General features: G+C 68.9%; 42 protein-coding genes and 4 tRNA genes (1 of these 46 running past the window's edge). 21 read left to right on the top strand and 25 right to left on the bottom strand.

What is annotated here, in order from left to right; all coding sequences use genetic code 11:
• From efeO to ACWEFJ_RS33785, 8 genes are all read left to right on the top strand, one after another.
• A protein-coding gene (efeO, locus tag ACWEFJ_RS33820; RefSeq protein ID WP_449716223.1) for an iron uptake system protein EfeO crosses the window boundary here: on the top strand, nucleotides 1-883 show its 3' portion. Its footprint begins 233 nt before the window's first position; only the last 883 of its 1116 coding nucleotides appear in the window; the start codon falls outside the window, past its left edge; the stop codon is at nucleotides 881-883.
• The gene (gene efeB, locus ACWEFJ_RS33815) at nucleotides 880-2130 is read left to right on the top strand and encodes an iron uptake transporter deferrochelatase/peroxidase subunit (RefSeq protein WP_449716222.1); all 1251 of its coding nucleotides are present in this window, start codon (nucleotides 880-882) and stop codon (nucleotides 2128-2130) included. Before efeO ends, efeB begins: the two co-directional genes overlap by 4 nt.
• A 253-nt stretch (nucleotides 2131-2383) precedes the next feature.
• Nucleotides 2384-2986, top strand: a complete 603-nt coding sequence (locus tag ACWEFJ_RS33810; protein WP_449716221.1) for a hypothetical protein — start codon at nucleotides 2384-2386, stop codon at nucleotides 2984-2986.
• 142 nt (nucleotides 2987-3128) lie between these two features.
• Complete coding sequence (locus ACWEFJ_RS33805; protein WP_378086065.1) at nucleotides 3129-3434, top strand: putative quinol monooxygenase; 306 nt, start codon at nucleotides 3129-3131, stop codon at nucleotides 3432-3434.
• Between the two features lie 17 nt (nucleotides 3435-3451).
• Nucleotides 3452-4453, top strand: a complete 1002-nt coding sequence (locus ACWEFJ_RS33800) for an alpha/beta hydrolase (RefSeq protein ID WP_449716220.1) — start codon at nucleotides 3452-3454, stop codon at nucleotides 4451-4453.
• Between the two features lie 97 nt (nucleotides 4454-4550).
• A complete protein-coding gene (locus tag ACWEFJ_RS33795) occupies nucleotides 4551-4955 on the top strand; it encodes an NUDIX hydrolase (protein ID WP_449716219.1) in 405 nt (134 codons plus the stop codon).
• A 343-nt stretch (nucleotides 4956-5298) separates the two neighbouring features.
• On the top strand, nucleotides 5299-5790 hold the full coding sequence (locus tag ACWEFJ_RS33790; protein ID WP_449716218.1) for a DUF5662 family protein: 492 nt from the start codon (nucleotides 5299-5301) through the stop codon (nucleotides 5788-5790).
• A gap of 198 nt (nucleotides 5791-5988) precedes the next feature.
• Nucleotides 5989-7821 carry a peptidoglycan DD-metalloendopeptidase family protein gene (locus tag ACWEFJ_RS33785; RefSeq protein WP_449716217.1) on the top strand — a complete coding sequence of 611 codons (1833 nt, stop codon included), beginning with the start codon at nucleotides 5989-5991 and terminating at the stop codon, nucleotides 7819-7821.
• A 57-nt stretch (nucleotides 7822-7878) separates the two neighbouring features.
• On the opposite strand, the gene ACWEFJ_RS33780 is transcribed toward ACWEFJ_RS33785, so the two are convergent.
• The 5 genes from ACWEFJ_RS33780 to ACWEFJ_RS33760 all read right to left on the bottom strand — a co-directional run bounded on the left by ACWEFJ_RS33780 (nucleotide 7879) and on the right by ACWEFJ_RS33760 (nucleotide 15129).
• A complete protein-coding gene (locus ACWEFJ_RS33780) occupies nucleotides 7879-8820 on the bottom strand; it encodes a helix-turn-helix domain-containing protein (RefSeq protein WP_449716229.1) in 942 nt (313 codons plus the stop codon).
• 403 nt (nucleotides 8821-9223) lie between these two features.
• A complete protein-coding gene (locus tag ACWEFJ_RS33775; protein ID WP_449716216.1) occupies nucleotides 9224-9913 on the bottom strand; it encodes a hypothetical protein in 690 nt (229 codons plus the stop codon).
• Nucleotides 9914-10241: 328 nt separating this feature from the next.
• Nucleotides 10242-12341, bottom strand: a complete 2100-nt coding sequence (locus ACWEFJ_RS33770; protein WP_449716215.1) for an ATP-binding protein — start codon at nucleotides 12339-12341, stop codon at nucleotides 10242-10244.
• A gap of 674 nt (nucleotides 12342-13015) precedes the next feature.
• Nucleotides 13016-14032, bottom strand: coding sequence for an endo-1,4-beta-xylanase (locus ACWEFJ_RS33765; protein WP_449716214.1), 1017 nt, complete (start codon nucleotides 14030-14032; stop codon nucleotides 13016-13018).
• A 344-nt stretch (nucleotides 14033-14376) separates the two neighbouring features.
• Nucleotides 14377-15129, bottom strand: coding sequence for a GAF and ANTAR domain-containing protein (locus ACWEFJ_RS33760; RefSeq protein ID WP_449716213.1), 753 nt, complete (start codon nucleotides 15127-15129; stop codon nucleotides 14377-14379).
• 159 nt (nucleotides 15130-15288) lie between these two features.
• Here ACWEFJ_RS33760 and ACWEFJ_RS33755 point away from each other — a divergent pair, with 159 nt between their 5' ends.
• A complete protein-coding gene (locus ACWEFJ_RS33755; RefSeq protein WP_449716212.1) occupies nucleotides 15289-15450 on the top strand; it encodes a hypothetical protein in 162 nt (53 codons plus the stop codon).
• Nucleotides 15451-15639: 189 nt separating this feature from the next.
• Here the strand turns inward: ACWEFJ_RS33755 and ACWEFJ_RS33750 are convergent, their stop codons facing one another.
• The 8 genes from ACWEFJ_RS33750 to ACWEFJ_RS33715 are packed head-to-tail and all read right to left on the bottom strand — an operon-like array spanning nucleotide 15640 to nucleotide 30863.
• On the bottom strand, nucleotides 15640-16485 hold the full coding sequence (locus ACWEFJ_RS33750) for a hypothetical protein (protein ID WP_449716211.1): 846 nt from the start codon (nucleotides 16483-16485) through the stop codon (nucleotides 15640-15642).
• A 31-nt stretch (nucleotides 16486-16516) separates the two neighbouring features.
• Nucleotides 16517-18394, bottom strand: a complete 1878-nt coding sequence (locus ACWEFJ_RS33745) for a hypothetical protein (RefSeq protein WP_449716210.1) — start codon at nucleotides 18392-18394, stop codon at nucleotides 16517-16519.
• Nucleotides 18395-18420: 26 nt separating this feature from the next.
• Nucleotides 18421-21816, bottom strand: a complete 3396-nt coding sequence (locus ACWEFJ_RS33740) for a hypothetical protein (protein ID WP_449716209.1) — start codon at nucleotides 21814-21816, stop codon at nucleotides 18421-18423.
• Nucleotides 21813-24221 (bottom strand): hypothetical protein, encoded by a 2409-nt coding sequence (locus ACWEFJ_RS33735; RefSeq protein WP_378086039.1) that lies wholly within the window; start codon nucleotides 24219-24221, stop codon nucleotides 21813-21815. The genes ACWEFJ_RS33740 and ACWEFJ_RS33735 overlap by 4 nt, the downstream gene beginning before the upstream one ends.
• On the bottom strand, nucleotides 24221-27256 hold the full coding sequence (locus ACWEFJ_RS33730) for a DUF6603 domain-containing protein (protein ID WP_449716208.1): 3036 nt from the start codon (nucleotides 27254-27256) through the stop codon (nucleotides 24221-24223). The genes ACWEFJ_RS33735 and ACWEFJ_RS33730 overlap by 1 nt, the downstream gene beginning before the upstream one ends.
• 6 nt (nucleotides 27257-27262) lie before the next feature.
• Nucleotides 27263-29104, bottom strand: a complete 1842-nt coding sequence (locus ACWEFJ_RS33725) for a hypothetical protein (RefSeq protein ID WP_449716207.1) — start codon at nucleotides 29102-29104, stop codon at nucleotides 27263-27265.
• Nucleotides 29105-29146: 42 nt separating this feature from the next.
• Nucleotides 29147-30289: a hypothetical protein gene (locus ACWEFJ_RS33720; protein WP_449716206.1), complete on the bottom strand. Its 1143-nt coding sequence runs from the start codon at nucleotides 30287-30289 to the stop codon at nucleotides 29147-29149.
• Between the two features lie 55 nt (nucleotides 30290-30344).
• Nucleotides 30345-30863 (bottom strand): hypothetical protein, encoded by a 519-nt coding sequence (locus ACWEFJ_RS33715; protein ID WP_378086029.1) that lies wholly within the window; start codon nucleotides 30861-30863, stop codon nucleotides 30345-30347.
• A 910-nt stretch (nucleotides 30864-31773) separates the two neighbouring features.
• Here ACWEFJ_RS33715 and ACWEFJ_RS33710 point away from each other — a divergent pair.
• Nucleotides 31774-32370, top strand: a complete 597-nt coding sequence (locus tag ACWEFJ_RS33710; RefSeq protein WP_449716205.1) for a tyrosine-type recombinase/integrase — start codon at nucleotides 31774-31776, stop codon at nucleotides 32368-32370.
• 501 nt (nucleotides 32371-32871) lie between these two features.
• Here ACWEFJ_RS33710 and ACWEFJ_RS33705 read toward each other — a convergent pair.
• The 3 genes from ACWEFJ_RS33705 to ACWEFJ_RS33695 all read right to left on the bottom strand — a co-directional run bounded on the left by ACWEFJ_RS33705 (nucleotide 32872) and on the right by ACWEFJ_RS33695 (nucleotide 38666).
• Nucleotides 32872-33501, bottom strand: coding sequence for a DUF6907 domain-containing protein (locus ACWEFJ_RS33705; protein WP_449716204.1), 630 nt, complete (start codon nucleotides 33499-33501; stop codon nucleotides 32872-32874).
• A 279-nt stretch (nucleotides 33502-33780) separates the two neighbouring features.
• Nucleotides 33781-37425 carry an AAA family ATPase gene (locus ACWEFJ_RS33700; RefSeq protein ID WP_449716203.1) on the bottom strand — a complete coding sequence of 1215 codons (3645 nt, stop codon included), beginning with the start codon at nucleotides 37423-37425 and terminating at the stop codon, nucleotides 33781-33783.
• On the bottom strand, nucleotides 37422-38666 hold the full coding sequence (locus tag ACWEFJ_RS33695; protein WP_449716202.1) for a metallophosphoesterase family protein: 1245 nt from the start codon (nucleotides 38664-38666) through the stop codon (nucleotides 37422-37424). Before ACWEFJ_RS33695 ends, ACWEFJ_RS33700 begins: the two co-directional genes overlap by 4 nt.
• Before the next feature lie 298 nt (nucleotides 38667-38964).
• On the opposite strand from ACWEFJ_RS33695, the gene ACWEFJ_RS33690 reads away from it, so the two are divergent.
• From ACWEFJ_RS33690 to ACWEFJ_RS33665, 6 genes are all read left to right on the top strand, one after another.
• Entirely contained in the window at nucleotides 38965-41223 is a 2259-nt protein-coding gene (locus tag ACWEFJ_RS33690) for a TerB N-terminal domain-containing protein (RefSeq protein ID WP_449716201.1), read from the top strand.
• Complete coding sequence (locus ACWEFJ_RS33685; protein WP_378086015.1) at nucleotides 41220-42542, top strand: ATP-binding protein; 1323 nt, start codon at nucleotides 41220-41222, stop codon at nucleotides 42540-42542. Before ACWEFJ_RS33690 ends, ACWEFJ_RS33685 begins: the two co-directional genes overlap by 4 nt.
• Entirely contained in the window at nucleotides 42517-45345 is a 2829-nt protein-coding gene (locus tag ACWEFJ_RS33680) for a DEAD/DEAH box helicase (RefSeq protein ID WP_449716200.1), read from the top strand. Before ACWEFJ_RS33685 ends, ACWEFJ_RS33680 begins: the two co-directional genes overlap by 26 nt.
• A gap of 149 nt (nucleotides 45346-45494) precedes the next feature.
• A complete protein-coding gene (locus ACWEFJ_RS33675; protein WP_449716199.1) occupies nucleotides 45495-45770 on the top strand; it encodes a hypothetical protein in 276 nt (91 codons plus the stop codon).
• Nucleotides 45725-46060 (top strand): hypothetical protein, encoded by a 336-nt coding sequence (locus ACWEFJ_RS33670; RefSeq protein WP_449716230.1) that lies wholly within the window; start codon nucleotides 45725-45727, stop codon nucleotides 46058-46060. The genes ACWEFJ_RS33675 and ACWEFJ_RS33670 overlap by 46 nt, the downstream gene beginning before the upstream one ends.
• Nucleotides 46002-46439 carry a tyrosine-type recombinase/integrase gene (locus ACWEFJ_RS33665; protein WP_449716228.1) on the top strand — a complete coding sequence of 146 codons (438 nt, stop codon included), beginning with the start codon at nucleotides 46002-46004 and terminating at the stop codon, nucleotides 46437-46439. The genes ACWEFJ_RS33670 and ACWEFJ_RS33665 overlap by 59 nt, the downstream gene beginning before the upstream one ends.
• A 186-nt stretch (nucleotides 46440-46625) precedes the next feature.
• Here ACWEFJ_RS33665 and ACWEFJ_RS33660 read toward each other — a convergent pair.
• The 4 genes from ACWEFJ_RS33660 to ACWEFJ_RS33645 all read right to left on the bottom strand — a co-directional run bounded on the left by ACWEFJ_RS33660 (nucleotide 46626) and on the right by ACWEFJ_RS33645 (nucleotide 47475).
• Nucleotides 46626-46700: transfer RNA gene (locus tag ACWEFJ_RS33660), tRNA-Val, on the bottom strand.
• A gap of 1 nt (nucleotide 46701) precedes the next feature.
• A tRNA-Cys gene (locus ACWEFJ_RS33655) sits at nucleotides 46702-46773 on the bottom strand.
• Nucleotides 46774-46831: 58 nt separating this feature from the next.
• Nucleotides 46832-46904: transfer RNA gene (locus tag ACWEFJ_RS33650), tRNA-Gly, on the bottom strand.
• A gap of 145 nt (nucleotides 46905-47049) precedes the next feature.
• Nucleotides 47050-47475: an SsgA family sporulation/cell division regulator gene (locus ACWEFJ_RS33645; protein ID WP_073893954.1), complete on the bottom strand. Its 426-nt coding sequence runs from the start codon at nucleotides 47473-47475 to the stop codon at nucleotides 47050-47052.
• Nucleotides 47476-47761: 286 nt separating this feature from the next.
• On the opposite strand from ACWEFJ_RS33645, the gene ACWEFJ_RS33640 reads away from it, so the two are divergent.
• The 3 genes from ACWEFJ_RS33640 to ACWEFJ_RS33630 all read left to right on the top strand — a co-directional run bounded on the left by ACWEFJ_RS33640 (nucleotide 47762) and on the right by ACWEFJ_RS33630 (nucleotide 48827).
• Nucleotides 47762-48262 (top strand): hypothetical protein, encoded by a 501-nt coding sequence (locus ACWEFJ_RS33640; protein ID WP_449716198.1) that lies wholly within the window; start codon nucleotides 47762-47764, stop codon nucleotides 48260-48262.
• Between the two features lie 14 nt (nucleotides 48263-48276).
• Nucleotides 48277-48705 carry a TIGR02611 family protein gene (locus ACWEFJ_RS33635; protein WP_449716197.1) on the top strand — a complete coding sequence of 143 codons (429 nt, stop codon included), beginning with the start codon at nucleotides 48277-48279 and terminating at the stop codon, nucleotides 48703-48705.
• Nucleotides 48706-48755: 50 nt separating this feature from the next.
• Nucleotides 48756-48827, top strand: a tRNA-Val gene (locus ACWEFJ_RS33630).
• A 117-nt stretch (nucleotides 48828-48944) separates the two neighbouring features.
• On the opposite strand, the gene ACWEFJ_RS33625 is transcribed toward ACWEFJ_RS33630, so the two are convergent.
• Together ACWEFJ_RS33625 and ACWEFJ_RS33620 are read right to left on the bottom strand one after the other, a co-directional pair.
• Nucleotides 48945-49334 carry a tyrosine-type recombinase/integrase gene (locus ACWEFJ_RS33625; protein WP_449716196.1) on the bottom strand — a complete coding sequence of 130 codons (390 nt, stop codon included), beginning with the start codon at nucleotides 49332-49334 and terminating at the stop codon, nucleotides 48945-48947.
• A 27-nt stretch (nucleotides 49335-49361) separates the two neighbouring features.
• Nucleotides 49362-50432, bottom strand: a complete 1071-nt coding sequence (locus ACWEFJ_RS33620) for an integrase core domain-containing protein (protein WP_449716195.1) — start codon at nucleotides 50430-50432, stop codon at nucleotides 49362-49364.
• Nucleotides 50433-50933: 501 nt separating this feature from the next.
• On the opposite strand from ACWEFJ_RS33620, the gene ACWEFJ_RS33615 reads away from it, so the two are divergent.
• On the top strand, nucleotides 50934-51128 hold the full coding sequence (locus ACWEFJ_RS33615; protein ID WP_449716194.1) for a hypothetical protein: 195 nt from the start codon (nucleotides 50934-50936) through the stop codon (nucleotides 51126-51128).
• A gap of 88 nt (nucleotides 51129-51216) precedes the next feature.
• Here ACWEFJ_RS33615 and ACWEFJ_RS33610 read toward each other — a convergent pair whose 3' ends face one another.
• The 3 genes from ACWEFJ_RS33610 to ACWEFJ_RS33600 form a co-directional block, all read right to left on the bottom strand.
• Complete coding sequence (locus ACWEFJ_RS33610; protein ID WP_449716193.1) at nucleotides 51217-53772, bottom strand: ATP-binding protein; 2556 nt, start codon at nucleotides 53770-53772, stop codon at nucleotides 51217-51219.
• Between the two features lie 161 nt (nucleotides 53773-53933).
• A complete protein-coding gene (locus ACWEFJ_RS33605) occupies nucleotides 53934-54287 on the bottom strand; it encodes a hypothetical protein (RefSeq protein WP_449716192.1) in 354 nt (117 codons plus the stop codon).
• Nucleotides 54288-54322: 35 nt separating this feature from the next.
• Nucleotides 54323-54628 carry a hypothetical protein gene (locus ACWEFJ_RS33600; protein WP_449716191.1) on the bottom strand — a complete coding sequence of 102 codons (306 nt, stop codon included), beginning with the start codon at nucleotides 54626-54628 and terminating at the stop codon, nucleotides 54323-54325.
• Between the two features lie 117 nt (nucleotides 54629-54745).
• Here ACWEFJ_RS33600 and ACWEFJ_RS33595 point away from each other — a divergent pair, with 117 nt between their 5' ends.
• Entirely contained in the window at nucleotides 54746-57538 is a 2793-nt protein-coding gene (locus tag ACWEFJ_RS33595) for an NACHT domain-containing protein (RefSeq protein ID WP_449716190.1), read from the top strand.
• The last annotated feature ends 133 nt before the right edge of the window (nucleotides 57539-57671 follow it).

The raw sequence follows: 57671 nt of genomic DNA, 5'->3' as shown, positions 1-57671 counted from the left end.
CGAGAACATCGGGCCCGGCCTCACCCGGCGGCTCATCGTGGAGGTCACCGAGCCCGGGGCGTTGCAGACCGCCTGCAAGCCGGGCATGAAGGGCGACGGCATCCGCGGCGCGTTCACCGTCACCGGCGACGGCCGCAAGTCCACCGACACCGACGCCGCGCTCGCCGAGGCCGCCCGGAGCTATCAGCGGTGGGTCAACTCGCAGGCCGACAGCCTGCTGGCGAAGACCGGCGAGTTCGTGACCGCGGTGAAGGCGGGCGAGGTGGAGCGGGCCAAGGCCCTGTACCCGGTCGCCCGGACCTACTGGGAGCGGATCGAACCCGTCGCGGAGAGCTTCGGCGACCTCGACCCGAAGATCGACGGCCGCGAGGACGTCATCGAGGAGGGCGTGGAGTTCACCGGCTTCCACCGGCTGGAGAAGGACCTGTGGGAGTCCGGCCCGCAAGCCGACTCGGCCGCCGTCGCCGACCGACTGCTGACCGACGTCGGCGAGGTCGTGCGGCGGGCCAAGGCCGTCGAGCTGACGCCCCTGCAACTGGCCAACGGCGCCAAGGAACTGCTGGACGAGGTCGCCACCGGCAAGATCACCGGCGAGGAGGACCGCTACTCGCACACCGACCTGTGGGACTTCCGGGCCAACGTCGACGGCTCCCAGGCCGCGATCGCCGCCCTGCGGCCGGTGATCGAGGAGAGGGACAAGGCGCTCGTCACGACCGTGGACGAGAAGTTCGCCGCCCTGGACGCCCTGCTGGAAGCGCACCGCGACGGCGACGGGTTCAAGCCCTACACGGCGCTGACCGAGCCGGAGGTCAAGGCGCTGGCCGCGGCCGTGGACGCGCTCGGCGAGCCGATCTCCCACGTCGCCGAGGTGGTGTCGCGGTGACCGGGCTGCCCCGGCGGCGGCTGCTCGGGCTCGCCGGAGCGGGCGTCGCCCTGGCGGGCGCGGGCGCGGCGGCGGGCGCGCTCGGCGCGGCCACGGACGAGGTGCGGTCCACCTCCGGCCTGGCCGACGCCGTGCCGTTCCATGGCGAGCACCAGGCCGGGATCACCACCCCGGCACAGGACCGGATGCACTTCGTGGCGCTGGACGTCACCACCACCGAGCGCGCGGACCTGGTGGCGCTGCTCAAGGACTGGACCGACGCGGCGCGCCGGATGACGTCGGGGCAGGAGGCCGTCGCCGGCGGGGCCGTCGGCGGACGCCCCGACGCGCCGCCGAAGGACACGGGCGAGGCGCTGGACCTGCCCGCGTCCGGCCTCACGCTGACGATCGGCTTCGGACCTTCGCTGTTCGACGAGCGGTTCGGCCTGGCCGGTCTGCGCCCGCCACGCCTGATCGACCTGCCCCGGTTCCCCCGCGACGACCTCGCCGAGAACCGCAGCGGCGGCGACCTGTGCATCCAGGCGTGCGCCAACGACCCGCAGGTCGCCGTCCACGCCATCCGCAACCTCGTGCGCATCGGGTTCGGGCGCGTGGCCGTGCGCTGGTCGCAGCTGGGCTTCGGGCGCACGTCGTCCACCTCCACCTCCCAGGCCACCCCGCGCAACCTGTTCGGCTTCAAGGACGGCACGAACAACCTGAAGGCCGAGGACCACGACCTGCTGCGGCAGCACGTCTGGGTGCAGCCCGGCGACGGCCCGGACTGGCTGACCGGCGGCACCTACCTGGTGGCGCGCCGCATCCGCATGCACGTCGAGATCTGGGACCGCACGTCCCTGGCCGAGCAGGAGGCCGTCGTGGGGCGGACCAAGGGCGTCGGCGCGCCGCTCGGCCAACTCGCCGAGTTCGACCCGGTCGACCTGCACGTCAAGGGCAAGGGCGGAAAACCCCTCATCGCGGAGGACGCCCACATCCGCCTGGCGTCCGCGGAAGCCCTGGGAGGAGTGAAGATCCTCCGCCGCGGCTACAACTTCACCGACGGCTCGGACGGCCTCGGCCACCTGGACGCGGGGCTGTTCTTCATCTGCTTCAACCGCGACACGGCGACCCAGTTCGTGCCGATGCAGCAGGCACTGTCCACCAAGGACAGGATGATGGAGTACCTGGAGCATACCGGCTCCGGCCACTTCGCCATCCCGCCGGGCGTCCGGGAGGGCGGCTTCTGGGGCGACACGCTGTTCACCGGGTAACCCCCGACCGCACGCTCCGCCGAGAACTGCGGCACCCGGACCCGTCGAAGCGCTTCAACCGCTCGCACTGCGCGCCTGAAACGCCGTCCGCTGCCGTCCGCTGCCGCGACGCACGTCGGCTCGTGCCGTTTTCCGGGTCTTCTTCCTCTACCTCGTACACCCTTTCGGGCTCAGCATGGTGGTCCGGTTGCTCGCCGGCCCGACCGCGGGAGTCGTCCCCACGCCCGGTCCGGCACGTCGAAACGAGGCCACCTTGTCCAGCAACGGAAAACCCAAACCGCCCACCGCGCCGACGCCGCAGTTGCCGATCACGGTGCCACGCCGCACCCGTCGGCGGTGGACCGCGCTCGCCGCCGGCGCCGTCCTGGCCGTGGCCGCCGTCCTGTCGGCCGCACCCACCGCCTCGGCCGCCTCCTCGACCACCTGCACGGGTGGCTCGACCATCACCTACCAGCCCGGCCTGACCTACACGCCGCGGACGGTCGCCTACACCGAGACCGACAGCCTCAACTCCTGCCTGTCCACCGATCCCGCCATCACCAGCGGCACGTCGGGCAGCAGCATCGTCCTGGACCAGGCGTCCTGCCTGGCGCCACCCAGCATCGTCCGCGATCCCGCCTTCACCATCACGTGGAACACCGGCGAGCAGTCCGTGGTCGACCTCACCTTCACCGACGTCGTCCTCGGCGGCACCGAACAGGTCACCGGAACCGGACCCGTCATCAGCGGCAAGTTCCTGGGCGGCAACGCCACCGTCGTCTGGCTCTACCCGGTTCTCAACCTCCTGCAATGCGCCACCGGCCAGGGCGTCACCACCCAGAACGGCACGCTCGTCGCGCAGATCACCAGCCCGTGACCCCGGAGGCGAACCCGCACTGAGAGGATCGTGCAAGGGAAAGAGAGCATTCATCTAGCAAAACCACTGGTCAGAACGGTTTCCTGGAGTCGTCGGAGTTCCGGAGCACATCACGCTCCAAGACCGAGGAGACAGTGATCGCATGACCGTCGGCCACGGCTTCGCCGCCACGATGACCGCTCAGCCGGGCAAGGGGGACGAGGTCCTCGAGCTGATGCTCGACGCGCCGTCCCTGCCCCACGACGACTGCGTCGTCTTCCTGGTCAGCCGCTCGGCGAGCAACCCGGACGTCCTCCACGTCATCGAGGGCTGGACCACCCCCGAAGCACACGCCGCGGTCTTCGCCTCCGAGCCCGCGCAGGTCTTCGTCGCGGCGCTCCGGCCGCTGCTCGTCGGCGAGTCCGAGTACACCGACCTGGTGCCGGTCGGCGGCAAGTCCGCCCTCTGACGGGAAGGGGAACCGGCATGACCGCACCACACCCCGCACACGACCCCGAGCTGGGCGCGCTGCTCGCCGAGGTGACACTCATGTCCACTTTGGACACGGACATCCTCGCCCGGTTGCGGCAGGTCCCGTCGCCGCCGGCCGAGACGTTCCTCGCCGGTCACCCGGTCGACCGTCGGGAGGTCACCGTTGCCGCGCAGGACGGCACGGAGATCCCGCTCTCGATCTTCAGCCCGACGAGGGCGGACGAGTCCGCGATGCCGTGCGTCTACTGGCTCCACGGCGGCGGGATGGTCATGGGCGACCGCCTCTCCCAGATCGACATCCCGCTGGAGTGGCTCGTCGCGTTCGGTGCCGTGGTGGTCTCCGTGGACTACCGGCTGGCGCCGGAGTTCACCGGCGCCACCCTGGTCGACGACTGCTACCGCGGCTTGGTGTGGGTGGCCGAGCACGCGGACGAGCTGGGTGTGGACCCCGCCCGCATCGTCGTCGCGGGGATCAGCGCCGGCGGGGGCCTCGCGGCCGGCGTCACGCTGATGGCGCGTGACCTCGGCGGCCCGGCGATCGTCGCGCAGGTGCTGAGCTGCCCGATGCTCGACCACCGCAATACCACGGCGTCGAGCCGCCAGTTCTCCGGCGGCCCCGGCGTCTGGACCGGCGAGATGAACGAGTTCGCGTGGCGGTCGGTGCTCGGCGACAGCGAGGACGTGTCCCGCTACGTCTCCCCGGCGACGGCCGACGACCTCTCCCGCCTGCCCACGACCTACATCGACTGCGGCACCGCCGAGGTCTTCCGGGACGAGGACGTCGACTACGCCACCAGGATCTGGGCGGCGGGCGGCCAGGCCGAACTGCACGTCTGGGCGGGCGGGTTCCACGCGTTCGACGCGCTCCACCCACAGGCACGCCTGTCGACCGCCGCCCGCCGCACCCGCACCGAATGGCTCGGGCGGGTCCTCGGCACTGCCGCGCAGAACGAGCACGAGAACGGACGTCCTGAGCATGCGGTGTCCGCGAGCTGACCGGTCGCATGACGGCGACCCGATACCCGCGGTCCGTGACCGTGCGGGCAACACGTTGACGGGGTTCCGCGTCGTCACGGACTCGGAGTTGGAGCGCTTGGACGATCCGGCAGCCGTTCCGGCGTCCGTGGTCGTGGTCGAGCACGCGGGGGCCGTGCTCATGGTCTTCGACAGTTGGCGAAGGCAGTGGGAACTCCCGGGAGGATCACGCGAGCCGGGCGAGACGTCCCGTCAGGCCGCGGTCCGGGAGTTGCGGGAGGAGACCGGCATCGACGGGGTGGAGGCGGACGGCGTCGCGGTGGCCGAGTTCGACCTCGTCGACCCCGACCGCCACGAACTCCTCGCCGTCTACCGGGTCCGGCTCCGGGCCTTGCCCCGACTGCTGGTCAACGACGAGGTGCTCGACTTCCTGTGGTGGCCGCCGTCGGGCCCCGTCGGCGAGGACATGAGCCCACTCGACGCCGAGATCGCCAGGCGCGTCGTCCACACGCCGCCCGGCTGAAACGCCGGCCCCGCACGACGTGACGACCCTTCGACCATGCCGATCAACGGATGCCCGCGGTCGCCGTCGGAGCGCCTGATGGTCAGCGTTTCGAGGTGGCCGGTCACCGCGTCGCCCGGGTCCGCTGTGACCGACACCAACAGGCGCGGCCCGACCGGGTGGCAGCGCCCGATCCCGCCGACCGCCCGCGCGGCGCGGCCTACAGTCCTCTCTTGGCCCGCGGTGGCGTCCAGCGGCTGCGACGTGGCACCGGCCCCGACGCCCCGATCACCGTTCACGGTCTTGAGGTCGGGCCGTCCCGACCGGGTGATCCCGATCCGCATTTCCCGTCGAAGGGGAGCACATGGGCATGCCGTACGACTCCACGCCGGACACGCTGTGGCACAGCCTGCGGGTCGCCGAGCTGATGGGCCGGCCGATCAAGGAGTTGCTCGACCGGTCCGTCCGGCACGACCTGAGCAAGACCCGCGAGCCGGAGCGGGGCGTCTACGACGAGGTCGTGCCACGCCTGCGCGCCGCGGCCTACGGCAGTGAGGAGTACTCGTCCCTGGTCGAAGGGATGGGCGAAGGGCTGCGACACCACTACGCGCACAACCGCCACCACCCGGAGCACTTCGCCGACGGCATCAACGGCATGACCCTGATCGACCTGCTCGAGATGTTGGCGGACTGGAAGGCGGCCACCGAACGCGCCCCGCACGGCGACCTCGCGGCCGGCCTGGCGATCAACCGCGACCGGTTCGACATCGCGCCACAACTGATGGACATCCTGACCAACACCGCCCGCCACCTCGGATGGCTGTCCGCGGAACCGGACCACGACTCGTCACCCTGACACGGCAAAGCCGCCAGACCCGATACCGACCACACCACCGCCCTGGTTGGCCACGGACCACGACGAGTCGGCCCGCGCCGATCACGTCATCAGTGCGCGGATCGTCAACCGCTGTGCCGTCGCGGTCAACGACACGGGGCCGGCCGGGCGGACATGTTGGTCCCGCAACGTTTCGTCGTGGGGAGCGAGGAGAACGCCATGGGATCGCCCAACGTCGTGATGTCCGTCGAGCCGGTGGAGGCCGGGGCGGTGGTGTACGGGCGGCTCGCGCCGCCGTCCGCCGGCGGTCCGGCCAAGGGCCAGTTGTCGCTGAGACTGGTCATCAAGAACAACGAGGGCCAACAGGTGCACATCACCGAGGTGCTCGTCTCCTTCGTGGGTGCGCCGGCGGTGAACCCGGTGACCATCCCGGTCAACCTGACGATCGCGGCCGGGAAGACCGCGTCGTGGTCCTTCGCCGCCGCGAACACCGTCTTCCTGCCCGTGCCGGCGCCGGCCACCGTCCGGGTGGGGCTCACGTGCGACGGCTTCGACACCCCGGCTGCCGTCCTGCTGCCGCTGGCGCCCCACAGCAGCCCGACCGCGGCGGCGAGCTACCGGTTCCCGGCGCGGGCCACCGACCTCAAGCAGGGCGAGTACTGGTCGGGCCGCAGCGGCACGCACGCCCCGGCCGGTGACGGCGGCCAGTTGTTCGCCTACGACATGGGCGTCGTCGCCTGGGACCCGGCCAAGCTCCAGTGGTCGGAACTCCTGCCCGGCAAGGCCGGGGACAAGAACGAGCACTTCCGCATCTGGGGCAAGCCCGTCTACGCCATGGCTGACGGCACGGTCGTGGCCTTCGCCGACGACCGGCCCGACAACCCGGCCCCGGGACAGGACCTCTCCCCGCCCGACCCGGTGGAGGGCAACCACTTCTACCTCCAGCACGGTGACGAGCTGGTGCTGTACGCGCACTTCCGGAAGGGGTCGCTCAACCCCGCGCTGCTCGCCAAGGGCGCGGTCGTGCAGGAGGGCGACTTCCTCGGGTTGGCCGGCAACTCGGGCAACTCCAGCGGCCCGCACCTGCACGTCCACAGCATCAACGCCACGGCGCCCTGGGGTGGGCCGCTGCGCCCGTTGCCCTACCACACGCTCTACGTGCTCGACCGGTCGGCGCTCAACCCGCCGGACCCGGCCGGCCCCTGGGTGAAGGCCGACGACCAGTGCCTGCCGAACGTGACCTCGGCGATCTGGCCGGCGGCCACCGCGCCCGCCTGGTACCCGCCGGGCTGGGCCGAGATCGCCCGGCACCGCATCGCCGAGAGCGATTACCAGCTGGAGTTCGACCGGATCACCAAGTCGGGGTACCGGCTGGTGTGGATCGACGGCTACGACGTCAACGGCGAGACGTTCTTCAACGTCGTCTTCCGCCCGGCCGACGGCGTGCCCCGGACCGCCAAGCACGGGCTGACGGCCGCGGGCTACCAGACCGTCTTCGACACGTTCACGAAGCAGGGCTTCCGGCTGGTCCACGTCGAGAGCTACCTCAGCGGCGGCGGCATCCGCTACGCGCCGATCTTCGTCAAGTCGCCGGGCCCGGAGTGCACGGCCTACCACGGCCTGTCCGCGGTCGAGCACCAGAAGGCGTTCGACGACCTGACCGCGAAGGGCTGGCGACCGGTCAACGTCAGCCCGGTGTCCGTGTCCGGTGAGCGCAGCTACACGGCGCTCTACGAGAAGAAGGACGTCGGGAGCTTCTTCGTCAAGAGCTTCCTCACCCCCGCCGAGTACCAGACCGAGTTCGACCAGAACAAGGCCGCGGGACGCCACCTCGCCCACCTCGCCGCCTACACGCACAACGGTGGCCCGCGGATCTCCGCCATCTGGCAGCAGAAGCCCGCCGTGGCCGCGCTCGTCGCCCGGCACGGGCTGACCGGCGCCCAGTACCAGGCCGAGTTCGACACCCAACTCGCCGCGGGTCTGCTCACCCGGGCCGTGACCGGGTACCAGGAGGCGGGCGGGCACCGCTTCGCGGCCTACTGGACGAAGTGAGTGGCCGGCAGGACCAGGGGTGGAGACCGTGAGCCGGCCTCCGCCCCTTCCCCCGGGTCAACGGTCACGGCCGCCGATGATCGCCGGAGACGAGCGCACCATGCGCCGGAACTGGCCGGGAGGCAGGCCGTAGGCGCGGCGGAAGAGGCGGTTGAAGTGCGCGCCGTCCCCGAACCCCCACCTGGCGGCGATGTCGTGGACGGGACGGGCGTCGTGGCGCGGGTCGGCCAGGTCGCGTCGGCAGCGGTCGAGCCTGCGGGCGCGGATCCAGTCGGCCACCGACTTGCCGTCGGCCTGGAAGAGCTTGTGCAGGTACCGGGTGGAGATGAAGTGGGCGGAGGCGAGCGTCGCGGGGGAGAGGCCGGGGTCGCCGAGGTGGCGTTCCACGAAGTCGAGCAGCCGGCTGAGCAGCACCCTCTGCCGGGCCTCCGGTTCGACGTGCCCGGTGGTGTCGGTCTCGTGCGCCAGCAGGGCGACAGCCAGGTCGACGGTGATCACGGCCAGGCGCGGGAGGTCGGTCTGCAGGTAGGTGGCCGACGGCTTGGCGAGGTTCAGCAGGACCGAGGTCAGCATGCTCCTGATCCCGTCCTGCGGCGGTAACCGCGCGCCGAGGAGCCGGTCGAGCATCGCGGGATGGGGTAGCAGCGTGCGCGGGAACTGGACCTGCAATCCCGCGCAAACGCTCGCCTGCGCGACGTCGGCCTCGATCCGGGCCTCGTAGGGGTGCGAGGTGTCGTAGACGACCAGATCCCCCGGGACACCTTGAACGCGTTTGCCGGCGTGGTCGAACCAGCATCGTCCGTCGGTGATCAACAGCAGGTTGCACTGCTCGGGATCGGACTGCCGGATCAGCCTGTGGGTTCGGACGTTGCGCATGGGGGGCGCGGTGACCGAGACGACCCGCACCGCGCCCAGGTCCAGCATGCGCATGGTGGGAGAGGCGAAATCCTCCGGGCGATCGGCGTAGGTAAGAGTGGGCGGTGACGATCCCCTGCTCATCTCACGCCACCGGTCGAACCACTCACCGCCGGCCGAGCCCTCCTCGGCTTGGAACACTGTTCGCCACACGTCTCCCCCCAGTCGCCGCAGTCGTCCCCGGAGCAGTCCGTGAATGTAGTGCGGGGCCCGGGCCGATTCGGTGGGCGTATTCCGGGCCACCGGAACAGGTGACGAAGGGAACCCGTTCAGCCGCACATGCGGTCGCAAGGAAGGCCATGGCACGTCACCCGATCCAGTGACGCACCACCTGTGCCGACTCGTCCGACGGATCAGGTCCTGCGGCCCGGCGGTGCGGAGCGAGCGCCCTGGCCGGTCGCGTGACCTTTCGCAGCCGTGATCACCCGTGCATCGGCATGCACGGCGCGGCTCGAACTTGCCGTGACGAAGCCGGCGGGTTGGGTGGTCAGGGTTCCCAGATCTCGTAGTCGATCACCATCTCCCCGGTGTCGTCCACCGACTTGACGTGTACGGCGGCGATGTTGTGCTTGTCGGTGCGTACGCACAGTTCCGCACCGTCGGCCAGGTCTTCGAGTTGTATCGTTCCGACGCCGTCAACCCGGTCACGGCAGGACGTGAGGGTGGCCGGGCCGCTCACGAGCGAGAGCAGTGGTGCATCGTTGGGCGCGTGCAGCCCGTAGGTCTCGACGATGAGGTCGGCGAGTTCCCCGCACCGCTTGCGGCCGATGGGGACGGAGGTCGTGCCCCAGCCGGGACAGCCCGTGTCGAGGTCGATCTTGTCCTGGTCGTTGGTCCGGGGATCGGAGGACGGCTTGAGCCGGTACCCCGTCTTCGTCATGATCGACTCCGACTCGCCGAGGGACGTGTCCGGCACGGGTTCCGACGTCCTCACGGTCGTGGTGGGCCGTGGTGGGAAGGCGCTGCCCGGAGAAGGACTCCCGCTCGTCGGTGACGGCGATCCGATCGAGGTGGAGCCGAAGAGCGCACGCCAGTCCGTGAGCCCGACAACCACCACGACAACCGCCACGACCGCCGCCACTGCGAGAACCGCGATCGTCCGAGTCCACCACCCCCTTGGCGCGGTGGAGTGGACGTGTTGGGAGTAGTTGACGGTGACGTCCCTGCCCGCCTGCATGACCGTTCCGTCCGTGGAAGCCCGGGCACGTTGTCCGCCCGCTCGGGCACCGCGCCGAGGGCGCGACCCACCATCGGTGTCGACCGGGTCTTCATCTCCGGGACCGCGGGTCAGAGCGCCGTCGTTCACGTAGCAATACTGCCCGATGCACGGAGGCCCGGAGGGCAGCGCGCCGTGAGCACTTGTGAGTCCGCACAATTGCGCAGACTCCTCGCTCGACCCAAGCCGTAGCACTGCGGTCACGCGGCTACGGCTCCGCGCGAAGCGCTGCTCCCGTGGATGCCCTTGGACGTGTGGGGAGTGACTCCTCCGCCGCGAGATCGACGACTCACCTCGTGAGCAGTGCGCGGATCCGTTCCGCGGCTGACCGGTCTTGCAGGTCCTCGGAGATGGCGAGTGCCTCGTGCCAATATCTGTCGGCGTCTTCGGTGTTGCCGGTGGCGTGCAGGGCGATGCCGAGGCCGGTCATGCTGCGGGACGTGCTCCAGCGGTCTCCGACCTCGTCGTGGACGGCCATGGCCTGGTGGAACTGATCGATGGCCGACGCGAACTGCTCCGTGCCGAGGAGGACGTAGCCGAGGTTGCTCATGGCGAAGCCCTCGGCTTGCCTGTGCTCGATGCGGGCGAACAGGTGGAGGGCCTCATCCAGGGCTTGCGCCGCGTCGTCCCACCGGCGCAGGTCGAGGTAGGTTTCGCCGAGGCTGTGCAGCGTCCACGCCCGGCCCCACAGGTCCTCGGTTTGCCGCCACAGGGTCAGGGCGTCGTTCAGGTGGACCAGCGCCTGTTCGGGTTGTCCCAGCAGGCGGTGGGAGTAGCCGAGGTTGCTCAGTGCTTCCCGGACGCCCCATTGGTCGCCGATGTCGAGGAAGATGGCGAGCGCCTCCCTCGGGTATCCGGAAGCATCCGCCGCCTCGTGCATGCTGAACCGGGTTTCCCTGAGCGCGTGCAGGATCCACGCCTCGCCGCGGCGGTCGCGGGCTTCTTTGGCCGACGCCAATCCGATGGTCAAGGCACTGGTCCAGTCCTCCATGTGCTTGTTCAGGAAGAAGAAACCCCACAGTGCGACGGGCAACCGCCACGCGATCGAGTGCTCGCCGCTGTCGGAGGCCTGGCGGATCGCGGCCTTCAGGTTGACGCGCTCGAGCTCGCACCACTGGATCGCCCGCCGCTGGTCGGGGAAGAACTCGTCGGCACCGGTGTGGGCCAGCGTCACGCAGTAGGAGCGGCGGGTCAGCTGGTGGTCGGCGGCATCGGCCATCCGCAGGAACCACTCCAGCAGGCGTCGTACCGCAGCCGTCCGGTCGATCGCCGTCTCCTCCGCCTCGGCGCGTTCCAGCGCGTAGAGACGCACCAGGTCGTGGAACCGGTAGCGTTCCCGTCCGACTTCCGTGAGCAGGTTGGCGCCCGCCAGTGCTTCCAGCACCCGCCGGGCTTTCGGTTCCGGCAGGTCGGCCAACGCGGCGGCCGCCGGGACCCCGAATTCCGGGCCGGCGTGCCAGCTCAGCCTGCGGAACATGCCCGCCGCGGGCGCGGGGAGCTTCCGGTAGGACCACGAGAATGCCGCCCGCACGACGTCGACCTGGTCGTCAACAGCCGCGAGCAGGTCGAGCCGGTCGTGCTCGGCCGCGAGCTGCTCGACGAGGTCGGCGAGGGCGTGGTGCCGGCTGCCCGCCACCCGTTCGCCCGCGATCCGCAGCGCCAGCGGCAAGCCCGCGCACAGCTGCGCCAACCCGGCGGCGGCCTCGGGCTCGGCGTCCAGCCGGTCGGACCCCACGGTGGCCCTCAGCAATGCCACCGAGTCGACCGGGGACAACGCCTCCAGCGCCACCCGCTGCGCACCCGCGCCCGCGGACAGGCCAGCGAGGCGGTTGCGGCTCGTGACGACGACCGCGCACGTGGCGGAGCCAGGCAGCAGGGGGAGGACTTGGTCGACATCGGCGGCGTTGTCCAACACCACCAGCACCCGGCGGCTCGCCAGCAGGGATCGGTACAGCGCGGCGAGTTCGTCCACCTGCGTGGGAATCCGTTCGGGCGCGACGTCGAAGGCCCGGACGAACGCATCGAGCGCCTGGTGCGCAGGTACCGGGGAAGTGGTGTCGAATCCGCGCAGGTTCACGTACAGCTGGCCGTCGGGGAATCGATCGCTCACCCGGTGCGCCCAGCGGACGGCCACCGCCGTTTTCCCGACACCCGGCGCGCCCGAGACCACCGTGATCGCTGCTGTCCCGTCCCCGGTGAGCGACTCGTCCATTCGCCGCAACTCGTCGGCGCGACCGGTAAAACCGAGCACGTCGAACGGGAGCTGCCGGGGAACCGGCAAGCCTGATGCCTGCGACCGGTGGACGTGCACACCGCTGTGGACGACCCCTGCTTGGATCACCACACCGGCGTCACCTGAGAACGAGTTCCGCACGTGCTCCTCCTGCACCTACCCATCTTGGAGGGGCCGAACACCGCTCGGGAAGAGCGACGGGCATGCTCACGTGCCGCTGAACGCGAGGACTCGCACGAGCCTTCCCACCGGGCCGGCATGGCGTGGGAGGCTTGTAGGCCGGATCCGGGGCCTGACCGGGGAATGAGGCGTTGCTCCTGCGCCCGTGACGCACAGGTGGATGTCGGCACTTCGGTTGTCGCACGTCACAAAGTCGATGCCCGGCAGCGCATCGAGCGCGCGCTTCGCCCCTGCCGGCGATCATGGTTCCTCTGCCTCGCATTGCCCTCTTGCCGGACACCGGTCGCCATCAGCACTTCCTCGGCCATGCGCATCCCTGTCACCGCGGTTGCCGAGCACAACCAGCCACCGACGTGCGGAAACCCTCTGACACGATCTTCGCCGCCCGACGTCAGGCCGTTACGTCCGCATGGGTAACGCGGTTGTAGTGGTGCTGTCATGATGCGGTGCCGTGGTTCATCGGTCGGCCTTGCGGTTGGCGCCCGATCGGCTGTGGGTGTTGGTGCAGCCGTTGATCCCGACCCCGACGTACTGACGTCCGCGGCGCGCGACCGCTTCGCCGCGGCGACCGGCGAGGCGTCCCCGCGCCGGGCGCGCGTGGTCCCGCCGGGCCGAAGGACCCGGCGGGACCACGTGACGACCGCCCTTGCCTACCGCCGGCCCGTGGCCGCCTCGTTCAGCGCGTCGAGCACCGAGAAGTACGCCGGCTTGCGGCCGTAGTCGGCGTCGATCAGCAGGGGCGTCTTGGCGGCGTTCCAGTAGTACTTGTCCGTCACGCCGCCCACGGTGATCACGGTGCAGCGCGGCACCGCCAGGCACGCGCTGACGGCCACGGCGTACTCCTTGGCCTGCGTCTCGCCGGAACCGGTCACGTTCAGCTCGGTCAGGTGCACGTCCACCCCGAGGTCGGCGAAGCGCCGGAGGTTCTCGGCCATGTCCGCGGGCACCCGGTGATCGCTGGTGAAGTACCCTTGGAAGCCGACGCAGTCGATCGGCACGCCGCGCGCGATGAAGTCCCGCACCAGCCCGTACACGGCGTCGGACTTCGGGCCGAACCCGTCGGTGTAGTAGTCGTTGTAGCAGAGCTTCGCGGTGGGGTCGGCGGCCTCGGCCGCGAGGAACGCCTCCTCGACCCAGCGGTCGCCGATGCGCTCCTGGAACACCGAGTTGCGCCGGGCCCCGCTGTCGCCGAACGCCTCGTTGACCACGTTCCAGTAGTCGACCCGACCGCGGAAGTGGCCCGCGACGCCGGCGATGTGCTCACGCAACGCGGTCAGCAGTTCGGCGCCCGAGCTGATGTTGATCACCCAGCCGGGCAGCTGGCTGTGCCACGCCAGCACGCTGCCGCGCACCGCCATGCCCCGGCTCTCGGCGTAGTCGACCAGGCGGTCGGCGGCGGCGTAGTCGAACTTGCCCCGGACCCGCTCGACGACGTTCCACTTCATCTCGTTCTCGGGCGTGACCTGACCGAACTCCTGGTCCAGCGCCTTGGTGTAGTCCGCGACGTCGAGCAGGCCGGCCGGCACCACCGCGCCGAAGACCCGGCCGGTGGCCGCCGCCGCGTCCTTGAGCGTGTACGCGGCGGCGTGTGCCTGGGGCGCCGCGAGCAAGGCGGTCACCAGCAGGGCGGTTGCCAGGGGCGCCACGGCCCCGATCGACTTCTTCACGCGTTCCTCCTCGATCCTCGTCGACCAAGCGGCGGGACAGCACTGCGGGACAGCACTGCGGGGCGGAAACTTTCGACAGCTTCGCAGATTTGTTTCGGAGGCGGCAGGTGCTGTTCGGGCAAAGACGGGAGGGACGTTCGGGCCACACGGTCGGCGCCACCTCGGCGCGACCGACCTCGCCTCCGGGCGTGGCGGGGGTCCGGAGGCGGCCGGCATCGGTGTTCCGCAGCGCCCCTTCCCGGCGCTCGACGCCCGCACCGCGGGCTTCCCCGTCGGCCGGGACGAGCCGCGGATCGACGCCGCGGTCGCCAATGCCGCCCCGTTGGCGATCCTGCTGCGCTCTGTCAGGGCAGTGCGACGGCGGTGATGCGGTTCCGGGTCAGTGCTTCGTCGAAGTCCCCGCGCTCGTGTGCGGCGACGAGGTCGTGGGCGATGTCGCGCAGCTTGCGGTTGGTGTGTTGGGACGCCTGCCGCAGCAGCGTGAAGCTCTGGTCGGTGTCGTGGGCGAAGTGGCGCATCAGCAGGCCCTGGGCCAAGCCGATGGTGTGGCGGGTGTCGAGCGCCGTGGTCAGGTGCCGCACCAGCTGCTTGCTGTGGTGCAGCACCTCGATGTTGTCCAGGGCGACGCCGGCGTGCAGGGCGATCATGAGGATGATGTCGTAGGAGTGGTCGTTGAACCGGTGGGATTCCTTCGACAGCAGCACAGCCGCGGCGGTGGGGGAGTGCTCGGTAGGCAGGGGCAGCACGAGGCAGCTGCGGTGGCCGTGCACGGCGAGGCGCGAGGCGAACAGCGGCCAGCGGTGGTCCTGCCCGGTGTCGCCCAGGCGGCGCGGTTCGCGGTAGCGCAGCACCTCGCGGACCGGATCGCCCTCGTCCGCGGAGAGGTCGGGCGGCGGGTGACCGGTGGACGCGACGACGTCGACTTCACCCCGGCGGTCGACCGCGAGGAAGGCCAGGTCGCAGCCCGGGACGGTGCGGACCAGGTGTTCGGTGAACCGGCGTCCGACGGCTTCGTGCTCCTCGTCCTCGATCAACCTGCCCATCCGGGCCAATTCGGACGCCAGTGCGCGGACGGGGACGTCCTGGTCACGTGTCATCGGTGCACCCCTCGACGGGCCGTGCCCCGCGACGGCCACGGGACCGGGCGGGGCTGGGAATCGGGATGCTGCCTGCTGAACACCTCCAGTCGGACAACCTAACGCATGGGGACGGCAGCGCCTCCCGCCGGTCGGGGTGTCCGGGGATGGAGGATCCCGATGCGCGCGGCGGGGGCGGCGGGTTCCCGCAACGCCGGCTACAACGGCACCCTCGGCGCGGGGCGGCAGCACCCCGTGGTGTTGAGCCGGGCGATCACGGCCCGTTTCCCGGCGGGGTCGGTGAGGGGCATCGACGGCATGCGGGCGGTGTCGCCCTGGTGACGGATCCGGTCGGCCGGTTGGCGCACCTGCGTGTGACGTTCCCGCCGCTCGGCCTGTGCCGGGATCTACGACATCACGATGAAAGGTTCACTATCGCGGACACGGACCCGACCTCCACGAGATCATGGCACGAGTCCGTGCCGCAGCAACCGGAGCCGGACAGTTGGGGGTTCCCTCTCGAACGCCCTCTCAGGACTTCGCGTCCGTCCGGGCATACCCGGGCTCCCACACGTGTGGGCGTTCCTGCGCGTCGGCCGCCCAGCGATCGGCCAGGAGATCCGGCCGCAACTGCAGGTAGTAGTCCCCGATCACCATGTTCGCGACCCGTAGCAGATGGGCGCCGTCGTCCGGGCGGCCCACACCCAGGTGGTGCAGACCGCCCACGATCTCGATGGTTTCGACCGAGTGCACGGGCACGGCGTTGCCGTCGGCGCCCATGACCGTGTCCCGTCGGTGCAGCCGGGACGCGGAGACCAGCGTGCCGTCGTGGAGCAGGATCGGCTGGTCGGGCGAGCAGACGAGTGTGCCCGACGGCGTCGCCCCGGGGCCGAGGTTGATCCGGACGGCGCGCTCGCCCTGCTGGTCGCGGGAACCGTCGCTGAAGGTGACCGCCGCCTGGTCCCAGACGACGTCCCCACCTGGCCCGAATGCGCCTGCCAGCACCTGCCGGCCCTTGCCGACCTCCGAGACGAGTTCCTCCTGTCCCTCGGACAACGCGATCACCGCGCCGTACATGTCGGCGCAGCAGCACAGGCACGAGGCCATCGACCCGCCTGCCGCCGCGCAGTCACCTGCGGGATCCTTCGAGTGCGGGTCCGACATCTTGATGGTTCCGTCGGGGAGGCGGCAGTAGGACATTTCGAGGGGCCAGTTCGGCGTTCCGCGCTCGACGCAGAACTCCTGGGCCTCTTGTGGTACCGCCTTTGCGCAGTAATCGGTCGGAGCGCCATCGAGGTCCACGCAGAGTGGCAGGTGGAAACCCGTCTCCTGCACGGCTTTTCGGCACTCTTCGATCGAGTATGTACCGTTTGTCATCGTCTCTCCTCGGGTCGGATTGTCGGGTTCTCTACTTCTTGCCCAGCGGAAGGTCGCCCGATGAGCCTTCGGTGATGGTGATGGCATCGTTCTCGGCATGCGGTGTGCACGTGAGGTACTTCCGCGAGCCGATCAGGCGAACATTCCCGTCCGGTCCGCCGAAGGCGGCGTCGATTGGCGGCGCGGCGGCGGAGACCGCGCTTTTCTCGGAATGGTCCTTTTCGCCGATCCTGCAGGATCGGTAGTCTTTTCCGCTGAACACCAGGACGTGGTCGGCGCCGCCCGCGCTGCCGTAGACGTTGGTCACGGCGGTGACGGGCACGGCTGTGGCGCCGATGTTCCAGGGCAGCAGTTCGGTGGTCTTGCCGGAGGTGACGGTGCCCTTGTTGGACTGCTCCGCGTAGGTCAGGTATGTGCCGTCACCGAAGAGGAAATAGGCGGACCAATTGGCGGCGGACTGGGTCTTCTCGGTCGCGAACCCGGCGATCGGCGTGCGGTTGTTCACCATGACGGGAAGCTGGGGCCAGAGCTGGTCGAACGGCGTCGGCGAGAGGTCGGAGCTGTGGGCGACGCCCGTGTCGTCGGTCCAGTTCGGCTGCCACGCGCCGTCCTTGTCGAGGTAGAGGCGCCAGACGTTGGGCCACTCCAGGTAGTAGACGCACCAGACCTCGGCTTTGTCGGCGGTACGACGCCCGGCGGGCACCGGTACGGCGAGTGGTTGGTGTTTCTGGAGCGAGTCCGTGGTGCCCTGCGCGAACCAGTGCACGGTGAGGCGGCCCTTCTTCTTCGGATCCAGGTTTTCCGGTGCCCGGACGGTGAGCCGGCTGTTCGCCGCGATCGGCACGGTGAGCGCGTGGCCGTCGGCCACCTTCCACGTCTTGAAGCGCGGCTTCACGGAGGTGTCGACCGCGGCGCCGGCCACCCGCGGCAGTGGTGACAGCACGTCGAGGGACAGGTTCGCGCCGCTGACCTGTACCAGGAGGAGCCCGTCGGTCGCCGTGGCGTGTTCGACACCGGTGTCGCCGAAGAGGTCGTCGAACGACGTGCGGATGTTGGAGGTGTCGTCGATGGTGCCGTGCGCGATCTGCTTGCCGTTCTCGGTGAGGAGTTCGACGTCGTCGAAGAGCAGTCGCGGTCGGCGGTAGGCGGAGACCGGCCCGTTGACGTCGAGCCCGCCGATCTCCAGGTCGGGGCGGGTGACGTAGACGGTGCAGGCGGTGTTGAAGACCAGTGGCTCGTGCGAGGTCGAGTCGCGGTAGGTGGCGGTGAGCACGAACGTCGTCGTGTCGTGGAGCGGCGCGGACGTCCAGGACTTGGCGTTCTTCGCGGTGAGCCGCGTGGTGCCGTGAGGGGTCGAGGCGCCGGCCCACTGGAGGTCCAGTTGGGGGGACATGTTCACCTCCCACTGGAGGAAGGCCGGTGTCCCGGCGCCGACCTGGAGGTACTTGGGTCGGAAGTTCCGCAGGTAGAATTCCTTGGGGAACTTGGGCAGCGGAATGGTGCGGCAGTCGGTCCGCTTCCCGCCCTTCTCGTAGCCGAGCCTGATGCCGGAGTTCCCGGGCACCTTGTTGACCGCCACGTCGCTGATGGTGACGGCCAGGCCGTCGGCCTTCGCCAGCGTGCCGCCGGTGAGCCGGATCTCGTGGCGCAGATTGTCCTTGCTGGTGTGCCAGCCGGTCGGTCCGTGGGTGGCCGGTTTCAGGCGGTCGAAGTCCTCGGTCAGATCGGTGTCCGTGGTGCCGACGGGGACGGACAGCACGAGGTCGATCTTGTCGTGGGAGGCCGGCACGGACTGGTCGAGGTTCAGCTGGAAGGTGATGGTGGCGACGGTGGTGTCGCCGATCGTGCTGATCTGGAGGGGCTGCGGCTTGGTCTCCGGGCTGATGGGAAGGAATGGGCTTGCGGTCATGACGGTTCTCCAGGGGCGGCGCGGGCTCAGGAATCCGGGAGGAAGCCGCGGATGTTGCGGAGGAATCCGGAGCGGGCGGGCGGGCGCTCCGTCTGGGGATCGGCGGTGACGGTGGAGGGGGTGATGCCGCGGCGGTCCCACCCCTGGTCGGCGGACCGCGGTGCCGGCGGACCGACCCACTCCCACTCGCCGGTCCAGGCGACGGGGCGCGGCATCACCACGGTCCGCTGGGAGCCTGCCTCGACCGGGGGGCCGTCCGGGGCGAGCAGCGGGCCGAGCGGGAACGGCACCCGCATCCGGGTCAGGGCAGGCCGCACCACGGCCTGATCCAGCGTCAGGTCCGCTGCGGGAAGGAGGTCGGAGAGCGCGGCGGCACTGCGCCAGGGGTCGAGCAGCAGGGTGACGTGGCAGCCGTGCTCGGGCTTCGCCGCGTGGGCGGAGCCGGCGGTCAGCAGCAGTCCCGGATCCTGCTCGCCGGCGCCCAGGTGGCGAAGGTATCCGGCGGTCTTGCCGAAGTGCGAGGTCCACAATCGGTCGTACCGGGTGGCGTCCTCGTCGAGGTCGGGGCCGAAGTAGCCGACCAGGCCGTCCTTGGCCAACTCGGGCAGTCCGAGCCTGACCTGCCAGCGGTAGGTGGTCAGCGGTGGTGTGGCGGGTGGATCGACCGCTCCCTTGGCGCCGGCCGGGCAGGCACCGTCCAGTTCGAGCCGCAGGGCGGCGCGGACCACGGCCAGCGGACGGCCCATCAGCACCGCCTGGTTGTCGTGCTCGTGGGAGTAGCGGTCCTGGGTGTGCAGGGCCTCGTCGATCAGCGCCATCAGGCCGGGCAACGCCGTGGCGTCCTGCTGGAGGAAGGCCGTCAGCAGCGCGCCGAGCGGGCCGGGCAGGGCGGTGGCGGCCGTGGCGAGGCTCTCGGTGGGTTGCCGCGGTGGCAGGGCCCGCCAGGCCAGCCGCTCCGTGCCGCCGCTGTTGCGGTTGATTTGGATCTGGCCGAAGGCGGTGCCGTCCGGCCCGAACACGACCAGGGTCCGGTCGAGGTGGTTGGGCAGCAGCCACCCGCACACGGGATTGCCCCCGGGTGGGCCGATCGGCGGCACCGGCGCGTCGGTCCGGGCGTCGACCGGGTCGAACCGCAGCCTCGCGCGGTGCAGGATCCGCGGCGGGAACTGCAGGACGTACTGCTCCTGGATGTCGTCCAGGATCCGGCAGTTCGGGTGAGGGCGGGTGGAGGGCGAGCGGTATACCGGGGTGCTGCGTTGTATGCCGGGATTGATCAGTTCCACGGTCTGGCCGAACGCGTCGACCACGGACAGGGTCTGGAGGTCGGCCTGTCCCGACCGGACCGGGAAGAAGTGCGCGATCGTCGAGTCGGGGACGGTGGTGCCCCGGTAGGGCTCGTTCTCGTCGGCCAGGTAGTGGGTGTGACTGCGCTGCTGGAACCAGGCGTTGACGCCGGTGAGCGCCTGGCACAGGGCGTCCTCCTTCGTCTTCTGGTCGGCGAAGCGGCGCCACTGCTCGGCCTCGTCCGGCGGCGTGTTGGCCGCCCAGTGGCGGGCCCGGCGCTCGGAGGCGAACTGCGGGAGCGGGGTGATCAGGCTGAAGCCGGACACGGTGGGCCGGCTTTCCCCGACCTCGCCCTCGCCGTTCCAGCGCAGTTCGTTGCCGTGCAGCGACCAGTGCGGTGACTGGCCGGACGCGTCCTGGTAGGCGATCGGGTGGCAGGCCAGCGTCCACAGGAGGTAGCGGGGCAGCCAGGGTTGGCCGGGCCAGGGCCGGGTGAAGTCGGCGGGGATGCCGGTGATCAGCTCGTGCCTGCCCTTCGCCCACTGGTCCAGGGCCCACTGGAGGTCCGAGTACTCCTCGCCCTGCTTCGGCGTGCGGGCGGCGGCGTCGAGGACGGCGAACTCGGTGAACAGGTTCGCCGCGAGGGCGGTGTCGTCGCCGCACACGGCGGCGAGGCAGGCGTACCCGGGCAGCGAGTCCACCGTCCCGGACAGGGTGTGGCCCGCGATCCCGGTCACCGTCCGGTCGTAGGTGCGGCACAGCGGCGCTTCGGGCACCAGGGGCTCGGTGATCTTCGTGCCGGAGAGCAGGACCACGGGGTCCATCGGCTCGTAGAACGGGTCGTCGGGCGTGGACACGGCCTCCGCGGGCGCGGGCGGGAGGGCCTTGCGGGCGAGGTCCACGCGCGCGCGGGCCTGGTCGCGTTCGGCGGCGCGCGGAGAGTGGGCGGTTTGGTACTCCTCGGCGGTGATCTGCTGCGACTTGCGCAGCCAGTCGAGGTCGAAGAGGGCGTGCTGGGCGTCCTGCAACTGCCGTTGTGCCGCGTCGAGTTCGGCCTGGGCGGCGTTGTGGGCGCTCAGATCGGGCTCGGTGTGTCCGGTCTTGTCGTCGGACGACGGCTGCCACTGCCAGGAGCCGCCGCCGGCCGCCCGGGCGAACGTCCGCTGGTGGCGTTCCAGCGCCGTGAGGCGCTCGGCGTCGGGCTTGCCGAGATCCGGCAGTGTGTCGTGGTGGAACGCCGTCAGGGCCAGGTGTTCCTCGGCGTCCAGCCCACTGACCTCGGGCTCGGTCAGGGCCGCCTGCGCGTCCGCCCAGCTCTGCCCGAAGGCCACCTTGACGCCGTTGTAGTCGGGCGCCGAGCTCACGCAATGGTCCGGGTCGTCCCACGCGACCGCCAGCGCCGTTCCGACGTACCGCGAACCGAGGACGGCTGCGCCGGACAAGGGCTTCTCCGTCCGCCACTTGAGAGCGGCCAGCGCCTGCTCGACCGGCGCCTTGCCGGACAGCGGGTCCCCGTCCGGGTTGGAGTACCACCCGACGACGAGGTAGCTGTACCGCCCGGCGGGCAGGTCGGTCATCGGGTCGTGCAGGGAGAGGACGTTCTCGTTGTACCGCTGGTACAGGGTGAACCCGGCCAGCCCGGGCCCGAACGCGTCCAGGAAGAGCGGGTCGGCGGCCCGCTCCTCCTGCCAGCCCTCGCCCGTGGCCTGCAACGGGTGGGAGCGGCCGATCAGGGTCGCGTCCTGGCCGATGATGAAGCTGCTGGTGCCGTCCTCGCCCGTGTAGTCGCTCTCGACCACCCAGGCCGCGGTCGCCTCCGCGGGGCCGCCGGCCCCGGGGTGACGCAGCACGAGCCACCGGTTGGGGATCTTCGGCAGCAGCGCCCGGCCGGTCTTCGGGTCCTGCGGACCGGACCGCAGCGCCTGAGGCAGCTGCCACATCAGGTAGACGCCGTTGTAGTCGGTGTAGTCCTTGCTGCCGAAACTCTGCTGATCGTCGATGGTTTCGGGGTCCTGGTGCCGCTTCAACCGGTCGAAGTCGGCCTGCCAGCGGTTCCAGGTCCCGCTGGTGCGCAGCGCGGTGGTCACCGCGAGGGCGTCGACGGTGATCGGGACCAGCAGCGGGTGGGTGGATGTCACTGGTGGTGGCCTTCGGTGCGACGGAGGGTGAGTTGTTGGGGCGCGCGGGTCAGTTGCAGCGCGAACTGCGACGGCGCGAGGTCGCCCTGCACCGACTGCTTCGCCGCGCGCAGGGCGTCCGAGAGCCGGCCGAGCAGTGAGGTCGCGGTGCCCTTGAGGTCGAGGACGTCGGGCTGGACGCCGGCCGGCCGGGGCCGCAGGCACTCCAGGACCCCGGTGAAGTCGAACTCGGTCCCCAGTTCCTCGCCGATGTCGCCGGTCAGGGCGCGCAGCGGGATCTTCCGGCCGGTCTGGCCGTCGGCGTCGATCCCCATGTGAATGCCGTGGCCCGGTTCCCGGATCACGATCGTGTCGGGGATGCCGGCGAACAGCAGCATCAGCACGTCGTTGGTCAGATCGCGCCGCAGGACGGTGAGTTGCTCCTTGTCCGGGCCCGCATGGGCTTCGATCACCAGCCCGGGGTAGGCCGTCGGAAGCCGGGAGCGCATCAGCAGGCCGGTGACCGTCACACCCGGCGCGGTGAGGTCCTCGCGCTGCTTCGCGGCGAGCTTCGCGTCGAGGGTGGTGCTGACACCGACGCTGAGGGCGCCGTCGACCAGGGCGTTCAGCCATGCCGGGTCCAGGTGGAACAGCCGCATGCCCTCGTACGCGAGGCCCTTCGCGGTGACTCCGGCCGGTGTGCCGGCCGGGGTCGAACCGTTGGCGGGCAGCAGCATGCGCCAGTCCGGCACGAGGTAGTGGAAGGGCACCGCGCACAGCAGGGTGAGCGCGTCCAGACCGGTCGCTCCCGGCGGGACGACCGGGTCCGCGTCCGGGAGGGGTGCGGGGTGGAGCAGGGCGTGGTCCCGGGCGGCGATGCCGGGATTGCCGGTGGCGAGGTGGCGGACCATCTGTTCGCCGGCCAGCGCCAGCACGTCCGGCGACGGATCGCGCATGGCCTCGGCCGGCCGCACCGGGGTGGAGTCCCGCGAGTCGGGGCCGGCCGCGGGCCGGCGCAGCGGCGGGGCGGCCATGGCCTCTCCCAGCCGGTCGCCGAGACCGCGCTCCAGCATCCGGGCGAACCTCGCCAGCCCACCCGGGTGGTCGAGGTGGGCGCGCAGCTCCGCCAGGTCCGCCTCGGGGTTGGACCGCAGGTAGGCGCCCGCCAGGCGGACGGTCTCCCAGCCGCGGGTGCGCGCTTCGAGGAGCGGCTTGGACAGGTCCGCGTTGGCCAGCACCAGCGCCTTGCCGATGGTCCACGCCGCCGCGTAGCTGATGTCGAAGACGCCCTCGGACTCCAGGTACACCAGGCACTCCTCGGCGCTGAGGAAGCCCTTCGCGTCCCGCTCGGGTGCGGTCGGGACGACGGGGGTGAGGGGCCCGCGGTACCAGCCGGGGATCCGCTCGCCGGTGGGCACCTGGTAGGTCAGCGGCACGTAGCCGGCCTCCAGCCGTGAGGAGACGTGGGCGCGCGCGGCCTCGTCCGTACCCGGGAGGGCGGTGATCCCGGTGGACGGGAGGCGTAGCAGCAGCGCCGACGGGTCGGTGAGCCCCGGCACGGCCAGCCCTGTGACGGTCGGCTCGAACTCCAGGCCCGTCCCGTTGTAGTTCTCGAAGCTCCAGGAGTGCAGGGACAGCAGGCGGACCGGCTTGGTGAGCTGGTCGGGATGGCGGACGTAGTCCTCGCAGCCCTCCAGCGAGACGAGGTGGACCACGTAGCGGGCGTTGCGCACCGGCAGGCGGTTGGCCGTGACCACGGCGAACTGGCCGACCTCGAGGTCCTCGCCGTCGATGTAGTACAGGTTGCGGGTCTTGCGCGCGTCGACCTTCCGGCAGTGGGCGAGGTGGCGCAGCTCGTCGAAGCGCGGAACGACGTCCCGGAAGAGCGCGGCCGGCACGTCGATGGTCCGGCAGACCGTCGCCCCCGGGACGTCGATGGTGAACTTCGGCCAGTGCACGTCGGTGGCGGCCGGGTTGACGAACGCGGCCGCCGTCCGCTGCTCGGTGAGGCCCCGGGCCCCGGGATCGCCCGGCAGCTCCTTCTCGGCGAAGACCAACAGCGCCACCCAGGGCACCCGTTGGGTGTCCCGTTTCCGCTTCGAGGGCGTCTCGGTCCGGGACAGCTCGCGCTCCCACGGCAGCGAGGTGCGGTTCAGCGAGATGTGGGGGAGGACCAGGTCGAAGAAGCCGGTGCTGCCGTCCGCCGGCACCCTGCTGTGCACGGTGCCTTCCGGGATGTCGACCTGGATGCTCCGCACGTCGAACGCGCGGGTGACGCCCTCCAGCGCGGGGGTGTGCTCGGTGCCGTCGGCGTTGTAGACGTGCTGCTCCACCCGGACCCGGTAGGTGCCCGCGACGGCGGCCGGGTAGTAGCCGTCGTAGAGCGTCACCTTCCAGGGCCGGGCGACTTCGGTGAACCTCAGCATCAGTGTCCTCGGGCGTCTACGAGCAGGGGCGGGTCGGTGTAGAGGTCCCGGATCGCGGCGGCCAGCGGGCCCAGGTCGTCGTCCAGGTCGTCGAACGGGAGGCCGGCGGCGGTGAGGACCGCCGTGACGGCGCCGCGGCGGGCGGACGAGGCGAGCAGGTCCTTGGCCACGTCGTCGCGAACGGTCGTGCCACCGCGGTGGGCCTTGGGTCCGGAAGGAGCGGTGTTGACGACGGGCAGCACCTTGTTCTCCGGATTGCCCGTCAGGTGCAGATCCTCGATCGCCAGCTTGTCGGCGAAGACGGCGACGGGGTCCCCGTCCGCCTCGGGGCCGGGAACCGTGACCTTCAGGCCGGTCGGCTGATCGTGGACCAGGCCCTCGTCGGTGTTGTTCGCGGCGTCGTTCGACGTCTCGCCGCTGGGGCCGAACAGCGAGCGCGGCACGCTGGTGCGGACCGGCGCCACGGCCCAGTCGTTCTTGAGGACGTCGTACGGCTCCCACTGGTCGGTGGTCCCGTCCCGGAGCTTGTCGATCGTGAGGCAGTGGTGGGAGGTGGCGCCGGAGCCCTCCTCGCCCATCGGGCGCAGGTTGACGGAGCCGCTGTTCGGGATCCCGGTGTCCGGCACCTCGACGCCGTTGATCTTCAGGTGGGTCACCGGCATGGCGGTGTCGGTGGTGAACTCGAAACCGGCCTGGGAGAACACCCACGGCTGGTCCGGCACGGTGGCCGTTCCGCCGTCACCGGGCTTCCCGCCGCCGGGCGCCTCGCCGGCCGCGACGACGGCGGACAGGTGCGTGACCTCGTCCTTCGGCTCACCGCGCTCGACGCCCTTCTTGCGGACCACCTTCACCGCCTTGGGCAGCTGGCGGGTGAACTTGGTCCACGGCACCTTCGGTTGCTCTTTGGTCTCCGGCCAGGACACGCCCCAACCGCCGCCGATGGACAGACCCCACAGGTGCACCTCGCAGTGCCCGCCGTGCTCGGGCAGCCACCAGAGGCTGATGTCGACACCGATCTCGATGGACACCGGGACCCGGAAGAGGCCGAGGTTGATGCTGGCCGAGATCCCGAGGCTGACTCCCACGTCGAACCGGAGGGAGAAGGAGTGCCACTCCACCCACAGGTCCCAGTGCAGGCTGCACCACCAGCGCCACCAACCGCCGTCCTCGCTGATCGAGCAGGCCATGCCGGCCATGATCCCGTCGGTGGTCTTGGCGAAGTAGAACTCACCCCTGATCAGCACGGAGTCGCACAGGCTCGCCTCCAGGGCGATCCGGGGGACCTTCGGGTAGGACTTGGGCACCTTGAAGCCGGGGTTGTAGCCGCCGAGCGCGAGCACCCACTGCCCGCCGGAGGGTCCACCGGTGTAGACGTACAGCGCTCCGCCCCCGCTGAGCTTGCACTCCTTGGCCAGCAGGAAGCAGTCCTGGGTCAGGGCGAAGGCGCACAGCAGAAGATGGCGGTCGAAGTCGTACCCGATCTCGAACTGGACGACGAGCTTGACGATCTCGAGCTTCGAGGGCTTGTCGTCCTGCTTCGGCAGCGGTTCGAACTTCACGACGCCCAGCAGCACCACCGCCACGCCGTGGCCGAACTCCACGACGAGCAGCGCATCGCACTTGACGACCTCGCAGAGTTCGAGCTTCAGCCCACCGGCCCCCCAGTGCCGGCCGTCGCACGGGCTGACCCAGCCCGATTCGTCAGCACTGCTGAGCTTCCTGAGCACCTCGGCCGCGCTCTCCTGCTTGTCCGCCTTCTCACCGGCCTTGGGTGCGAGCACCCGCCCCGACTTGAGTCCGGAAACGAACGGGAAGTTCTCGATGTCGTCGATCTTCGGCATCCGCAGCAGGCTGTTGAACCCGCCCCCGAGCATGAATCCGGTGATGGTGACGGGACCGAGCGGCAGCACGAAGTCGGACAGGCTGACGAACACGAAGAGCGAGTTGTAAGTCGGCTCTCCCGGGTTGGAGACCTGGGCGTACGAGCCCGCCAGGACGAAGGTGAGCAGCTCGGGAATCGTGACGGCGATCAGGCCGTCGAACTTCCAGATTCCCCTGCGGCGGGCCTCCTGGTCCCACATCACGGCGCCGTCGACGGTGAAACCGGCGAAGTCCGCACGCACCCCGATCCCCGTCAGGGTGACGAAGTCCACCAGGTCGCTGGTCTTGAACGGGACCTGCAGCCCGAACCCGATGACCTCCAGTCCCAGGGGCCCGTAGGCAAATCCCGCGTCGATCGTCATCCGGACGACCGCCGGCGCCCCGGGGACGCCGTCGGCGGCCGGAATCTCAGGCAGGTACTTCAGCCCGTACCCGCGGATCGGCCATCGGCGCGCGTTGGCTTTCGGGGATTCCTCGGCGGCCGTGGTGGGCTCGCTCTTGGCGAGCTTCTTGAGCCGCAAGGTCAGCCCCGGCACGTCCTCCTTCCCGAGCGAGGTGCCGAGCGCGAGGTAGACCCCCGGTTCCCAGGCCGCGCCGCCCGCCTTCTTGTCGGGCGTCTTCTTCATCAGCGTGGGCGGTGCCGACTTCGTCTTCCCGGACAGCTTCTCCTGGATGGCCTTGTTGAAGTCATCCACTTCCTTGCCGGTCTTCAGGGCGTGCCGGGCGAGGGCGATGACCTGGAGGCGGACCAGCCCGGGATCGTCGAGTCCGAGAAATCCGGCGAACGGGATCTCCTTGAAGAGAGTCGAGGCGTCGAGTTCCGCGATGAAGAGGATCGGATTCGCGTCGCTTCCCTCCTCCACGGCCAGGTACAGGGAGCAGATCAGGATCCGCCCGGTCGTTGCCTGCTCCTTCTGACCGACGTCGCCGAGGAGCAGGTAGCCGTTCCTGCCCTGGCTGTCCTTCACCTTCTCCAGGACCACATCGGTCAGCTTGACGTCGAACGACTTGACGTCGGCGAGGTCCAGGTAGTCGGTCAGTTCGGTGACCGGCGCGTCACCGGCCTTGACCTTCTCGACGAGTACTCCGGTCTCGTCCTTCTCGTCCTTCTTGTCCTGGTCCGCGGCTCCATCGCTCTGCTCGGCCTCGCTCACGATCCGTCACCCCCGCACGCCGGCCGGAACCTTGACGGTGAAACCGATCGAGTCCCGTTCCGGGTCCATGCCGCTGCCCAGGATCGACACGAGGCCGCGGACGGTCACCCGGTACTCCTGGTCCGGCTGGAAGTCGGCCTTGACGAGGATGTGGAACGACGAGTCGGGGGCGAGCGCGGCCTCGGTCACCGTCACCGCCGGGGTGATGTCGTAGTTGCCGGTGGCCGTCACGCTCTCCGGCTTGGGAGAGAGGTTGACCACCAGCGTGAGGGTGTCGGTGGTCGCGGCGGCGTCCTCGATCGCGATCCGCGGGAGCGGAGGGCCGCCGGCGCACTCCGGAAAGCCGAGAACAGAGCTGTAGGCGATGCACTTGCGGCGGCAGGCGATGGACGGCTCGTCGTGCCCGGCGTCCGGGTTCCCCTGCGCGTTCTGCTCGCTGATGAGGTCGAACAGGTCGTTGAACTGCTTCTGCGCGGCGCCCGTGCTGCGGGACCACTCGGTGATCCACCAGAAGATCCGGCTCGTGTCGTGGAACGCGTCGTAGTCCGCCCTGCCGGTCACGGTGAAGCCCCGGTCGTTGAGCGGCTCCACCCCGGACAGCCGGTTGGCCCCGTGGGCGACGGCCATGACCAGACCCTCGAAGTCCAGTACTCCCGCCCTGGCGAGCCCTCCGGTCACCACCACCGTCTGGCGGCCGAACCGGCGGAAGGCGTAGACGTTGGGCTCGGGCCGGTTCCAGTCCAGGTGGAGGTCCACGTCGGGCAGGAAACCGTGCATGTGCTTGAACACTGTTTCGACCAGGTACTTGGGAATGGGGTTCCCGAAGCTCATCTGCTTGCCGTTCAGGAGCACGTCGTTCGCCTGGGCAGGCGTGAGAAGTGCCGCGACGTCGTTCTCGAGATAGCCGTTGGTGTCACTGAAAACGGTGAACAGGGTGCCGATCTCGCTGCCCGTGCCGCAATTCGCAGTGCCGAAGACGAGTGAGGTCGTGTGCTTCTCCACCTCGTGCGTCTGCGCGTAGTCGGGCTCCCAGGCGTGGGGACGGGCTTCGGTTTCGGCGGCCCAACGGCCGGCGAGCAATTCGGGCCGGAGTTGCAGGTAGTAGTCGCCGACCACCACCCCGGATGCCTGGAGGAGATGGGCGCCGGTCGGATCGGTCGGCTTACCCGCGCCGATGTGGTGCAGGCCGCCCGAGTACTCGCCGATCGCCACGGACCGCACCGGCAGCGAGCCTCCGTCGCCGCCCAGGACGTGGTCCCGCACATGCAACTGGGACGCCTGCACGAGCGTGCCGCCGGCGAGCGCGATGGGCTGGTCGGGAGAGCAGATCAACTCGCCGACCGATCCGTCCTGCCGGTCGAAGGAGAGGTGGACGGCGAGGCTCCCCCCTCCCCCCGCACCGTCGCTGAACGTGACCTGAGACGAACTCCAAGAGACCTTGCCGTCTACTCCGAGCGCGCCCGTCAGCACCCGTTCCCCTCGGACGAGGGCCTCGATCTTCTCCTCCCGTCCCTCCGGCAGGCCGATCATCGTGCCGTATGCCATGCAGGCGCAACAGCACATGCAGGTATGCGCACGTCCACCGGCATTTTGACAGTCGAAGGCCGGGTCGGGCGAGTCGTAGAAGTATTTCGTCGTCCCATCGGGGAGCTCACACCACTGGCTCTCGATCGGCCAGTTGGGCTCTCCATGTGTCATGCAGAACTCGTGCCTAGAGGATTGAACCTTGTCGCAATGGTGCTCGAGTCCCGGCACGTGATCGCAAGAGGGATACATCTTGTATTCGGCGATGTTCTTCTCACAGGTTGCCAGATTGAAACCTTGATTATCGTCTCGGACCGCGGCCATGACCATCCTCCCTCGCAGGGCTGGCACGTGAATTGCTTCTTATTACCAGAAGTAGCACCACAGGTGTTCCGGATCCCCGGAGTACAGATCATGGGACGAATGCCAGGTGGCGGCGACAACAGGTGCCGCCTCCGGCTTGGACGCGTCGGCGCTCACCGCCTGGATCAAGGTCTTTCCCGCACTGGACGATTCCATGCAGATCGCATACAGAGTTCCACTCTGCGGATTTGCGGCCAACGGTGCGACGGTATAGGCATCCGGAAGCTTGATGATCTTCGCCTTGTTCGTGGTGAAGTCCCCGATGTCCGCGACGACGATACCCCACGCCCCCTTTTCCCCCTGAGCGGTCATGCAGCAGTACTGCTTTCCGCCCGAAGTGGTGACGACAGGTTTTCCGCGGGGCTTCCATTCCGCTGGGATGGAGATGTCGGCGGTGGGCACGGCCTTGTCGATGTTGAACCTCTTGACGACTCCGCTCCTGCCCTCCGGCGTCCCGAGGACGTAGGAGGCATTGGCAGCACTGGCCATGGCGAGCCACCGCGTCAGTCCGAAGTCGACACCGGCCCCTCCTCCTCCATCAGGGATGGCCCGCGTGGCGTGCGGCTGTTGCAACTCTCCCCACAGGAGTGAGGACGCCTCGCCGTTCTCCTGCAGACCGAACAGCGTCCTCTCCTGCGGGTCGACCATGATCTCGAAGAACGGCTTGCCGTTCTCGCCGGACACCGTGTACCAGTTGTGGAAGGAGGTCAGCCGGGAACCGTTCACCGGGTCGCCGACCTTGTCGACGGTTGCGGAATCCGGTCGGGCGCAGAACAGGAATTTGTTCGAGGCGGACCAGTAGAACGCCCGGTAGATCTTTTTATCCCAGATCAAGGCACGGACCTTGTCGTTATCGCTCTGGATCTCCAGGCAGGCGAGCCCGGCGTAGATGTAGCCGAGGTTCCAACTGGTGTCCATGGTCAGACCCGAGTGGGTTCCGCCGGTGCCACCCATCGGCCCCGGGTCCGAAACGTCCTCGGACTCGGCGTCACCGGTGCCGCCCGCCGGCTTCGTATCGGATCGGTCATTCGGTGTACTCAGGTACTGGTAGATCTTCTCGTCGGAATTCTTCGTGCTGCACAGGACGTGGTACTTCTCACCTTTGATCATCACGCCGACGAACTTCAGCTTGTCGATCTCGGCCATCGCGATTCCCTGGTTTTTCGGGATTGGGGCGGGCTGTCGGTCCCGGCTCGGCCGTTCAGGGCCGGGCCTTCGGCAGGGCGTCTCCCCACCGGGTGTGGCCGGGGCGGTCGGGGTCGGCCGCGGGACACTGTTCGGAGGGGAGGCGAGCCTTGCGAGCCAGGACGCAGCCGCACAGGGCGCAGGTGGACTTGTCGGCCAGGCCGGTGGCCGCGAGGCGGCCCAGGACGCCGGCGACCTGCGGACCGGTCCGGTGCGGGCAGGTGTTGCACGCCGCGATCCGGGCGTCGAACACCTCGTCGGTCACCACGGTGAAGCCGGTGCGCGCCCAGCGGGCCAGCGCCGAGGCGCCGCGGGCGACGAGGGTGGACGTGGGCAGGGGCTCGGCCGGGACGGGCGGGCGGGCGAGCACCGCGGCGAGGAGTTCGGGATCGCGGCGGCAGGTCAGGATGTTGCGGGCGAACTGCTCGTCGCCCACGGCGGCCCTGAGCACGTCCTCGGACGCGGGGCCGTCAAGCCCGAGGATCTTCCCGAGCTCCGCCTGCTGGGCATCGACGCTGTCTGCTGTGCTGGACACGAACGTCCTCACTTTCGTCGGGTACCGCTGCGGACGAGACTTGCGCCTCGCCGGGTTCGCCGCCACCTGGATCCGCGTCACTTCCGGTGGAACTTCGCCGAGTTGGGTGAGGTGGGAGCCGGCGGTTCGGCGGCGTCGTCCGGCATGGACTCCCCACGGCGCAGACAGGGTGTGGGCACACCAATCCTTTGTGGACGGTGTTACGCCGACCTGGTGCGGTTTCACCTGAGCGGGAGATCCGGAGGCAACGGCTCGAGTCCGACGTATAGGGGCAGCGGAGACGGCGCACCGGAGTTGCCCGGGACATCACCGCGTTCCTGCGGCACCGGTTCTCTGCCGGGATCGATCCTGACTGCGACGTGGAAGGAGACCTCCGCCGGCCATCTTGACGAGCACGACCGGTACGGCTCCAGAGCTTGAGCCATATGTGCACTCGTGTGGGCTACGACCTCACTCGACGGTCGATACCGGACGGCTCAGCGCTCCGTCCCGTCGCCGGTTCCGGTCCCCGCGCCATCTCGACGGCAGTGCTCCTCGGCTCGTCCTCCGAGGTTCCGGACGGCTCACGTGCGCCCGGATGATCATGGCGGCAACCCTTGGTCGTCGTGGGGTGGCGAGGTAGCGGGCGCAGCAGCGTCAACACACTCGGCTTCGGATGGGTGTGGCGACCACATGCGGGCTGACATCCGTCCTTTGTGGAGCGTCCAGGTCTGCTGCGTCAGTTCGGGGCGGGGTTTCGTCGTTGACCGGGAGTGATGGGTATGGCGTGAGTGGAGAAGCACGGTTCCGGTTTTCGGGTGCGGTTCCGGTTGTCGGACGAAGCATTGGGTTCGGAGACCGGTTCACCGATCGTTCGGTGGCGGTCGGTCGGGCGAGGGGCATCGAGTCGGATCAGCGCCGGGGAACGTTCGTGGACCCCTCGGTGGGCGTGATGCCGTTGGGGGAGTGGGTGCCGATCTGGGCGGACGCCCATGACGTGAGTGCGACGACGTGGGCGGAGTACGACCCGCGCCTGCGCAACCACGTGCTGCCGCGGTTCGGTGACGTGCCGTTGAAGGCGATCTCGCGGCTCGCGGCGAAGGGGTGGGTCAAGACGCTGCGGCGGTCGCCGGCCGAGCGGTGTTCCCCCGTGGACGCCGTGTCCGGTGGTCACAACGGCGTACACGGGCCTGCGGTGGGGCGAGCTGGCCGGCGGGCGCGGGTGGACCTGGCCCGCAGGGTGATCACGATCGAACCGGACAAGGGAGCCCTGCACGAGGTGGGCGGCCGGTTGGAGCCCGGGCCGCCGAAGTCGAAGGCCGGTGTCCGCACGGTGCACCTGCCGCCGTTCCTGGTCGACCTGCTCGCCGAGCACCGGGCCGGCCGGATGCAGGACCACGTGTCCACCGGTCTGGACGGAGGACTGCTGCGCCGGTCGAACTTCCGGCGGCGGGTCCGGCTGCCCCTTCGTCAACGGCGATCCGACCCGAGGGTGGGCGCCGATCCACCCTGGCCTGCGCTCCCATGACCTACGTCACACTCACGAGACGTGGCTCATTGAGGCCGGGGTGCCGGAGATCCTCCAGCGCAAGCGCCTCGGGCACCGCATGGCGGGGGTCCGTCGGTAGTGATCACCGACGGGCTGTCTGACCTGCGTTTATAGATGGTGGACGATACTGGGATTGAATCAGTGACCCCTACCGTGTCAAGGACATGGAGGTACGGCTCTGACCTGCGCTTTTCCAACTCGCGCAGGTCAGAGCCGGTCGTTCCTCACGGTCGACCCGAGTTCCTTTGCGTTTCACCGCGTTCCTGTCACCGCCGAATCGCCGTTTGATCTTGTTGGTGGTTGGTCGACCGGCTTGCGGCTCATCGGACCTCCGCGTGTATCGGCTGCTCGCAGCAGGCTGCTTGAATTCCGCCACTGCTTCCACGACGCCGCTCCCATCGGACAGGGGCAAGCGCGGAGTTGGCCCGGACCGGAGCGCAGTCTCCCGAAGTGGGCCTGCTGACACCTGGACGGAGGGGGTCACGCAGCCTTGATGGACGGTGCCTTCTTCGGAGTCGTCGAGGTCAGGCTGGCTGCCTCCATCAACGCCTTGGCCAAGGTGCGAGCTTCCGCGGGTGTGAGGTGCCAGCCTTTCGCGGTTTCGCCCAAGCCGTACCAGATGGCGGCGCTACGGTCACGGACCTCCTGGCGGATGTAGACCACGACGTACTCCGGCTGGAACGGCCCCTTGGACAGGTCGCCGAAGCTTTCGACCTTCTCGTTGATCAACGGCACCCTGCCGTGCCACGAAGAGAAGTGACTGCGATCCTCGGGGTGATCATTGTCTGCGTGTAGCGCATCGCACCACGGAGGGCAGGGTGAATCCAGCCAGAAAACCTTGCGCTCGCACATCATTCGATCTTCTTCCGAGCAGGCAACCAGTGTCGTGTCGTGACCTTCCTCGATTACTTCCGGATTGACCGGAACGCGTCCGCAGCGGATGCAGCTGGTGCCCGACAGTTGGTCCGCCGTGAGCTCGTCGTACGCAATTTCGTCCGTCATGCTTGTGCTCCAGTTTTGAGCGGCGATGTGCTGGTTTTGAATGTTTTGACTCGGCTTGAGTGGTGCTCGTGCATCAAATGACTCCCGATCGATCGTCTTGTGATGCATACGGCGGTTGGACGTTCTCGCCGTGGCGCTGAACGGGTGGTGCCCGCTGCGCTGAACGGGTGAGGTGCGGTCGCGGTTGAACGCGTGACGCGGACTGCCTCTTCACTCGAGACGCGGCGGTGTCCGCTGGTCCGGCTGTGTTCCGGTGACGGAACGGCGCTGTCGTGCGACCGGGAACCGGTTGATCAGATCGGTCCGCTGGGAGATCGGATCCCGTGGGAATACCGAGTTGAGTGCTGTGCCGGCACGGAGTGATCCACTGCGCCCGGTGGCACAGGTTCAGCTGTGAGCGGCTTCGTAGGCGTCGATGACGTCTTGCGAGATTCGGCCGCGGTCCGCCACCTGCCTGCCGGTTCGGCGCGCCCATGCCCGGACGAGGGTCGGGTCGACCGTCTTCGTGGCGCGCGGGGCGGGTTCGGTGTGGTTGCCGATCACGATGCGCTCGCGCGCGGCGTCGCGGATCTCCTGCGGGGTGCGCGTTGAGTCGATCGAGGACGGGGCGTCCAGTTCGGCGATGGTGAGGTTGTCGGACTCCAGGCCTTCGGCGACTTGGCGGATGGGGGTGTGGTGGCTGAAGACGACGATCTGCCACCGTCGTGCGAGCCGTGCCATCACCTTGAGCGTTGCAGCGGCTCTAGCGTCGTCGAAGGTCATCAGCACGTCGTCGAGGACAACCGGCAGCGTCGGGAGCCCGCGGGTCCGCCTGCCGTCCTGCAACGACTCGATGCCGGCCAGGCGGAGGGCGAGGAACGCCTGGTCGGCCGTCCCCTCCGACAGCTCGTCCGGTTTCCGGGGTCGCTCGTCGGCGCCGACGATGCGCAACGACCGCCCGTTGGCGTCGCTGTGCGTGCGCAGGGCGACGTAACGCCCTCCGGTCAGCTCTTCGAGGATGCGCCCGGCGGTCTCCAGCTGCGGTGACGAGTGCTCCCGCTCGTAGCCCTCCAACTCGTCGCGCAGGACAGTGCGCTGGATCTCGGCCACGAGGTACTCCTCGACCTCGTCGGCCAGCACTGCCAGTCGTTCGTGCGCTTTGGCGTGCAGTTCGGCGGCGCCGGGCCGGGTGATCAGAGCCTGGTGCCGTTGAGAGAGCTCGCCGTAACGGCGGAGTGCTTCTTCGTGCGCCTTATCGGCGTCCTCGTACCGCCGGCCGGCCGTGTCGGCGTCGATCCGCAGTTGTTCCTCGTCGACATCGCTCAACTCGGTGACCAATTGCCGTGGGTCGGTTCGTGGCACTGCGGTGCGCACCACTTCGCTGTGCTGGTCGACGTCGGTCAACAGGCCGGCCAGTTCCTCGCCTCGTTCAGCCGCGGCGTCGAGGTCCACAGCGTCGGTCCGCTGACGCAAGTCGTCCAGAACGGCGATGGCCAGGCGCCGTTGCTCGATGTGCTCTTCGAGCTTCCGGCGCAGCGAGTCGAGCCTGCGAACGAGGTTGTCCGCGGTGCCCTTGGCCTGCATCGCCGCCTGGACCCGGGCCGAGAGGGTGTCGAGCACGTCGGTGACGTGGTCACCCTCGACGCCCAGGCGTGCGGTGAGTGCCGCCAGTTCGTCCACGAACCCGCGGTGCCGTTCAGCCAGCTGCCGTGCCCGTTCCCGCAGGCCGGTCGCGGTGACGTGCGACGTGCGGGCCCGCGTGACGATGTCGCGCCGCCGGTACCACCCGGTTGGGCTCAGGTCCGGGAGGTGGGCGGTGGCCAGGGTCGTCCGCCACCGGTCCGCGGATTCGTTCCGCCGTGTGCGTGCCCGTTCGAGCTCCCGCTCCGCCTCCTGCCGGATGGCCCGTACGTTCCGCGCGACCGCACGGGCTTCGCGTGCGTCGTCGTCCTCGTCCAGCAGGTGTCTCGCCGCTTCGAGCAGGCTGTCCAAGTCCGCCTCGGGCCGAGGTCGTCCCGCCCGGGCGACTACGTCCGCCAGGTAGTGGCGCCTCTCCTCGACCGCGGGACGCAGGTCCTCGGCGGTGCGGCTCGCGGTGACCGCCCGTCCTTCGGCCACGAGCGCATCGGCCAGCGACTCGTGGAACACGAGCGCATCGGTGACGGGCGGATGCGGAACGCCAACCGGTGCCCAGATGGCCTCCCACGCCTGGCGGGCTGCCGTGCACGCACGTTCCGCCTCCGCGACCTTCGATCCGGCGACGATCGCTTCGGCACGGGTCTTCGCCAGTTCGGCGGTCAGCACTCCGCGTCTCGCCGCCACTTCGGCGTGCTCCGCGAGCAGGTCGCCGACGCGATCGGCCTCGCGGACGGCGCGTTCGACCTCCACCGGCAGACCGGGCGCTCGTGCGGGCGGTTCACCCGCGAGCCAAGCGCGCACGACCTCGGTGATCAGGTCGTCGCGAGCCGCACGGGCAACCGTCACCTCTGCCGGGTCTGGGACGTGGTGCAGTTCGTCGTCCGACAATTGCCTCTGGATGTCGGTGGACCGCCTGTCGAGGTCGTCCAGTTCTCGACGAGCCGTGCGAATGGCATCGTCACTAGCCGTGATGTCGTCGCGCGCGCCCATCACCGACTCGCGGTACGGCAGTGTCCCCAGACGCGTGTGTGCGGGCAGGCCCACCGTCGTGAGCAGACGAGCGTGCTCGTGCCGCGCATCCGCCACGGCTTCAACAGCACGCCGGAAAGCGGTGACCACCGAGTCCTCGGCCTCGATGGCACTCACCGCCTCGCGCAGGGACGCGACGACCTGCGCGTCCGGTGCCTCCGCGTCGGATGTGGCCGGTTCGCGGTCGCCTGCGGCTTCTACCTGGCGTTGTTGCTCGATCACGACGGCGTCCGCTTGGACGAGCGCCTCCGCTGCGGCGTCCAATTCGGCGACGCGATCCTCGCCGACCCACAGCGTGTTCAGCAGCACGTCGACCGGCTGGTCGACCTTGCCGGTCAGTTCGACCAGCAGCGCTCGGGTGCTCGCGTCGCTCTCATCGGCGTCAGCCCGGCATGCCCGGGCCTGCTCCGCGTCGTCAAGTCTGGCCGTGGATTCCCGCTGCAGACGCTCGACCAGGCTGCGGTCTTCGAGGATGGAGTCCTCGGAAGCGGTGTCCGCCAGCTGCGCGGACGTCGCGGCGATTTCGCCCTCGACGTCGACTATCTCGTCTTCGGCACGGCGGAGCCGTTCCGCGGTCTCACCGTGGAGTGCGAGGTCGTCGGCATCCAGACAAGGCCCTGCCGATCGCAGGGCCGAGATCCTGGCTTCGGCCTGGGCCAGCAGCCGAATTCTGTCGATCACCCGCAGACGCGCCTGTTGGCCGGCCATTTCGGTGAAGGCGGCGTCCTTGGCCCGTCGGGCTCGCTCGACGTCCTCGCCGACTTGGCGCAGCACTCCGCGGATGGCAGTGACGTCGGCGGCGAGCGCGGTGGCCTCCTCGACGTCGTGCACCGCCTGCTCGTACTCGGCGATCGCACGACGTGCCCGCACACCCTTGTTTCCTCGATGCTCCTTGTAGAGCGAGTCGGCACGCGCCGACAGCGAGTCCAGCAGGTGGTGCACGGACTGCCCGCTCCGGGCTCGGAAGATCAGGGACGCGAGGTCGCCCTCACCCTTGAACAGGTGCTCACCGCCCTTGCGCAGCTCCTCGTGCGACAGGCCGAACGAAGTCCGCCACCGGCCGCGGTCATCCCCGTCCCCCTGCCACAGCACGGGAACCTCCGCGCCGGTGGCGGTGTCGATCATCCCGCTCGCACGTCGCTCGACGGGAATCTCGGTGCCGTCGGGCAGGACGAGCACCGCGCTGATGGCCAGCTCTTGGCGGCGGTAGTGAAAGGCACGCTTCGAGGACTGCGGTATCGACCACAGCAGGTCGGCCAGCGCGTCGAGCGCGGTGGTCTTGCCGGTCTCGTTCGGGCCGAGCACCACGCTCAGACCGGTGCCGAGTTCGATCGTCCGATTGTGGAAAGCGCCGTAGCTTTCCAGTGTGAGCCGCCGAACCCTCATCGGTCCTCCCCTGTGGTCAGCTTGGCGACCAGGCCGTGCAACGCCGCCGCGGTGATCCGCTCCAGCACCGCGGGGTCGTTGAGGTCCAGCGGGCTGTCCTTGCGCAGCACCCGGCCGAAATCGCGCTTGAGGGGTGCGGTCAGCCGGTCGACCAAAGGGCTGCCGTGACCCAGGTCCTCAGCCCTGCGGAGCACCGCTTCGATCAGCCGGTCGTCCACGTGGTCGCCGGTCTGCGGCATGCGCGCGTGGGAGGCGGCTTTCTCCACGGTGACGCCCGAGCGGACACCGGACGCCCGCACCTCCTCGACCAACCGCTCACGGTCGCTCAACGCACCCGCCGCACGGCTCGTCCCGGTCACCGTCACCCTGGCGACCAGCGGACGACCCTGAGCGGCGACGCGGGCGTCGGCCAAGCTCGTCTCCACCGCGTCGAGCACCTCGTCGAACGTCCCGTGACCGGACGCGTCGACCTCGATCCGCTCCCACCGGGCCACGTCGAGTGCGACGAACCTCGGGACGGCGGGCTCGTCCCGGTCCAAGTCGACCACCAGAGCGCCCTTCGGGCCGGTCTCGTTGGCGTGCCTGCCCTGCAGGTTGCCGGAGAACGCCGCGACCCACGGGCCGTCGTTCACCACTCGCCGTTGATGGACGTGGCCGAGCGCGAAGTACTCGTACCTGGGCTTGAGCAGGTCAGACGGGGTGCACGGTGCGTAAGTGTCGTGGCCCTCCGCGCCGGATACCGCGGTGTGCAGGATTCCGACGTTCACCAAGCCGTGGACGCGGTCGGGATAGGCCAGCGCCAGGTTCTTCGTGACGGCACGCGTGGCGAACCCCTGACCGTGCACGGCCAGGCCGAGGTCTTCGTCGATCACGGTCTCGGCCTTGTCCACATCCAGCACGGTCACGTTGTCGGGCAGCCGCACGGCCTTGGTGACCACGCTGGCCGCGTCGTGGTTGCCGGCGGCCATGAACACCCGTACGCCGTGTTCGTTCAGGAAGTCCATCTGCTCGGCGAAGAACCGGCCCGTGGCGTAGTCGGGCCAGTCGCCGTCGTAGATGTCGCCGGCCAGCACGAGCGCGGCCGCTTTCTCGTCGACGGTCAACCGCGCCAGGTTCTTCAGCGCCTGCCGCGAGGCGTGGCGCAATTGGTGGGCGACGTCCTCCTTGACGAACCCGTTCAACCCCCGCAGCGGGCTGTCGAGGTGGATGTCCGCCGCGTGCACGATCCGCACTCCGGTCACCGTCGCACGCTCCGGAGGATCGTGGGGATCACGGGGCGCGGCGGGGTGGTGATCATGCAGAGGGATCATGGCTCGCACATCGCGGCCTTTCACGGCAGTGCTACATCGACCAATAACCCGATCGAGTGAGCAACCCTCGCGTAGTGGCTCGTTGCTGCGACAAGGTGAAGGTGTCACCAACGTAGTTCACCCGTTTGGTCGCTAACGCTGGGTCGATCTGACGCGACGTAGCCGCTGTCACCGTTCAGAAGGATCTTTCGTGCGGACACGGCGCGAGTTGGGGGGCACAGTGGGGCTGTTGGACCGGCTGCGGCAGCTGTTCGAGAGCAAGCCCGCCGTCATGGCGCCACCGCGTCCCGTGCCGTCGATCCCAGCGCCCGTGCCGCCGGTGGCGTCCGTCCCGCGTCCGCCGCTGCCCGGACCACCACCGCCGACCCGGCCGCAGCCGCGACGTCAGCCCTCCGCGTCCGCCCCCGCCTGGGTGCCGGTCGGCTCCACGCCATCAGTGGCCGGCAGGTCGCTGCCCGGTGGGATGCTCTACATCGGGAAGCTGTCCCGGGGTGACGCGGTGCCTGACCGGAACGTCGAGGTGATCGACCCGACCCTGCCGATCGACTGGCGCAGGCCCGACTTCACCGGTCGGGACATGGACTACTGGCCCGCCTACCACTCGATCACACCTCGCAGCCGAGCCGCGTACCTGTTGTGGCTCGAAGGCGGCAGGTGGGCGCCGGACGCCTACATCGGCTACGTGTTCCTGTACTTCTACGGCCTGGAACGGCGGGCGCTGGTCGACGCGCAGCGGGACCCGGCCGCGCGGGCCGACCTGCCGCGCATCCTGGGCGAGGTCGTCCGCCTCCTGACCGTGTACGGCGGCAACCCGTCGTTCCGCCAGTACGCGACCGCCTTCCGAGAGGTTCTCCGCGCGCTCATCACCAAGGGAGAAGGCCCTCCGCCGAACCCGGCCGAACACGACAAGTGGCCCCCGCCGCTCACCCTGCGCTTCGGCATCGGCCGCTTCGCCGCCGAAGGGCGTCCCGTTCCCGTGGAGTGGGCGTGGTCCTGGGCCATGCTGCACCCCGAGATCTACCCGAGAACGCCCGCGACGCGGTGCCCCGACGAGTTCCGCGCGCTGTTCACCGCCCGCTACCAGGCCCGCTACGCAGATGGCCTCCGGGTCCGTCCGCTGAAGAGCCAAGTGGAACTCTCCTACCGCCCCGCCAGCGGTGGTCTGACCTCGACGACGTGGCACTCCGACGTGCCCGACGTGCTCACCGCCGCCGCGCCGACGAAAGTGCTCAAGGACCTGGTCGAGTCCTGCACGAACGACCTGGACGCCTACAGCCGCCTGATCGGCCGACAACCGGACGCCGCGGGCACGCTGCCCGCGTTGGCACTGCTGCCGGCCGAGCTGTTCACCGGTGACCTGGCGGGTCTGCGCCCGGTGCGCGAACTGGTCGAGCGGACGCTGCCCGCCGACGTGCCACGAGCCGGGTTCGAGATGTCGGACCTGGTCGCTCTCTGGCCCGCGAAGGCGTCGGGGAAGTTCGCCAAGGCCGACGCGGTCGGACTGGCCCAACTGCTGGACAAGTTCGGCGTAGGCATCGAGCCCGACGTGCGCTTGGGCGGTCCGGTGCAGAGCGCGGGACCGGCCGTGCTGTTCCGCGTCACCGCCGCGCAGTCCGCGACCGCGACACCCGAGTACACCGCCGCCACGACACTGCTGCACCTCGCCGCCGTGGTCTCGGCGGCCGATGACGACGTGTCCGCCGCTGAACGAAACCACCTGGTCGCTCACCTGGAGTCGAGCCTGCACTTGACTCCGGGGGAGCGAATCAGGCTGACCGCCCACCTGGACTGGCTGCTGGCCTCGAAGCTGAAGCTGACCGGGCTCACCAAGCGCCTGGGTGGCCTGACCGACGCGCAACGCGCTCACGTCGCCGAGTTCGCCACCGCGATCGCGGCGGTGGACGGCGTCGTCTCGCCGGGCGAGGTCGACACGCTGCGCAAGATCTACAAGCTGCTGGGGCAGGAGCCGGACTCGGTGTACACCGAACTGCACGCCCTCACCGCCGCGTCCACCCGCCCCGCACCGGCCACCGAACCCGTGGTCGTCCTGCCCGCGGACACCGGCCCGACCGGATACCTGATCCCGCCACCACCGAAGCCCGAGCCACCGGTGGGCGGGGTGCGTCTCGACCCCGCCCTGGTGGAAGCCAAGATGCGGGAAAGCGCTGCTGTGGCCGCATTGCTCGCCGACGTCTTCGACGACGAGCCGGAAGCAGTGCCACCACCGCCGCCCGCACCGGTCGTCGCGGTGGACCTCGTCGGGTCCCTCGACGCCGCCCACTCGACCCTGCTGCGCGAACTGGCCACAAGACCGTCCTGGAGCCGTGCCGACTTCGACGCCCTCTGCTCCGATGCGGGCCTGCTGCCCGAGGGTGCGCTGGACGTGCTCAATGAAGCGGCGGTCGAGGCCGCCGACGAACCGGTCGTCGAGGACGACGGCGGCCAGCTCGTGATCAACGACTACGCAATGGGAGAACTGCTCGCATGAACGACACGCGCATCCGACCCCGCGATCGAGACGCGATCATCCAGTCGCTGCGGGCCGGCGTCGTGCCCCGCTCCGGCCAGCAGCACGTCCAGGTCGGGCGTGCGCGCGAGGTCGAGTCGCTGCTGCGCGACCTCGACAGCGTCGCCGACGGCGGCTCCACAGCTCGCTTCGTCATCGGCGAGTACGGCTCGGGCAAGACGTTCTTCCTGAACCTCATCCGCGCTGCCGCGCTGAAGAAGCGACTGGTCACGATGCACGCCGACCTCGCGCCGGACCGCCGCCTGCACGCCACCGGCGGCCAGGCCCGCAGCCTCTACGCCGAATTGGCCCGCAACACCTCGACCTCGGCCAAGCCGGACGGCGGTGCGCTGGCGGGCATCGTCGAACGGTTCGTCTCCCAGGCGCTCACCACCGCCCGCGAGCAGGGCACGTCACCGGAGAACGTGATCCGGCAGCGCATGGCCGAGCTGTCCGAGCTGGTCGGCGGCTACGACTTCGGCACCGTCATCGAGGCCTACTGGCGTGGCCACGACACCGGCAACGAACAGCTCAAGATCGACGCGGTCCGGTGGCTGCGCGGCGAGTTCACCACCAAGACCGAGGCCCGTGCCGCACTCGGCGTGCGCACGATCGTGGACGACGCGAGCTTCTACGACCAGCTCAAGCTCCTGTCCCGCTTCGTGCGCATGGCCGGCTACAGCGGCCTGCTGGTGTGCCTGGACGAGATGGTCAACCTCTACAAGCTCACGTCCTCACAGGCCCGTTCCGCCAACTACGAGCAGATCCTGCGCATCGTCAACGACAGCCTCCAGGGCATCAGCACCCACGTGGGATTCCTGTTCGGCGGCACGCCCGAGTTCCTCATGGACACCCGCCGCGGACTGTACTCCTACGAGGCACTCCAGTCCCGCCTGTCGGAGAACGCCTTCGCCACCAACGGCCTGGTGGACCACTCCGGCCCGGTGCTGCGGCTGACCAACCTCACGCAGGAAGACTTCTACATCCTGCTCACCAAGCTGCGCCACGTGCACGCCTCGGGCGACCCGCAGCAGTACCTCGTACCCGACGAAGCACTGCACGCGTTCATGCACCACTGCTCGCAGAACATCGGCGACGCCTACTTCCGCACCCCACGCACCACGATCCGGGAGTTCCTCAACCTGCTCTCGGTGCTCGAGCACAACCCCGGCCAACCGTGGGAGCCGCTCGTCGGCGCGGTGCGGTTCCAGGCGGAGCTGAACCCCGACCTCGAACCACTGGAACCGGCCACGCAGGACGAGTCGAGGGTGGACGATGAGCTGGCCACCTTCCGGCTCTGACACTCCGCCGGGATCCTCCCAGTTCTTCCGCCTCCACCAGAAGGTCCAGCGCTGGATCCACCGGCAGGGATGGCAGAAGCTCAACGACGCGCAGGAACAGGCGATCCCCCTGGTGCTCAAGGGGACCGAGGACGTGATCGTCTCGGCGGCCACCGCGTCGGGCAAGACGGAGGCGGCGTTCCTGCCGATCTGCTCCGCCCTGCTCGACGAGGTGGACGACGGCGGAATCCGGGTGCTCTACGTGTCACCGCTCAAGGCGCTGATCAACGACCAGCACCGCCGCCTCGACGAGCTGTGCGAAGAACTGGACCTCCCGGTGCACCGCTGGCACGGTGACGTGCCCGGTTCGGCCAAGGCCAAGGTGCTCACCAAACCCGACGGCATTTTGCTGATCACGCCGGAGTCGCTGGAGGCCATGTTCGTCCTGCGGGGCATGGAGATCGGGTGGTTGCTGCGCGCCCTGCGCTGGGTCGTGATCGACGAGATGCACTCGTTCATGGGAACAGAGCGCGGTGCCCAGCTCCAGTCGCTGCTGCACCGCGTCGAGTTGGCGACCCGGCGTCGCGTTCCCCGCATCGGGTTGTCGGCAACCCTGGGCGATATGGAGTCAGCGCGTGGCTACTTGCGCCCAGGCAACGGCGACGACGTCCACCTCGTGACGGCCTCGCATCAAAGTGCCGACATCAGCGCCATCATTCGCGGGTACGTCAACGAGGCGCCGATCACCGACGACGAGGAATCCGACGAGGGGACGTCCGTCGAGCGAATCAGCGAGCACGTGTTCACCAACCTGCGAGGCGGCAACAACCTCGTCTTCTTCGACCGCCGAGGAGACGTCGAACTGTACGCCGACCGCTTGCGCCGCCGCAGCGAGGAACACGCCGTGCCCAACGAGTTCTTCCCGCACCACGGCAGCCTCGCCAAAGACGTGCGCGAGCACGTCGAAGGCCTGCTCAAGAGCAATCGGCCGGTCACCGTGCTGTGCACCTCGACGCTGGAGATGGGCATCGACATCGGCACGCTCACCTCCGTCGCCCAGGTCGGGGCTCCGCCCTCGGTGGCGAGCCTGCGTCAGCGCATCGGCCGGTCCGGACGCCGCGGTGAGCCCGCGGTGCTGCGCATGTACGTGACCGCCCAGGAGATCAACGCCGACATCGCACCCCAGGACGAGCTGCGCGCCGAGCTGTTCCAGGCCGTGGCGATGATGAGTCTGCTGTCCGAGCGCTGGTACGAGCCCGCGGATACGTCCTCGCTGCACCTGTCGACGCTCATCCAGCAGATCATGTCGGTCATCGCCCAGCACCAAGGCGTCCGCCCGGTCGAGTTGTTCCAAGCGCTGTGCCTCTCCGGACCGTTCGCGCACATCGACAAGACGACCTTCGCCACCTTGCTGCGTGACCTCGGCCAAGCCGAACTCGTCCAACAGGAGGCTGATGGCCTGTTGCTGCTCGGCAGGGTGGGGGAGCGGATCGTCAACCACTACTCGTTCTACGCGGTCTTCGCGGAGAAGCAGGAGTACCGGCTGGTGCACGGCTCCCGCACTCTCGGCGTGCTGCACGTGACCACACCCACCGAAGTCGGTTCGCTCGTCATCTTCGCCGGCAGGCGTTGGAAGATCGTCTCCGTGGACGACCGGGCGGCCCTGATCCAGGTGGAGCCCTCGCACGGTGGACGGGCACCCAAGTTCGGCGGCGGTCGAGCCGAGATTCACGACGAAGTCCGCCGCCGGATGCGCATGTGGTACGAGTCCGACCATGTCCCCGGCTACCTCGACGCCACCGCGCAACGCCTCCTCGACGAAGGACGCGCGGCCTACCGCCGCTTCGCCCTCGCCCGAAACCCCGCGCTGGCCACGGGCAATGACACCATCGTCTTCCCGTGGCGCGGCGATCGCATCCTCAACACCCTGACGGCGTGGCTGACCAGGGCGGGCGTGCCGGCCGTCCGGGACGGCGTCGCCTTCACCGTGCCCCAGTGCACACCGGCCCAGCTGCGCGCGGTCCTCCAGCAACTACTCCTGGAAGACGACATCACCGCCGAGGACATCGCCGCCGCCCTGCCCGACACGACGGTAGAGAAGCACGACGTCCACCTCGGCAAACCACTGCGCACCCGCGGTTACGCCGCCGGGTACCTCGACCTGGCAGGAGCCCGTTCCGCACTGACCGACCTGGTCGATCGACTGCCCGAGTACGAAGTCGACGTCATCACCGGGACCTCCTCCGTCCCGGCACCGCTCATCACCACCCCGACGGCCTACGCGGTCGTGGACGTCGAAACGACCGGCTTCGCCGCCTGGGGCAAGGACCGGGTCATCGAGGTAGCGGTCATCCGCGTCGCCCCCGACGGCACCGTCCTGGGAGAGTGGAGCGCACTGGTCAACCCACAACGCCCACTTGCCGCCTCCGAGATCCACGGCATCACCGAGGACGAGGTGGTGGGCGCTCCCACGTTCGCCGACATCGCCCCCACCCTCGCCGCTCAGTTGGCGGACGCCGTCGTCGTAGCCCACAACGCCTCGTTCGACTTGAACTTCCTGAACGCGGAGTTCGCCCGCATTAACGTCCGGCTCGCGTTGAGCGCGACGCTGTGCACGATGAAGCTCGACCTGCACGTCCACCAGGCAGGTCGTCGCAAACTGCACGACTGCCTCACCGCGATCGGCATACCCACCACTGATGGCACGGCTCACCGAGCCCTCGCTGACGCCAATGCCACCGCCAATCTGCTGCGTCACTACCTGACCCACAGGCCTCACGATGTGCGGAATCTCGTTAGCGGGTCTGAGCGCAGCACCTTGTAGCTGGGAGCTGTTGAACCGGACATGCTCGATGAGCTGCTGTTTCGGCTGATCGAGCATGTCCGGAGGTGGTGTTTGTGGGGTATTCGAGGCGACGTGTGGGTGTGTCGGGTCGTGTGCGGGACTTCGTGCGCCGGTTGTGCGATGAGGGCGTGTCGGCGCAGGTGGTGCAGCGGTGTCGCACCGTGCTCGGTTCGATTTTCACCACGGCGTTGCGAGACCAGGTGGTGCTGCAGCACCCGTGCGTCGGGCTCCGCGGTCCGGTGGTGGCACCGGTCCCATTGCGGGTGCTGGAGCCTGTGGAGTTCGAGTCGCTGCTCGATGTGCTACCCGGCCTGCGGTGGCGGTTGCTGGTGGAGGTGGCGATCGAGTCGGGTGTTCGGTGGAGCTGCGCGTGTGTGACCTCGATGTGGCGGCGTGTCTGTTGACGGTGGCCAGGACGGTGGAGGAGGTCGAGCCGCGGTTCCATCCGACCGGCGGTCGGTTCCTGGTGAAGGAGTACCCGAAGGACCGGGACTTCCGGCGGCTGCGGCTGCGTCGACAACTGGTCGACCGGGTGGCGGCCTACGTTGAGCGATCAGGCCTCGAACCCGGCGACCTGCTGTTCCCCTTCCCCCAGGCGCGCGGCGGTCATCGACACGAACCCATTCGACGACAGGTTGACTTCGGGCGACCACGGCACGCTGTCGCGCTACTCTGCCCGCGGATGCCGATGTGAAACGTGCCGCGCCGCCTACGCCGGCCACCGGGCCCGGCGACGCGCACAGGGCAAGGATCGGCCTCGGTGCGGACGGCGAGTCGACACCGATGGGCACCTACCTCGCACGTGGTATCTCAGGACCATCTGGAAACCAGCCCTGGCCGCAGCCGGGATCACGCGTCGGGTGCGGATGTACGACCTGCGCCACGCGCATGCCTCCTGGCTGCTCGCCGGCGGTGCCGACATCCAGACCGTCCGTGAGCGCTTCGGCCACGCCAGCCTGCGGGCTACCGAGAGGTACCTGCACACTCTTGCCGAGTCTGACGAGGCGGCCCTGGTGGCGTTTGAGCGCGTTCGCCACCGTCATGCCAGCGTGGCGGATCCCACGGTCGGCTGACGGTCGGATGATCAGAACTCGGGTCTGGCAAGGAACCGGAACTCGCCCTGGTCCGGTGCAGGTCGACCGCGTGCAGGTCTGTCGCAGCGTCGGGCAGTCGAGGAGAGGTTCACGGTCAGATGACGGTCAAACGCCAGAGACCCTGTCGGCGATCATCGCCGACAGGGTCTCTGAGCTGCACTTCTCTGGTGGACGATACTGGGATTGAACCAGTGACCCCTACCGTGTCAAGGTAGTGCTCTCCCGCTGAGCTAATCGTCCGAGGCGGAGACGGGAATCGAACCCGTGTACAGGGCTTTGCAGGCCCTTGCCTAAGCCACTCGGCCACTCCGCCGTGACTCCTGAAGGCTAGCACCCAGGAGTCAGGCCTGAGCCCAAGGGGCCCTCTGCCGAGCGGATGACGAGACTCGAACTCGCGACCCTCACCTTGGCAAGGTGATGCGCTACCAACTGCGCTACATCCGCATGCTCCGTGGATTTCTCGGAACGTTTCCCTTTTGGGGCTTGTCGTTCCGGTCTTCCCCGGTGCGAGAGGAACTTTATTACATCCACCGCAGCGGGATCAAATCGGGGGTCCCCTGACGCCCTCACAGGCCCGCTACCTGCGCTTTTACGTCAGATCGTTGGAGATCAGGTGGGTCAGGGCCTCGTCGACGTCGACCCACAGGTGCTCGTTCCCGGGCACCACGACGTCGTACGTGCGGTCGAGGAAGTCGGCCAGTTCCTGAGCCGACGCCTCGAACATGGCGTGGCCCGACGGGGAGCTGAGTTCGATCACGACGACCTCGGGGTCGTCGGCGGCCGGGCGGATCCGGACGTCGCCGTCGCCCGCGTCGGCGATCAGGCCGTCGGCGAGCAGGTCGCGGGCGAAGACCCACTCCACCCACCCGGCGCGGCCGGTCCGGAACGCGGCGACTACCGCGTACGGGTCTTTCGTGTCATAACGAAGCTCCACCTGCACCGGGACGGCCGGGGTCCGCGGCGCCAGCAGGTCGAAGACCGCTGTTGAGCGGAGTGTCACGTGGTCGTTGCGCATCGTCGTTACCCTCTTCTCCCTTCCCGGCCAATGGAACGACCGAGGTCTCTACATGTGACGTATATGTGGCGAGGAACGCTCGTGTTCACGAGGTTTATCACCCGTTCGGGGCTATATAACTCCACTGGGCGACCACCTCGATGCGTTCCGTGTCCACTGGCTCCCGGCTGCTCCCATCTTGCTGGGTTCACCCCTAACCCGGTACCGGCTGTTGCGCGAATGTTGGACGCGAGTGCCCCTCTGGCCCACCGATTCGCGCCACCGCGACACCCGGTAACCCCCGGACGTGCAGCTCGTCGTCCGCGTCACGATCCGTGACCGCTTGCCCTTCGGCGAACCCCACGACCGGTACGCGAAGCCTTCGTACTCGCTCACCCGGCGGATCCGTGTCGACCCGGAGTTGGCCGGACTGGTCGTCCAGGGGGCGCTCCTGGCCCTCCGGCGCAACCTCGCCGCCCACGACCTCCGGCACGTGGCCATCGCCAGTGGCGCGCGACCGCACGCGGTCTGTCGGGAGAACAGCCAGGGTAGACGCAACGTCCCCCGGTCTGGCGAGGTGTCCGAGCGCAACGTCACACCTGCGGTCACCTGCGCGGTGACGTGTGAAAGGCGCGGCAGCCGCGAACTGCGCGGAAACGTGCGTTGGCGTGCCTGCGGCAAGCAAGCCGTCGAGCACCGGACAACCGAGAACGTGTGGCGTTTGCCACATTGGACGGCCGGCTTCGTCTGTGAATCAGTCGACCGCACTGCTGTCCGGCCAGGTCGCTGCGGTGCGCGCGGTGGATGAGCGATGATGTGGGCATGGGCACAGAGCAGCGCGAAGACACCGCCAAGGGGAAGGGGCACCGCCACCGGTTCCGCCGCAACCCCGCGCTGAACCTGACCTATCGCATCGGTGTCGGCGTGGTCGGCGGCTTGGTGCTGGTCGCGGGCGTGCTGATGATCCCGTACCCGGGTCCGGGCTGGCTGGTCGTCTTCGCCGGGCTGGCGATCCTGGCCACCGAGTTCGAGTGGGCGGGCCGGGTGCTCCGGTTCGCCAAGCGCTACTACGACGCGTGGGTGGCGTGGCTGAAGCGGCAGAACCTGTTGGTGAAGGGGCTGGTGCTGGCGGCCACGGGTCTCGTCGTGGTGGTGACGTGCTGGCTGCTCGGCGCGTTCGCGCTGGTCGGCGGCTGGTTCGGGCTCGACTGGACCTGGTTGCAGAGCCCGATTTTTGGTTCGCGGGGATGATGTTGTAAGCTATGGCCACACCGCGAGAGCGGGGAGTGAGAACCGAATAAGGGCGTTTAGCTCAGCGGGAGAGCGCTTCGTTCACACCGAAGAGGTCACTGGTTCGATCCCAGTATCGCCCACAGTGGGTTTTGCCCGGTCAACGGCTCGTAGACGATCTTCGTCTGCGGGCCGTTGGTCGTTGCGGGGAGCAATTTGGGAGCGGATGATCTTGACCACCTCCGTGTTTGCGAAGGTGGTCATGGGTTCGTGGTCCCCGTTCGCTCCCGGGTTTGCTCCCAGCGGTGTTGGAGTGCGGCGAGCATGGCGTCGATCATGGGTTGGGTGACGTGGGAGTAGACGCCCATGACGCCGTGGAACTTGTGGCCGATGCGCTTGTGCTGGAGTACTTCGGGGACGCCGTCCTCGAGGAGCCGGGTCTTGTGGGTGTGGCGCAGGTCGTGGAAGTGCATCTCGGTGTTGATCCGCGGTCGGCCGGTGTCGCCACGCAGGGCGGGTAGCCAGACGTGGCGGCGGAAGTTGGAGCGTCGGTGGAAGCCGCCGTCGGTTCCGGTGAACACGAACCGGGCATGAGGGTGGCGGTCGTGGTGCTCGTCGAGCAGGTCGGCCAGGAACTTGTGGGGTGTCAAAAGTCGGCCACCTGGTCTGACCTGCGGTTAGGCTGCTGCGGGTTCGTACTCGTTGATCAGGCCGCCGAGGATTGGTCGACGGCGTATTGAGGTGTAGTCCGGCTCTGTGATCGGCCGGTCCGGTCGTGGTGGTGCGAGTTGTAGGGCTTGGTGTGGTCGGCGGTGGTTGTAGTGGGTCGCGTAGCGGTCGAGTACCGACCGCAGGTGGTGTTCGTTGATGATGAGCAGTCGGTCGGTGGCTTCGCGTCTGACGGTTCCGACGAATCGTTCGGCGTGGGCGTTGGCTCGTGGGCACCGTGGTGGGATCTTCACGACTTGGACGCCTGCGCCGGAGAAGACCGCGTCGAACGAGGTGGTGAACTGGCCGGCCCGGTCGCGGATGAGGAATCGGAAGTCGTCTGCCCGGTCGCCGAGGTCCATCAGTAGGTTGCGGGCTTGTTGCGTGGTCCATGCGCCGTCGGGGTTGGTGGTGGTGCCGAGGATGTGGACGTAGCGGGTGGCGACCTCGAGCACGAAGAGCACGTACACGCGTTTGAGGGTGAACGCGCAGTCGACGTGGAAGAAGTCGCAGGCCAACGTGCTCGTGGCCTGGGCGCGCAGGAACCGTCGCCAGGAGGTGTCGGTGTCGCGCTGGGGCGCGGGCGGTATCCGCAGGCGCTTGAGCACGCGGCGAACCGTTGACGCGGCTATGCGGTGGCCGAGCTTGAGCAGTTCACCCTGGATCCGGCGGTAGCCCCACCCGGCGTTCTCCCGGGCCATTCGCGCGATCAACGCCACGATGGTGTCGTCGACCGGCGGTCGCCCGGTGCGGTGGGGATGGGTCCACGTCTTCGCGACCAGGCGCCGGTGCCATCGCAGGAGGGTCCCCGGTGTCACCAATCGGTGTTGCTGTAACCAGCCGGGTAGGCGTCGGACCAACGCGGCGAGCACCGCGCGATCGGCCCAGTCCAACCGTGGGCGAGGATTGGTTCGGCGCAGCACGGCGACTTCATGCCGCAGCACGAGCAACTCCATGTCCTTGGCCGCTGATGACCGGCCGAGCAGAACCAACCAGCCGACGACCCGGACGAAGACCAGGTACAGCAGTCGTAGCACCACGCCTCACGATCATGCCCCTACAGCTCAAGGCGCGATCACCGCAGCTCAGCGCCTCGGTGCAGAGTTCTGGAACCCCACACGTTCGGGTAGTTGCGGTGGTCCTTGATTAGGCGACCTGCCACTCTCCGGCCGTGAGTCGCTTCGTCGAAGACATCCGTCGAGCTAGGTCTCAGGGCGTTCTACCGGAACGCTTCCGCCCTGCCGATGTCCAGAAGGCGTGTCCGGGATGGGCAGACGCGACCTACCGCGTGTTCCTGCCGAAGCACCGTCTGGGCAACCCTGGTCACTACACCGTGTACTTCCGGCGACATGATGACGGCCGCTACAGCCTGATCACGTAGAACCGCGCTTGTGCCGATTTCGCGACGGGGCAGGTCTACGTGGGTATGGCCGACGCGCCCGCCGGGATGCGGGTCTGCGCGGGAGGATGACCGCGTAGTGCACCGGCAAGGCGGCGGTCTCGGGCCTGGGCCGCGCGGTGCTGGACCGCGCCTGCACAACGTGGGCTTGCTCTCGGGGCGCCTGGCCGCCAGGGAACGGCTGGACGCCAAAGGCTGGGCGCCGCTGGCCATGCGGGAAGCGGGGCTGTGGCTGCGCTGGGCCACTACCGCCGACCGGGCCGCCGCCGTGGACTTGGAGGAACACGTTCTCGCCGCTCTGCGCGAGCAGCGGCTGGGAACCTGCGTCGCGCCCTGACCTGCGATGGTGCCGGGTAGCTCTCACCGAGAAGTCCTCACAACTGAGGGGAACGTGACGCCGACATGGCTGGGGGTGACGACAGTCGTCAGGGGTTCGGCCGTTCGGCGTCAAAGGTGGCGAAGAGTCGGGTGGTCCGGGCTGCCTGCGGGGCATTCATCGCGCACTGGATGGTGAGTGCTTCGTGTAGGCGGGAGATGGCTTGCACGACGTCACCAGTGCGGCGGAGGCAGTGGGCTTCGCCGATGAGAGCGTTGGCTTCGTGGAGTTTGGTGCCGCAGGCACGGGCGAGTCCGAGAGCGGTGGTGTAGTGGTTGTGGGCAGGTCCGCCGCTCTTGGGGTGGTCGAGGGCGAGGTCACCCAGGGCGTTGTGGGTTTCGGCCTGTGCGTCGATGTCCTCGCCTTCTGTGAAGAGGTGCAGTGCACGGGTCAGGTGGAAGTGGGCGGGTTCGGGTTCGTGTCGTCGGTGGTGGGCGATGCCGACGCCGAGGTGCGCGTTCGCTTGCCCTAGCACGTCTCCTCTGCGGAGGTGCAGGTCCAGTGCCCGTGTCTGGGTGTCGACCGCCTGGTCGGCCTGCCCTCGCAGCAGGTGCACGTAGCCGAGGTAGTTCAGCGCGTTGGCTTGTGCCATCGGGTCTTCGCTACGGCGGTACAGCTCTACCGCCTGCGTCAGGATGTCGCCCGCCTCGTCGGCCTCCTCGCGCAGCAGGTGCACGTAGCCGAGGTTGTTCAGCGCGTTGGCGGAGACCAGCAGGTTGTCGCTGTGGGCGTAGATGTCCACCGCGCGCTTCGATGTGTCGCGGGCCGCGTCCCACTCGCCCCGCAGCAGTTGGACGTAGCCGAGGTCGGTGAGCATGGCGGCCTGGCCGAGCGAGTCGTTGGTGCGGGTGTTCAGCTCGAGGGTCCGGGTCAGTGCAGCCGCGGCGGCGTCCAGGTCGCCTTGTCTGCGGTACACGTAGCCCAGATCGCTCAACACGGCGGCTTGGGCTCGGAGGTCACCGGTTCGTGTGGCGGTGGTCAGGGCGGTGTGCAGCATGACGCGGGCGTGGCGCCAGTGCCCGACCGCGCGGAAGTACGGGTAGAGGGTGGTCGACAGGCCCAGCGCATGGGTGGGGTGCGTGGTGTGGGTGTGCTCGACGGCGGTGGCGAGGGTGGGTAGTTCGGCGGTCAGCCAACGGAGGGCATCGTCGGTGGTCGTGATCCGAACGGGGTGGGCAGGGGAGGCGGGAGCGGTCAGCGTGCTGCGTGCGCGGCGCGCGGGCAGGAGACGGGCGGCGGTGTGCGCGGTGTGCAGGTAGAAATCGAGTGATCTGGTGATGGCTCGGCCGCGGTGCTCGAGTGACAGCCGGGTGGCACGGGTATGGGCGTAGGCACGGATGAGGTCGTGGAGGCGGTAGCGTCCTGGGCTGGTCTCCTGGAGCAAGTGGCGGGTGTGTAGAGCGTCGAGTGCGTGGCGGGCATTTCTGGGTGTGATTGCGGCGAGTGCCGCGGCGGCGTGGGCGTCGATCTCGGGACCGTGGTGGACGCTGAGGAGGGTGAACATCGCGCGCTGGTCTTCCGGCAGGTCGTGGAAGGAGGTGTCGAAGGCGGCTTCGACGGAGCGGTCGCCGTAGTCGAATTCACCGAGTTTGTCGGCATCCTGGGCCAGTTGGCCGGCGATCGTGTCCGCGAGGTGGCGGACGGGCCAGGTGGGGTGGGTGCGGAGTTGGGACGCGGTGATGGCGATCGCCAGCGGCAACCGTCCGCACATCTCGACCAGTCGGGTTACCTGCTCGGCTTCGGCGGGTTCGGGTGTCCGGTGGGCCAGGCGCAGCAGCATCCGGGCGGCGTCGGGTGACGGGAGGATGTCGAGGGTGAGGGGGTGGACACCGTCGAGTTCGGGGAAGTGGTTGCGGCTGGTGATGAGCACCAGGCTTCTCCGGGTACCGGGGAGGAGGGGAGTGACCTGGTGGTGGTCGGTCGCGTCGTCGAGCAGGACCAGGAGTCGACGATCGGCGACCACACTGCGCCACAGACGCATGCGGTCATCGAGGGTGCCGTGTCGGGCGAGGACGTCGCTTCGCACCCCCATGTCCGTCATCAGCGCGTGCAGGGCGTCGAAGGGATCACGGGGTTTCTGCCCGGGTGTGTGGCCCCAGAGGTTGAGGAACAGCGTGCCGTCTGGGTAGTTCGGCGCGAGTGTGTGGGCGGCGTGGATTCCCAAGGTGGTCTTGCCCACGCCGGGCATGCCGTCGATGGCGTGGATGGCGACAGCGGTGGCACCACCGCCTGCGGCTCGTTCGACGGCGTCGAGCAACCGGCGAAATTCGTAGTCACGACCGGTGAAGTCAGCGAGGTCCCGCGGCAGGGTTCTCGGCACGCGTAGTACATCGCCTGAAGCAGAGCCCGAGGCCTGACAGCCTTGCCCCCGCAAGGGCCGATCAGCGAACTCCTCGTCGGACATCGAAGCGTGGACCTCAGCGCCATCGGTCGATGTCCGAGCGGGGACCGGCGCGATGAGGGACTGTGCCGGCACCGTTGTGGTGTGGAAATGGATACCGCCGTGGACAGTTCCTGCCTGCACGATCTGACCGTGGGCCGACTCCAGGTGGTTGACGACGCGCCCTGCACCGTCACCATCGCCACGACCCGCTGCGTGCTCCACGACGGCACCTCCACAGGCAGTCCTGCCCAAGCCCGACCGGTCCATCGTGCCAGTGGCGCAGCTCATCAAGATAGGGTTGCGGCAGCTCGGCACGAGCGGCTGACGCGCGCTCATGCCGATGACAGGATGGGGCTTGCGGGCGTGGGTCGGTGGGCGGGCGGTCAGCATTCCCAGAGTTCGTAGTCGATGACCACTTCCCCGATCTCGGTGACCGAGTTGATATGGACCGCGGCGATGCTGTGCTTGTCGGTCCACACGCACAACTGCGTCCCGTCGTGCAGATCCTCCAGGAGGATCGTGCCGACGCCGTCAGTCCGGTCACGGCACGACGTGTGGGTGGCCAGGCCGTCCACGGGTGCGAGCAGGGGTTGGTCGTTGGGCGCGTGCAATCCGTAGGACTCGACGATGAGGTCCGCGAGCTCCCCGCACCGCTTGCGGCCCACGGGGATAGAGGTCGGACCCCAGCCCGGGCAGCCCGTATCGAGGTCGATCTTGTCGATGTCGTTGGTCCGCACGTCCGAGGACGGCTTGAGCCGGTACCCCTTCTTCGTCAGGCTGGCTCGGGCTCGCCGATGGACGTGTCCGGCCTTGGCTCCGGCGACTTGACGGACGAGTGCGGCCGGGACGAGGACGGGCTTGCCGCAGCGATGTTCGTGTTCATCGGCGAGTGCGATCCGGCCGAGGTGCGGTCGAGGGCGCCGCGCAGGTAAGCGGTCACGAAAGCCGTCGTCGCTGCGACGGCGATCACCGCGACCACAGTGATCGCGATCCGTTGAGGCGACCGCATTCTCGGTCCGGTGGAATGGTCGGCTGGGCCGAAGGTGACGTTCACGTCACGGCCCGCCTGCAGGATCATCGCGTCAGAGGTCGCCCGCGCACGTTGTCCGACGGTCGGGCCACCGCTTCCACCGACGTGACACTCTGCTTTGCCGTGGGGACCCGCACTACAGGGCTCGAATGACATGATGGCACGGTGAGCGGGTTCGAACAGGGGTCGGTGTCGAACGCGATGTCGAACTCCGTGGTGACTGGTGCCGCGATCCAGGTCGGCTCTGTTACTGGTGACATCAATCTGCGTACGGGGATCCCGGTACGGTCCCGCTACCGCAAGCAGGTCGAACGCATTGTCCCGAAGGATCTGGTGGACCGTGAGGCGGAGCTAGCCGAGCTGGCGGCGTTCTGCACCTCGCCGCAGGACCTGTACCTCTGGTGGCGAGGGGAGGCGTGGGCAGGCAAGTCGGCATTGCTGTCGTGGTTCGTGCTGAGCCCGCCACCGACCGTACGGGTGGTGTCGTTCTTCATCACGGCCCGCTTCTCCGATCAGAACCGCCGGCAGGGGTTCGTCGAGGCGATCTTGGAGCAGTTGGCGACATTGCTCGATGAGCCGCTGCCGCCCTTGGCCTCGACATCCGAAGCCCATCTGCTGGGCATGTTGGACGAGGCCGCGGCGTTGTGTGTGAGCCGTGGCGAACGTCTGGTGCTCGTGGTCGACGGCTTGGACGAAGACCGGGGTGTCACCACGGATCCGGACGACCACAGCATCGCGAGTCTGCTGCCTGCCCGCCTGCCGCACGGCATGAGTGTCGTCGTGGCAGGGCGGCTCAACCCGCCTGTGCCCGACGATGTCCCGGAAGGACATCCCCTCCGCGATCCGTCCATCGTGCGCGTGCTGCGGGTCTCGGAGGCGGCGAAGGCGGTGCGGGCGGATATGGAACGGGAGTTGCGCCGCCTGCTGTCACCGGAACGTGACCTGGTGGGCGTGCTGACCGCCGCGATCGGCGGTCTCACCGCAGCGGACCTAGCGAGTCTGACGGGCAGGCCCGAGTGGCAGGTGCGCGAGCAGTTGGACACTGTCACCGGACGCAGCCTCATGCCCCGGCCGGGCCACTGGCATCCGGACGACATCTATGTTCTGGGGCACGAGGAACTGCATATCGCTGCACAGCGCCGTCTGGCCGACTCCTTGCCCGAGTATCGCCGACGACTGCACGCCTGGGCCGACGAGTTCCGCGCCAGGCGCTGGCCGGGCGACACGCCCGAGTACCTGCTGCGCGGCTTTTTCCGGCTGCTGGTCTCGTCCGGCGATCTCGGTCGACTCGTCGACTTCGTCGCCGACCATCGGCGTATTGACCTGATGCGGGAGATCTCCGGTGCGGACCAGGCGGCGCTCGCCGAGCTCTCCCGGACCGAGGAACTGGTCCTCTCCGCTGACCAGCCGGATGTGGCCGCGATGGCCAGGTTGGTGATGAACCGCCAGCGCGTCATGGATCGCAACGCCATGGTCCCGTCAGGTCTCCCGGCCGTGTGGGCGAGGCTCGGGCGGTGGGACCGTGCTGAAGCGCTGGCCGACTCGATCACCTATCCGGTGGAGCGAGTCGACGCACTGACGTCGCTGGCGCGCATGGCGTCCGAATCTGGCTCGACAGAGCACGCTGGTGTGCTTTTCAGCCGCGCGGGTCACACATCGGCATTTCTCACCGAGCCTGTCGACCAGCGGCGGGCGGCTGCTGCCAGAGCACGTGCCGCCGTGGTGCTGGGTGATCTTGAGTTAGCGGTCGACATCCTGGACGAAGTGCCTGGCGGCCCGCAGATTGCGGAGGTGGCCGGTGAGATCGGGGCGGCCCTTGAGCGGAGCTGGGGACCGACGCTGACCGACATGGTGATCAGGACCACGACCTATCTCCCGGCAAAGCTCAGGTTCATGATATCCGCTGCGGAGGTGGCGGCTCCCGAACGGGCACGTCGCCTGTTGGCTTCTGTGCAAGTTGCCGCCATCGACCTCCTCCAGCGGGAAGGCGAGGACATTGCACGGCACTGGGCGCGGGCCTACACGACTGTGGAGGGCGTCGGTCCGGTCATCGCAGCGGCTGAAAGACTGAGCGGTCTGCGTCGAGCGTTGGTGCTCGCTGAGTTGGCTGCCCGTGCGCGAGACCTCGACGCTGTGGTGACCCTGGCACGGGAACTCGATGCAGTCGAACGCGGGCCGTTCCTACGGGCGGTGTGTGGCATGCGGTCCTGGAACGACGACGAAGCAGGACAGCTCCTGTCCGCCGTGCCCGATGGCTATCGACGTGAGGCATTGGACGAACTGATTGCGGCATTAACCCGGTCGGGCGATTTGGGCAGGGCTGCCGATATAGCAATCAAGTCAGGCGATCGACTGATGATTGTGGCAGTAGCGGAGTCAGCGGCGGCACAGGGACGGGCAGATCTGGCCCTTAGCCTGGTCGTGCGCGCGACCGACCTGATCCGCGCCGACCTGGATCCGGTCGCATTGCCTCACGGCATAGCCGTCGTTGCCCTGACCGCAGCCGAGAACGGCGATTCGACCCTCGCGCACGATTTCATCGAGCGGTCCCTCGCCTCCCCTCACCAGGAAGAGATCCGAGAGCACCTAGTCGAAGCCGTCGCCCGAAACGGGGATATCGAACGTGCGATTACGCTTGCAGAGGGAAGGGATCGCGCGTTGGCTGGTGTCGTGCGTGCGGCGGTGGCCCGTCTCGATCTTGCCGCTACCCAGCGCACACTCGACCGCATCAACGACGACCACGTCCGGAACGACCTGATCAGCCCTCTGGCGCGAGCTATAGCGGCGTCCGGCGAACTCGAGGCGGCCGAGGCGCTGGTCCTGTCCGGCCTCGACGGGTGGAGATTGATGGTCGACGTCGTGGCGGCGGCATCGACTCTCCACGAAGCCGAGATACTCGTGCACACAACACCACCGGAACACCGACAAGCGTTGTCGGTCGCCTTAGAGGGCATCTGATCTACTTTTGGGCGGGTGTGTCCGCTTTGCGTAGATCTTTTCGCCAGGTTTGGGTGGATTCTCCGGTCAGAACGCGGCTCATTATGTTAGCCATCGCCCAGTGGGTCATCGTGCGTGAGCGTTGCGGCAGGGT

Source organism: Actinosynnema sp. NPDC004786 (assembly GCF_053601135.1).
Note: the sequence above shows the minus strand (reverse complement) of the source record. Positions and strands in the feature narration are given on the sequence as shown.

Excerpts from the sequence above, each read along its gene's own strand:
- ACWEFJ_RS33755 (WP_449716212.1), top strand. The coding sequence starts at position 15,289 with ATGCGCGCGGCGGGGGCGGCGGGTTCCCGCAACGCCGGCTACAACGGC.
- ACWEFJ_RS33680 (WP_449716200.1), top strand. The coding sequence starts at position 42,517 with ATGAGCTGGCCACCTTCCGGCTCTGACACTCCGCCGGGATCCTCCCAG.
- ACWEFJ_RS33600 (WP_449716191.1), bottom strand. The coding sequence starts at position 54,628 with ATGATCCTGCAGGCGGGCCGTGACGTGAACGTCACCTTCGGCCCAGCC.
- ACWEFJ_RS33805 (WP_378086065.1), top strand. The coding sequence starts at position 3,129 with ATGACCGTCGGCCACGGCTTCGCCGCCACGATGACCGCTCAGCCGGGC.
- ACWEFJ_RS33785 (WP_449716217.1), top strand. The coding sequence starts at position 5,989 with ATGGGATCGCCCAACGTCGTGATGTCCGTCGAGCCGGTGGAGGCCGGG.
- ACWEFJ_RS33735 (WP_378086039.1), bottom strand. The coding sequence starts at position 24,221 with ATGCTGAGGTTCACCGAAGTCGCCCGGCCCTGGAAGGTGACGCTCTAC.
- ACWEFJ_RS33645 (WP_073893954.1), bottom strand. The coding sequence starts at position 47,475 with ATGCGCAACGACCACGTGACACTCCGCTCAACAGCGGTCTTCGACCTG.
- ACWEFJ_RS33725 (WP_449716207.1), bottom strand. The coding sequence starts at position 29,104 with ATGGCCGCGGTCCGAGACGATAATCAAGGTTTCAATCTGGCAACCTGT.
- ACWEFJ_RS33750 (WP_449716211.1), bottom strand. The coding sequence starts at position 16,485 with ATGACAAACGGTACATACTCGATCGAAGAGTGCCGAAAAGCCGTGCAG.
- ACWEFJ_RS33790 (WP_449716218.1), top strand. The coding sequence starts at position 5,299 with ATGGGCATGCCGTACGACTCCACGCCGGACACGCTGTGGCACAGCCTG.
- ACWEFJ_RS33700 (WP_449716203.1), bottom strand. The coding sequence starts at position 37,425 with ATGAGGGTTCGGCGGCTCACACTGGAAAGCTACGGCGCTTTCCACAAT.
- ACWEFJ_RS33720 (WP_449716206.1), bottom strand. The coding sequence starts at position 30,289 with ATGGCCGAGATCGACAAGCTGAAGTTCGTCGGCGTGATGATCAAAGGT.
- ACWEFJ_RS33745 (WP_449716210.1), bottom strand. The coding sequence starts at position 18,394 with ATGACCGCAAGCCCATTCCTTCCCATCAGCCCGGAGACCAAGCCGCAG.
- ACWEFJ_RS33635 (WP_449716197.1), top strand. The coding sequence starts at position 48,277 with ATGGGCACAGAGCAGCGCGAAGACACCGCCAAGGGGAAGGGGCACCGC.
- ACWEFJ_RS33775 (WP_449716216.1), bottom strand. The coding sequence starts at position 9,913 with ATGCAGGCGGGCAGGGACGTCACCGTCAACTACTCCCAACACGTCCAC.
- ACWEFJ_RS33685 (WP_378086015.1), top strand. The coding sequence starts at position 41,220 with ATGAACGACACGCGCATCCGACCCCGCGATCGAGACGCGATCATCCAG.
- ACWEFJ_RS33760 (WP_449716213.1), bottom strand. The coding sequence starts at position 15,129 with ATGACACGTGACCAGGACGTCCCCGTCCGCGCACTGGCGTCCGAATTG.
- ACWEFJ_RS33705 (WP_449716204.1), bottom strand. The coding sequence starts at position 33,501 with ATGCATCACAAGACGATCGATCGGGAGTCATTTGATGCACGAGCACCA.
- ACWEFJ_RS33800 (WP_449716220.1), top strand. The coding sequence starts at position 3,452 with ATGACCGCACCACACCCCGCACACGACCCCGAGCTGGGCGCGCTGCTC.
- ACWEFJ_RS33780 (WP_449716229.1), bottom strand. The coding sequence starts at position 8,820 with ATGAGCAGGGGATCGTCACCGCCCACTCTTACCTACGCCGATCGCCCG.